A 56,954-nucleotide genomic window follows, 5' to 3' on the forward strand; every position below is an offset into this window, starting at 1 on the left:
CGAGAGATTGAGCGAGCTGTCGCCCGTCGTCACGCTGATCGGCTCGTCGGCGGTGATGTCGACGTTGCCGGACTCGTCCGGCGGCACGCCGGTGATGCTCGCGACCACGTCGTGGGGGTTCCCGAAGTCGGTAGCGTGATTGACCAGCGCGTCGTACAACATGTCGTTCGTGTACACGAGCGGACCGTAGGTGAACGACGGATTGGCCCAGTCGCCGCCTTGGCCGGTGAGGGTGCCGACGAGGATACGGCCGTCGTCGGTCGGTGGACAGGCTGTCCGCGGTTCGTTATCGTAGTACGACCGCGCCGGGCCGGCGAGGACGGCGTCCGTGTCGACGTTCCCGTTCGGATCGAAGTCTGTGGCGCCGGGGAAAGACACCTTCGCGACAGACTTGTGAGCGTCCGTGGGCTTGCCCGCTTCCACGGTCACTTCCGCTTCCTCAATGATGCGGTTGTCCTTGCAGTCCTCCTCGCAGGCGTTCTCCATCTTGGCCGCGGGGACCGGGTCGGTGAAACACTCGTCGTAGGCGACGTACACCGAGATGGTGTCTGTCTCGACGCCGTCCGCCATCGGCGGGAGGTCCACCGTCAGGTGTTCCTCGTCAGCGACGCTGAGTAGGCGGCCACAACGGTCCAGCGCCAGCCCCTCTGACACCGTGACGTCCAGCGTCTCCGCTCCGCTCTCTCCGTCGGTCGAGTGCGCCGTCGACACGTCCAGACCGCAGACGACCCCCCAGTCGGTGACGTGCCGGGAGAGGGTTCGCTGGATACCCGAGTGATACGCCTGCTCGGCGGCCATATCACGGACGGTGAGCAACTTCCCGTAGAAGTAGTTGTTTTTCTCGAATCGGTGCACCCCGGTCGTGTCGTTGGATTGCTGAGGCATGGTTACGATAGCTCCGTGTCCGATCCGAGACGGGACCGGACGGTCAGTTGGCCCGCCGTCTCGCGCGTGTCGAGGACGGACTCGCGGCCGAGGGCGCTCTCGCCCACGGCGAGGCGCTGGTCGGGAAGGACGCTGTTGACGCCGAGATAGGAGTGCCCGCCCAGGACGACAGACGACTCCAGTTCGACGGCCCGACCGACCGCGTGTGCCGGGCTGTGTTCGTCTACGAGTCGCTGTATAGTGTCGAACTGCTCGTCGCTGACGAACGGCCGGACGAACACGAAGAAACACTGCGGACAGTCGAGCAGTTCGGTAAACGGCGCTCGGGATGGTCCCTCAGCGCAGTCGAGGTCGCTGAACTCCAGCATGAACACGTCGCTCTCGATTCGGCGACGGAGGGTCTCCGCCTCCTCGGTCGGGAGGCCTCTGTCTTCGGCGGCATCGACCGCGTCCAGCTGTCGCCGCCGCCGCTCCTCCCACGCCTTTGACGGGTCGGCGACGCCGTCGAGATAGAGCGCCACCAGCGCAAGCAGTCCGTTCGGCGTCCCGCGAGCCTTGAACAGCTCGGGGGCCGCCGACAGGAGTTCGCGCCGGGCGGATTCCGGCCACGTCTCGTCGGGGGCAAGCGCGAGCCAGTCCTCCAGCCACCCGAGAAACGCCGGCGGGACCCCGTCCGGGTCGAGGTACCGGGTGGTGTGGGCCAGTTCCTCCTCGACGCCGACGAACGTGCTCTCGAATATCGAGAGGAATCGCTCGAAAAACGCCCGCGCTTCCGTGTCGTCCTGGTAGATTCCTGGCAGGTGTCGGAGGTACGAATCCCGGGGGAAGTACGCGCGCAGCGTGTGCAACTGTGGCGAGGCGAAGCGGTCGCCCTGCAGTTCGACCCGGAGCCGCAGGTAGCGGCCGACGGCGTCCGCCAGCAACGCGTCGTGGGGGTTCGCAGGGTCGACCGTCTTCCAGTCGGACGGCCGCGTCGACCGCTGGTCGTCCGACGTCGTGTACTGCAGACGGACCTGCGTGGCGGCGGCGTTCGAGAATCCCATAGTGACGCGGTGCCACTCCGTCTCCGCCACGCCTGAGTCGAAGGTGCGCTCCAGCCACGCCGCGTGGGTCCCCGTGCGCTCGTGTTGGGCGTATTCCGGGCGGGCCGTCAGCCGGAGGACCCCGCCGCCACCCGACGTGACGGCGTAGAGGTCACCGGCGTGGTGGAGACGGTCGAGGGTGCGGGTCACACTCGCGAGCGCCTCCCGTGTGGCCCCGGTGACGCGAAACGCCGTTACCTCGCCCTCGACGGTGTCGCGACGGCCGACCAGCAGTTCGTCGGCCGCACCGGCGGCGAGACAGCTCGCTCCGGCCGGGACGGGCGCCTCAGACGGGGATGGCGCGTCGGTCGGCGCGTCCGGGTCGAGCGTCGCCATCGACACGCGGCGGACGACGGGACCCTCCCCAGTCTGGTCGAGGAACGCGCCAGTCCCGGCGGCGTCGACCGCGACGTCGGTCGGGTCCGAGAAGCCGTCGACGAGTGTCGGGAGTGTTCCGTCAGGCCGGACGAGCGCGAGACGCCCGCCGGTCTGAGTCGAGAGTAGACAGACCGTCCAGTCGCCGCTGTCGGTCAGCGCGACTGGCGTCTCCGCGGTGACCGGTGTCGTCCACCGCTGTTGCTGGAGGGACTTGGCGATGGCCGTCACGTATCCGTCGCCGCTCTGTCGCGTGCCGGCGACGTAGATGGTTGCCGCGGTCACCGTGAGCGCACGGGCGCGACCGTCGGGCGGCCCCGCGGACGCGCACCCGAGTCTGACTGGACGGCCCGAATCGGCTTCGAAGCGCTCGATGTAGCCCGACGCCCGGAGGATGTACAGCGTTTCGCAGTCGTCTACGTCCAGGTCGACGACCGGGTCCGCGGCCGAGGCGTCATCGATGAGAGCGTCCGGGTCGACGTAGGCCGGTAGTCGTTCCCGCCGCAGTCGGACCGCACCCTCCTCCGTGACTGCGTTGTCGAGGGACCACTCCGCCCACTCAGCTGCCGTTTCCGACCCCAGGAACGCGAAGTCACTCATCGCCCCACCTCGCCGCAGTCGCGGCCGCCGTCCCTGGTGTCGACAGTGTGGTCCGTCGGCGCGACGAGCGCGGTGTCTGGTATCTCGACGGCCTCGGCGGTGGCAGTTCCACCGCCGTCGTGGCTCACCTCCATGTCCACTACGCAGTCGACGCCCGGCACGTCGCCGACGACTTCGTACAGTTCGGAGTCGTACACGGGCCGACCGAACGGCCACCCGTCGCCGCCGAACCCGCGGAGCGGCGAGAGGAACTCGTCGAGTCGTTCGACGACGGCCGCCCGCCGGTTGCTGGCGACTGTCCCGGGCTCGAGTTCGACCGTCGCGTGCACGCCGATTCCGACGTACGTGGGTGGAATCGCCGTCACGCGGTCGGTCACCAGCCGGTGTCGCTCGAGGTGGCACTGGACTGCGTCGAGGAACCCCTCGCTCGGCGTCAGCCGGTCTATCGCCGGGGGACTGTACGGGACCACGACGACGCGGACCGCGTCGTGGTCGGGACACGACCCCGGACTGCTGTCGTCCGTTACCACGGCGGCCGCGCGACCGAACCGGAGCCCCGGCGTGTGCAGCGCGACGTACTCGCAGTCCTCGGCGGTAGTCGCCCGGTACGGGACCCGGAGGTCACCTTGCAGGCGTGCCAGCGCGTCGTCGACGGACTCGGCCGGGCGGCCGCCGGTCCCCGCGTCCGTCCCGACAACCGTCGCGTCGCGGACCGCCGGGTCGGCTACCCAGTCCTGGGCCGACTCGGTCGCGTCCCGGCGTGCGAACCACCAGTCACTCGTCGCGGGGACGTTCCCCTCCGGCCCGCCGCCGGCCGTGTAGCTCGCTGCCTCGACGAACTGGTCGGCCGACGGAACGGCCCCGTGGATGTTGTCGCCGAACTGCACCGTCCCGGCCGTCTCGTCGAGGACGTACACCGTCGCGTCCGGGCCGGCGGCGTCGAAGTCGTCGACCTCGTCCCACGGCTCGCCGCCGACCCGCAGGTCCACGTCAAGGACCGGCGCGTGTTCGAACGCGAAGCGCTGGTGCGGGCGGGCGGTCGTCCGCTCGCCCCCGTCGGCGCGCGTGAGTCGCTCGTCGCTCATCTCGGCGCGGTGCGTGACCGACAGCACGTTCGTACGGACGCGGTTGAGCTGGGGCGGAATCTCGTAGCCCGGGGACGTGAGGCGAGCGCGGACCCAGGCGTATCCCCGCCCGCTCTCCAGCACGCCGGGAGCGTGCCGGTCGACTCCCTGCCAGCGGTCCAACCCCGGGTGTGCAAGCGTCACGACGCCGTCGCCGTACAGCGCCGCTGTCGTGTCGGAAAACTCGAACGGCTCCCACGCGCTCGCCCGCTCCCAGCTCCGGTAGTCCGTGCAGTACTCCCAGGCGACCGCAACCGACGGTTCGAACGTGCCCGCCTCGCCGCCGTGGTCGGCCCGCGGCGGGAGCGACGCGTCGTGGTAATCGACAGTCAGCGCAAGCGGTGTCCGCGGGTTCTCGAAGGGGTCCGCGTCGAATCCGAGGTAGAGCGCGCTCCCGGCCGTCCCGTGCTCGCCGAACGCATGGAAGTACGTCTCCTCGGACTCCGCCGCTGGCGTGTGGTCAGTCCGTCCTGCGGGCGTCTCTGTCAGGACCTTCGCCACCGACGCCCTCGTGAGCGGCGTCTCGCGCGCAGTCCGAAACAGCCGCTCGGTGCCGCCGTCGTCGGCCACCAGTCGGGTGCCCTCGGCGACAGTCTCACCTGCCACCGAATCGGACGGCTCGACGCGGACCGCCGCTGTCGCGGCCACTGGCTCGGCGATGTCACCGAGCAGCTGGACGTACTTCCGACGGTGGCGCTCTTCGACCTGATCGAGCTGGTAGCGGTACGTCTCAGAGAGCCACGTCAGCAGTTCGAGGACGGTGATACCGGGGTCGTGGGCGTTGTGGTCGGTCCACTCCTCGTCGTAGACCGGAATACGCTTGCGGACGTCCTCGAGCAGTTCCTCGTAGGGTCGGTCGTCGAGGGTCGGCACGTCGATCCCCATTCAGGTCCCTCCGACGACGTCCAGGTCGTGGTCGCCGCTGTGAATCAGGACGTCGGGATTCACGTCCGGCGCGTCCTGCCCCGGTCGAATCGTCCGAGTGGCGTCCGGTGTCTCGAAGGTCAGCCGGACGCGCTCGACGTGGTCCACGTCCGTCACACCCTCCAAGATGCCGTAGCAGTCCGAGACACAGGGGAGCTCGCCGAAGGGCCACCCGTCGCCGTCCGCTCCGCCGGACAGCGGGTGGAGGTAGTCCGACAGCGCCGTCGCGACCGTGGTCTCCAGCTCGGAGAGGCTGTCCGTCGGGCCGGCGACGACGGTGGCCTCGACTGCGACGGCGACGTAGGTCGGCCCCCGAACGAGGAGGCGCTCGTCGCCGAGGTCGCCAAGCAGCGCGGCGGGAGCGTGCGCCGAGAGCCCCTCGGTCACTTGCGCTCTGAGCGACGCCGACGGAACCGGCTTCCGGCGCTCGGACCGCGGGACGACGAGGACCGTCACCCAGCCCGGCCGGTACTGCCCCCGCGGGTCGAGGCCGGGGAGACAGTGGGTGCGAGCGAGCTCGCGGGCGCTCGAACGCGCGATGCGTTCGAAGTCCGCCGGTGCGACGGCACGGTTCCGGTCCCGGAGCGCCTTGGGCGCGCGCTCTAAGACCGCCGCAGTGGGTTCGGCGTCGGCGGCCCCGTCGCCGGCGACGTGGTTGGTCACGCCGTCGACGAAGGCCAGCGAGCCGTCGAGTTCCTCGACTGCGCCCGGAGGGACGTTCCCCGCCGCCCCGCCGCCAGTCTGGTAGGAGACCCGGACGTTGTCGCGGCCACGCGGCGGGATCGCTCCCCGGACGCCGTCGCCGAACGTGACGGTCCCCGCCACGGCGTCGAGCGTGTAGTGGCGGTCTGTCGCGCCGGACGCGAGAAAGTCCTCCACGGCCGTCCACTCGACCCAGACGGCGTCCGGGTCGGCCTGGTCGCCGGCGAGTTCGACGGTGGTATCGGGGTCCGCGGCCAGGGCGTCACGCTGGCCCGCCGACAGCGTGGCGACCTCGTCCACCCAGAGGGTCGCCTCTCGCACCGGCGGCGAGGCAACGGTGAAGGTCTGTTCGGCGGTCCCGTCGCTCGACCCCAGGCGCTCGTCGGTCACGGTACGGACGTTCGCCGCGAGACCGGTGTTGTGAACGACCAGGTCGGTCGTCGGGAGCGTCATCGCGGCCTCGCTCCCCGGCGGTGTCGTCGGGAACCGGTCGCCGCAGGCGTCAGTTCCGGACTGTCCGTCCCCGGTGTCCAGACGCGGTCGGTAGGGGGCCGCGACGAAGCGGTCGGCGGTGACGCGAGCACGGAGCCAGTGGCGGGTCACACCGAACTGCGCAAGCGGGACTGTTTCCGACGGGAGCGAGAACCGGATCATACCTCGCTCGGTCAACCCTTCGGTGTCGTCGCGGACGGAGACCCGCTCCCAGCCCGCGTCTGTGTACGCCTCCCAGCGGACGCTCGGTCGGAACTCGCCGGGGTACTCGACGTCGGCAAACGCCGCAAACACCTGTAGCGGCCCGCCCTCCAGTGGCCCGTCGAAACCAAGGTACAGGGTCTGAGATTCGTCTGGCAGTGGTGAGAACGGGCGAACGCGTTCGGACGGTTCGAGCGTGGACATCGCCAGATTGGTCTCCGCGTACATGGTTTGCGGGGCAGCCGAAACCAGCCCCGCCGGGACCGGGTCGCCGTTGCCGCTTCCGCCGTTGTCTTGGGACGGCGGCGCCTGATACCTGACCGTAATCCACGGGAGGCGCGGCGCGGGGACCTTGTCGAGTCGCTGCCAGACCTGGTCTGTCCTTCCCCGGTCACTGATTTCGATTTCGCCGTAGTTGGAGACGAGTCGCGCCCGGACCCAGTGGCCCTCGTGCCCGGCAACGGTAGTCGGTTCGAGGTCGGGCGGGACGGGGAACGAGACAGACCCCGGGTCGGCGAATATGGTCTCCCTGTCGGGGCCGTCCACGTCCAGGTACTCCCAGGCAGCCCCGTTCCAGTACTCCCAGGAGACGAGCGGTGGGTCGTCCCCGAAGGCAATCGCCTCTGTCTGGCCGAAGGCGACGGTCACGCGCTGGTCGGCCTTCGTGAACGCCTCCGCCGAACCGATATAGAACGCATCCTGAACGCGGGGGAAGCTCCCGAACGGACGCACCACGTCGCTGTCTGCTGGTGCTGGTACGTCGCTGTCTGGCAGTTCTGGGACCTGAAGCGGCACGTCGTTGGCCAGCAGGTCGTCCGGTTCGAACCCGTCGGGGTCACCGTCTGACTCCGTCGTGTCGCCCTCGTCCCCCGGTACTCGCCCCGCAACAAGGGTGACGTCCCGTATCTCGGCGTCTGCGAACCGGTACGCGAGTCCGGGGTCGGCGTCGGCTGGCACCGTCGCCCGGAGCCAGTTGCTCTCCGTCCCGGCAACCTCGGTCTCGACGAACGGTTCCGGAATCGTGAACTGCAGTGTCACCTGCGACAGTGTCGACGCCGTTTCTGGCGGGTAGTCGCCGTAGTGGTCCTGGACGAGCCGGTCGAGGTCCGCGTACATGTCCACCACGTCAGGTCGACGGCGCGGGTCCACGTACGACGGCGTCGGGTCAGGGTCGTCCCGTGTCAGCAACGTCGAGACCAGCCAGTCGTCGACGACTCCGTCGTCGTCTGTCGCCAGTTCGAACCCGTAGTCCTCTATGATTTGCTCGACGTCGGTGCGGTCGATAGGGGACCGCGACTCGGCTGTCTTCCCGTCGGGACGCATGGCACGCCAGCCGTCCTCGTCGCCGATTTCTCCGTGGTACGCCCAATCGAGGGCGGCCAGCGTCTCGGCCTCGGCCGTCGACTGCATCCGGACCTGGACCGTCGTTTCGCCGTCGAGAGTCAGGAGGTCGGTGTGGCCGAGGTAGAGGTGGTGTGCCTGAGCGTCCGGACCGCCAAACAGCGTCTGGTTGCCGTCGCCGGCGATGGCCGCCTCGTGTCGCCCGACGTGGTCGAGGCGCGGATCGACGCTGATCAGTCGGTCGAACGGCGCGGGCGTGGCCTCGAACCCCTCTGTGACCTCGAAGGCGAGTTCCGGTCGCGTCTCGGTTGCCGGGGCCGTCGCGCGGGTCCCGCCCGGAACCCGCACCGTGTCACCGGCCCCGTCCGAGACGGTCACCGTCAGCGGGAGTTCGGCCGATTGCGGCGGCAGTCGGTCGAACCCGAGCGCGTCGACGAACGCAGCCCGGTGTTTCGCCGGCACCTGATCGAGGCGTTCGATGACGCCCGAAGCGAGGTCGGCGAACAGATCGAGAAGCGTCGTCCCGGGACCGTCCGCGTCCGGGTCCCAGTCCGTACCGGTGTAGTACGGGGCGCGAGCGGCGGCGTCGGCCCGGATCGCTTCCCGGCCCCGGCCGTCGACGGAGGGAGCGGCGTCGGACCTGTCTGCCGATTCATCACTGGTCATCGCCGCCCTCCAGGTAGAATGGGTAGACGAGGTTCGCCTCCGTGTTCGTCGTTCGAACCCGGTAGTCGATCGAGACGTCGAGGACACCGTCCTCGCCGGGCGCGTCGAGGGTTTGCACCGACAGGACCTCGATTCGCGGCTCCCACTCGATGAGAGCGTCGCGAACATCGTCCTCGATGAGCGTCCGCGTGGTCGTGCTGAGGCTGTCGAAGACGCGCTCGTGGATCCCGCACCCGAACTGGGGTCGCATGACGCGTTCGCCCGGCGCAGTACCGAGGATGATCCTGATCGCCTGTTCGATGTCAGTCCTGCCGGCGGCGCTGTCGACGCGGCCGTCGCCGTCTGTCGTCACGGGGAAGGCCACCCCACGGCCCAGGAACTCGTCGGCGCCCATCGAGTCACCCGATGAGCACCGTGGGACAGCCCATGGCGATAGCGTTGGGACCACCGGCCGCTTCCGTGATAGTGTCCCCCTGTCTCGCCGCTGGAAACCCGTCGATCATGACGCTGGTGCTTCCGACCGCGGCGACGCCGCCGCCGTGTGGCTGTGGGGTCGATAGCGGACACGTGTGAACGTCTACGACCGCCCGCCAGGCGGGAAGTCCACCGATCAGTACCGTCGAGCTCCCGGCTCCGGTCAGCGGTGACCCATGGCTTGTAAGGTCTCCTACCCGTGCAGCTTGTGGCATGTTGTGATGGCTCCTGGATGTTAGTTGATTTTCACTAGCGACCCCTTAAGTGTTAGCATACCTGACGTTTCTATCGACACACCGCCGCTCCCCGTCAGTTCGATGTTTGCGGCCTCGATAGCGACGGTCCCGCTTCCGGACAGCGTCACCGAACCGCTGTTCAGATCGAAGGTCAGGCTGTTCTCGCCGGTCTCGTCGGTGATGGAGATAGAGCCGCTTCCCGACTCGTCGGAGAGGTCGACCACCGACCCGCCCGCCGTCTCGATGGTGACGCCGCCGCCGCTGTCGGCGTCATCGAAGGTGACCGAGTGGCCCGACCGTGACCGGATTGTCCGGATGTCGTTGTTCCCGTCAGCGTTGTCCTCCGGGGGTTCGCGCTGGCCGTTCCAGAGCCCGCCGAGAACGTACGGGTGTTCGAGGTCGCCGTTCTCGAAGGCCACCAGCACCTCGTCACCCTCCTCCGGGAGGAAGAACTCCCCCCGATCCGGCCCGGCCATCGGAGCCGCGATGCGCGCCCAGTAGGTCTCTTCGGGCGCGTCAGCCCACGGGTACGTCAGCTTCACGCGACCGAGTCCCTGCGGGTCCTGGTTGTCCGTCACCAGCGCCATCATCACGCCCGGGAACTCACCCCGGTCCATCCGGTCGGACCCGGACCCCGGTCCGGCGCTCATAGCTCCCTCCGCTTGACCGAGAACGACGTCCGGTAGCCGGAGTCGCCGAACCGGTGTGTGGCCGACTCGACGTAGTACACGGTCGAGAACTTCTCGGTCAGCCCGTCGAGCCGGACCCGTATCCCCGGCCGTAGCTCCGGTAGACCGATACACTCACCCTTGCCAGAGACGGTGCCATCGAGGCGATTCGCGAGGGCGCCCTCTGCCCGGGCCGTCGCCTCGGCATTGGTCCGAACCGGGAGCCGTAGCGTCTCCGTGGTCGGCTTCCCGCTGGTAGTACTGGCCCCCGCGATAGCGCCGCGAGTGGCGGTGCCGACGATCTCCTCGCCACGCTCGGCGCTCCAGTTGCGTACCTCGACCCGGTCGACCTGGCCGGCCTCGTTGACCTCCGGCGAGAACGAGTCCAGCGAGGAGCCGTATTCGAGGGCGAGTTCCGCCGCCCCGTCGTACCGCGGCGGCTGGAAGTACAGGTCACCATCCCAGGCGTACAGTTCGTAGGCGTATGCCGTTCCCAGCTTCAGGAGGAAAGCGAGGTCGTGGTCCGAATCGGCCTGCTTGATCTCGGCTGGTTCGACGCCGGCATCGACGGTTTCGACGCTTCCGAAGTCGTAGTCCCGCTCGTCCTTGACGCGCTTGACGACCTCGTGTGGCGCAGTGTCTGTCCAGGTGTGTGTCCATGCCTCGCGGTCACCCGCCGGTTCCGGCGGTTCCGTCATCGTGTGTAGCAGTCCGAACCCATCGACGGTGACCGTCGGAGCGCCGCCGGACGGGAAACTCGGCCGCACGGCTGTGATACGCCCCTCGTGGAGGAGCGTGGCCTCGGTGTCGCCGTATCCCATCTCGACGCGGACCGACTGGTCCGGGGCGAACAGGTCCCAGTCCAGCCCCTCGAACTGGCCCTTCTCGACGTCGTACGGGTAGTTCAGCGTGAACGAGAACTTGGTGGCTTTGTCCAGCGCGAGGTCGACGCTCACGTCGGAGACCACACCGTCAGTCTCCGAGAAGCCCGTGTCGCCGACCGTCACGGTGAACTGCGGGACGTAGAAGTCCTCGTAGCGGTCCTGGAGCGTCCGGAACGTCGCGATACCGCTCTGTGCTCCGCTCATGAATCGATGGATGGGACGACGAGTTCGGTTCCGGCGGCGATAGACCGCGGGTCGCTGAGTCCGTTGGCGTCGGCGATGCGGCGCCATTCGCCCGGGTCGCCGTACTCCGCTGCCGCGATGGCCCACAGCGACTGGTCGCCGGTAACTCGCCGGACTTTCGTGCGGTCGGCTGAACTCCGCGGCTCCGACTCAATCTGTTTCGTGACCGTCTCGTAGCGCTTGAACGAGAGGCTCACCGTGGCCCTGACCGGTCGCCCGTCCGGCATGAACAGCGTGAACTCCTTTTTTAAGCTCTCGACGATGGCTGTAAAGGACAGGTCCCCCCAGACGAACTTGCAGATGGGCGGCGCGTGCCGTTCGCCGTCGACGCTCACCAGTCGGTCCAGGTCCGCGATGTGGTCGCTGACATCGTCTCCGCTCTCGTAGGTATCTACAAGCAGGTCCATCGACAGCGACTCGGCGTCGCCGCTGACGAACTGGCTCACCGGCGTGTCCATCCCCGGCAGCGCCACCTCGCCGTACTTGACAGACTTGTCGACGCTGTACTGCGTTGGGTTGAACAGCACCTCGATGCTGTCCATCTCGTTCAGGTCCCGGTCGAGCAGCAGAATCGTTGCCGGCTCGTACTCCGCGCCGGACATCTACAGCCCCCTCCGTTCGCGCTCGACGCGCTCGTGACGGGCTAACTTCTCCGAGAGCTGTTCAACAAATCGATCGAGCGCGGGCTGGTCAACCGTCTCCAGAGATAGCGGCGAGGGCGCACTCGCCTCGGCGTCTCCGGGCCGCTCAGAGGGCGACTGATCGGTCGCGAAAGCGCCGTCCGTGGACCCGTCGCGGCGCTCGTTCGACGCCCGGGCGTCGGCTTGACGCCTCCCAGCACTCTCTGGATCCCGGTCCGCCCGCCGTCCGGACTGCGACGTGAGTCCCGAGTCGGTGTCGCCGTCCACTCTAGCGTCGCCCGCGGGAGGGCGGCTAGCGACCACGAGGTCCGGACGGCCGGCCGAGGACCCGGTCGGAGTGCGCTGCTCGGAATCGAAGCCCGGACCCGTCGGCAGGGTCGCCCCGGTTTCCGCTCCTCGTCCCGGCGACCGCGCGCTGGCGTCAGCGTCTTCGGACCCTGTGGCGTCGAGCAACGTCCACGGATCCGGACCGCCGCGGCTTGGCGGCGGGGCTGAATCTGACACGTCACCCGGGTCAATGACCGGGTCAGGCGAGCCCGGCGGTCGCGTCGTAGAGTCGGCTTCTCCCTCGGACGAGGGCCGGCCTTGTTCGCTTGCGGGCGCTTCCTCCCGGACCACTGTGTGAGTCGGATCGAGGGACTGGACGTGCCGGCCGTCGGTCGGCACCGTCTTATCGGCGTCATCATCCGAAGACCGCTGGAGCAGTTCCCTGACCGTGAGCGACTCCGTCTTCGTCTCTGTCGCCTCAGTCTCGGACCCGCCCGTCTCGTCGTTCGGTTCGGGGCCTCCGCCCGATTCGACGACCGTCTCCCGCGTCTCTCGCTCGCGAACCTGCTGACTCACCAGTGACTGAAGCGTCAGATACGTCAGGCCCGGCCCCCCCTTCCTCGTCTGTGGCGGCCGCCCTCTCTGGAGCAGTCCGGCGAACGGACGGAGGAGCCCGGCGTCTATTCTGCCCGCACTGGCCATCCCTGTGGAGAGTCGGCTGATTTCGCGAACGGTCGGTTCGATGCTGATATCGGGTGGCTCGTCTGTGTTCTGTGTCATGTCTTTCGTATTGAGTTATCGGCTTTCAGTACACTGTCTCGGGGAAGATACTTTTATAATCTGACAATCCCACCGGACATAAGGATTATTCAAAGTGTGTGACACTTAGTCGCATGGGTAGCGGTCCGAGTTGGAGAGGTGGCACTGAAGGCGCCGGAACGAGAAGCCAGCGTCCGCCTCCAAGATCAACGGGTCACCACTCGGGAATCGAAGCGCCCATGTGATTGTCAATCGACCAGGTGGATTTGATTGAGACGCCCCCTTGAAGGACATCAATCTGTACCACGACCTGTCTGGCGTGGAAGGCGTACGCGAGGTTCTTCCGGATAGCGTCTAGGTTAGATTCAACGGTCGCGAGCGGTAACTGCGCTGACCCGCCCAGCGCAGCGTGGACGGCAGTCGGCGTTAGCCTCGCATTCGCAGCCGCCAGTTTGAAGAGCGATTCTGCCCCGCCCGGGGCAGCTCCGATAGTGGATACGAGCCAGCTCTCTAGCTCGCTTTTCCCGCCGTGTGTGGTTCGAACCGTATATCTCATCAAGACCGGCTTGGGAGTGACAGTCTTGTCGATGGCATCTCTCGCTGCCTGCTCTGGATTGTCCCGCATATAGATGTTGGTGGCCGGTGATATCGGAGTCAGATTCGCCCGGTCGTTACCGGGACCGCCGAGCGTTTTTGCGACGAGGTGGCCACGCTCGTATTTCGATATCCCAGACACATCATTGAGAATCGTTATTCCGGCGGGGTCAACGTTCGCTGAACTCCCTTTCCCTTTTGATTCCTTGCTTATGGGGTCTCCAAGCGCCCCCGTGGCTCGCTTGTATCCGTCAGTACTCCCCGACTCGAAGCGGTGCCGCGGCGGCTGATACGACCCCTCCGTCTCGATGTAGAACGGGGCACCGCCGAGCGGGCTGAACATCGCCTCTAGCCGGTCGATTCCCTCGTTTGCCTTCCGTTTCTCTTCAAGTTCGTTCGGCTCGCGGTGTAACTCCAGGAGGAGGGACTGTAACTCACCGGCGATGGTGTCTAGCCGCTGAGCCAGCGCGTTCTTCGTCTCTTCGCTGTATCCTTTCCGGTTCTCCGTGATGTACAGCTTCTTCAAGTTCTGTAAGCGACCTTCGAACTCCTGCCAGCCGTTACTCGCCATTTCGATGACCACGCCGGTTCGCGTAAACCTGGCCCGGAACCGGTGCTGCTCGGACCCGAGTGAGAACGGAACCTTCTCAACGGTGACTTCTCCGGTTTCATCAGTCGACTTCTTCTCTTCCTTCCCGCCGATACCCACCGCCCGCAACACCGACTGCACGGAACTGACAGCCTTGTCGATCAGCCAGTCCAGCGCCCGGTCTACGACGCCGCGGACCTGCGCGACGATGCCCGTGATCTTCTCACCGATGTTGCCGAGGCCGAACTGATTGGCGAGGAAGCCGATGGCGACGGGGACGGCGTTGGCCAGCCCCTGTTCCAGTTTTGCCGCGCCGGCCGCGAGTTCGCCGCGGGCCACGCTGGCGATGGTGGAGACGTAGTCGTTGACGATGCGGAGGATGTCGACCGCGTACTCGCCGGCCGACTGGACGGCACTGAGAAACGCCGAGAAGCCGTTGATGACTGCCATGACGCCCGTCGGGTCGAGGAGGCTCAGGAGCCAGCGGGTCGCGCGGTTGATGACCCGTTCCATGACCCACTCCCGCGCTTTCGCGAGCACCATGTCCCAGAGGCCCGTGACCTGGCCCTGGATGTACTCCCAGATCGCCCCCACACCGCGTTCCTGTACGTCTGCCACGAAGTTCCAGATGCCGGTCAGCTTGTCGATAGCACCCCGAATCCGGTCGACGTTCTCCTGGCCGATGCGTTCGGCGAGTTTCGCCCAGATGCGGTCCATCGTGACACCAAGCACCTGCAGCACGAACTCCAGGACGGACCCCAGAGAGAGGTCAGTGGGCGGCTCAATTCCCGCGTCCCGAAGCCCGCGGAAGAGCCAGTCCGCGAGTCCCCGTCCGAGGTGGGTGAGGATGTTCGTAAAGAAGTTCTGGAAGCCCAGTTTGACCGCCCCGAGCATGTTCAGCAGGAACTTGACGGGGTCCTGCTTGATGACGGTAATCGCCTGCATCGCGTTGCTGACGATGCTCCCGATAAGTCCGGTCGGGAAGTTCATGAGCCGGAGAACGACCGAGAACAGCTCCCGGAGGACGACGCTGATGAACGAGAACAGCCTTGATACCGGCTTGCGGAACTGAGCGATGATCCGCTGGAAGGCCCCAACAGGCTCCATCAGGGCTTCGATGGACAGACTCTCCCAGACGCCCCTGAAGAGGCCGACAACGAACTCCCAGGTAATTCCCAGTTGCGTCATCGCCTCCTGAATGCGGGTCCCAGCCTGGGCGACGGCCCCCGTCTCGGCCAGTTTCTGATAGAGCGCGCTACCGCCGGGCAAGAGCGTGATGAACCCGTGCATAATGGTCTCCGGCGTCCGTGCCACCCGTTCTCCGGTGAAGGGATTGCGACCCAGGACAACTGTCAGGAGTTCGAACCCCGGCAGATTGTCGGTGACGTACTTCTGCAGGGTGCCTACCAGCGCGTCCTTGACGAGTTCGAGGACTTTGCCGGCCACCGTCGTAGCGAAGGTCCAGACCCGCTGGAGGAAACTGCCCACGCTACTGACAAACGAGCTGACGGTCTCCCAGAGCGACGCCAGATTCGCCGGGGAAATCGCTTCCCAGAGCTGTTCGACGAGCCCCTGGAGTTGGGTCAGGAGCCCTGTGAACGTCTCGACCTGTGTGGCGATCCACTCGGCCGCCTCCGTCACCACGCCCTGCTCTCGCATCTTCTGGAGGTGTTGCTCCCTGCCGATGAGACGCAGGAAGTCCTCGAGTATCTCGGTCGGCGTCGCTTCGACATCCTCGCCCCGGAGCGGGTCCCGCCTCAGGACCTTCGTGAACAGCGACCACGCCCCACTGGCGTCGAGCACGTTCTGGACCTGCTCCACGACGGCCTCCTCGATGAACTCCACGACCCGGTCCACGAGTGAGCGGGCGAACGTCTTCACGTCCTCGTAGAGCGTCCCGAAGTGTCGTTCGAGGACGTCTACAGCCCCCTCGCCGATACCCAGTAACGAGCCCGCGACGCTGACGTCGTCCCAGGCGGCCTCGAGTGTCTGTCTGACACGCGCCAGGGTGAGATTCAGCCGTTTCAGCTCGCTTGTCACCCACTGGAAGGCGTCCCCGAGGATATCGAGTCCCCGCAGCCGCTCGATGATTGCGGGCCCGAACGGGACGAGAGAGAGCAGCCCCTCGACCAGGTTGTCGGGGGTCCGTTCGACCGTCTCGCCCAGCAGCGGGTTGTAGCCGATGAGGACCGTAAACAGCGTCCAGCCGGGGATGTACTCCGCCCAGTCGTTCAGCTTCCGGAGTGCACTCTCCGGGAGCAGCCGCTGGACGTCCGCCGACGGCGTCGCGGCCCGCTCGTGGCCCTCCGACGCTGCGCCCTGCTGGACGACGTGAGTTGCCTCGTGGGCCATCAGTTCGAGGTCGTGTGGCGACTCGCCGTCGCCGAGGAAGATGTGGTTGTCTCGGGTGAGCGCCCGTGCCCCGAGTCCGCTCGCGGCCCGGGCCGCCTCGGTCCCGTCGTGGACCCGCACGCCGCCGAGACTCGTCCCGAGCGCAGGCTCGATGCGACTCCGGACGGGCCGGGGTATCGACCGGCCGGCGCCGGGCCTCCGTATCGTCGACGTGATTGCGGATGCCCGTGGCGGTGGGTCGGCCCCTGTCCCGTCGGTCTGTGGCTGGACCAGGTCTGTGTCGGTCGCGGCCGTGGGGCGACCGGCGTCGTCCAAGACGGACCGGGCGCCGCCCCCCGTCGCCAGAGCCGCCGCGACGGCGTCTGCCTCGCGCTCGAACTCGTCGTTCGGTCGGCCGACGGTGAGCTTCGGTTGCACGCCGTATGCGTGTGCCCGCGCAACCGGATTCGGGCCCCCTGAACCGGGCTGTGGACCCGACACGGGACTGCGCTGTCCACCCGTCGCGGGACCGCTCCTCCCGGATACTCGGGACGGCGCATCCGTGGACTCCGCTGTCGACCGTCCGGAGCGGTCCGCGGACTGTTCGGACCCGCCGAAATCGGACTGCTCGGTGGGTCGGGCCTCCGCCGACTCGGCGGGGCCCGTCCTCGTCCGCTCCGGTGACGGCTCGCGTCCCTCGGCCGCCTCATTTTTTACAGCAGTCGCCGCCTGCGCGACAGCACGGTTTCCCAGCGTCCGCTGGAGGCGAGCCACTCGCCCCGTCGAACCGCGGCCCGCGTCTGTCGAGTCGGCCGCGATACGCTGCTCGCCAGCCGGTCGACGAAGCGGCCTCTCGCCACGGTCGCCACCGCTCCGTTCGCGGTCCGACGGCTCCGTCTCCCGGTGTGTCGAAGTCGCAGTCTCGTCCGCACGGCGCCTCCTGGGACCCTCGCTTCGCTCGGTCTCCGACTCGTGGGTGTTCATCCTGATTCGAGGACGTCGCGATACTCCTCGAACTGGGCTGTCTGTATCGGCCGTCCGATCTTCTGACACTCCCGCTTCGCGGCGCGGACGACCTGCTCCATCTCGACGGTGGTCCCCTCGTCGGCCGCGAAAAAGGCGGCCGATAGGGCGATGTTGCGGATGTTTCCGCCGGTGAAGTCGAGCCGCGCCAGGTAGTCGTAGTCGAGGTCGCCGACCGGCGCGTCGGCCGGGAAGACGCGTCGCCAGATCTCCGCCCGGGCGGCGCGGTCCGGGAGCGGGAAGTCAACGCTGAGGTGGACCCGCCGGAGGAACGCGTCGTCGATGTTCGACTCCAGGTTCGTGGTCAGGAGGACGGCGCCGTCGTGTTCCTCCACGCGCTGGAGCAGGTAGTCGACCTCGACGTTGGCGTAGCGGTCGTGGGCGTCTGACACCTCCGAGCGCTCGCCGAACAGCGCGTCGGCCTCGTCGAACAGGAGCACGGCGTCGCTGTCGGCCGCCTCGTCGAATATCCGACCCAGGTTCGACTCCGTCTCGCCGACGTACTTGCTCACGACAGCGGCGAGGTCGATCTTGTAGAGGTCCAGACCCGCCGCGTTCGCGATGACCTCCGCCGCCATCGTCTTTCCCGTTCCGGACGGGCCCGAAAAGAGGGCGATCAGCCCGTTCCCGAGGCTGGTCTCGTCGGCGAACCCCCAGTCGACGTACACCGTGCCGCGGTCCGCCAGGCGGCTTGAGACCTCCCGTAACTGGGTCTCCGTCTGGGCCGGCAGGACGATGTCCTCCCAGTCGTAGACGGGGTCGACGCGAGTCGCGAGGTCCGTCAACTCCTCGCTGGACTGGGCGCGACAGGCGGCGTACACGTGCTCGGCCGTCGGCTCCGTGCCCGCTGCTCGGGCGGACGCCGCCGCCATGTCCATGGCCGCGTCGATGGCACCACGGCTCAGTCGGAACGTCGATGCCACCCGCTCCGGGTCGAGGTCGGGCGGGCGGTCGTCGCGGTTCGCCCAGTACCGCCGTCGGGCCTCGTAGTCGACTTGGTCGACCGATATCGGGACGAAGTCGTGGTCGGTGGGTATCGACCTGAGGTCCGTCGAGGGCTGGTTCGTTCCGGTGAGAAACACCGCCGTCGGGAGCGTATCGAGGCGGTCGACAGCGGCCGTCGCTCGCTCGGTGTCGTCGAGGACACCGTCGAGGGTGACAGCCGACCCCCTGAGGCGGGCCTCCCGTTCGAGGCGGGCCAGAACGTCCCCGAAACTCGCGTCGTCGACGCGTCCGGCGTCGAGCGTCAGGAGCGGGCCGTCACGCTCGGCGCACATCGCCTCGACGCGCGCCGCCTTGCCCGTCCCAGCGGGACCGTGCAGCGCAATCATCGGCGGCGACGACGTGGGACGTTCGTCGTTGAGGGCGGCGAAGACTCGTCGTGCATCGTCGGAAACGTCAAGTGAGTCCGGGGACCGCGTCGGGTCGGTCGTCGAGACGACCGACGACAGCCTCGGGTCCGTGGCCTCCTCGCCCAACAGATACCCGACGACCCGGGGGTCGACACTGACTGTCTGCGTGGGTAGCGGGCCGTCCCCGCCGACCCGCACTAGATTGTCGTCGACGAGCGGCGACCCCGCAGTGAACAGCGTCCGGTCCCGGAGGTGGTCCGCCTCGTCGAGCACCCCGAGGATGAACCCGACTGTCGGCCGACGGCGAGTCGCGTCGTCCTGCAGGTACGCGTACACGGTGGCGTACTTCTCGTCGATGTCGGGGGCTGTGGCGACGAGGAGAGCGTCTCGTGCGAGGGGTGGCAGGTCGAACCTGTCGACGAGTCTGTCCAGACTCACTGTAGCGCCGGCGTCGGCCGAGGCACGCCGCCGCTCGCGTATCTCGTTGGTGTACCGGTCGAGGCGTTCCGCCTCGGCGCGTGTCTCACGGCCTGCACCGTCGGTCGTTTCGGGCGTCAGAAGGTCTCGAACCTCCTGTTCGGAGACGTACAACGCCCCGAACTCGTCGATCGGTCCCTCGAACCTGTCCACTTCGAGGCGGAGCCGGCAGTCGAGCCGCGCCAGCTCGTCCCGGACGTACGCGCGGTCGGTCGGATACGGGTCGCTCACGGCATCCCCTGCACCGTCGAGAGGCCGTGGTGGGCCAGTTCGAGCGTCTCGATGGCCACCGACCCGGAGTCCGCGGCCAGTTCCGGCCCTGCCCAGCGGACCGGCAGCGCCTCCCGGCACTCCCAGCCGACCGACTCCGTCCCGGTGGTGTCCTGCAGGAATATGCGAACGGTCTTCCGACGGAGTCCCTCCGGTGTCGGTGGGTCGTTGGTCGCGCGCTTCATCCACTGCCACAGTTGCGGGTCGTCGGTCAGTCCCCGCTTGAGTTCGATGTTCTCGTATTCGAAGCGCGTGGGTAGCTGGTGAGTATAGGCGTTGACCCCACCCTCCTCGTATGACTCTGCCTCCATCGAGACTTCGAGGCCGCTGACCTCGGTGAAGCCGCCGACGATCAGCGAGTCTATCTCGACGAGAAAGCGGTAATCGAGGTACGGGTCGGTCCGATCGCTGGCCGACATCAGTCCCCCTCGTTCATGCGTTCGTTGATATTGCTAATCTCGGCACACCAGCGTTCCCGTTCAGCGTGTGGCATTGTCATGACCTCCTCGTGACTCCAGTTGAAGTGGTAAGCGACGAAGGCGACCTCGCGGTACAGTCGCTCCGGGTCCCGTTGCCCCGTCACGGCCCCCCGTTTCCCGCGTTCACCGCCGAGACGCTGTGGCCGCCCTCGGCACTGACTTCGAACTGCGATGCACACTCGGGACAGGTCACGTCCACGACGTTGGCCCCGCGTTCGTTGACGCGCTCGTACATGTCCTGGAGGTACGCGAGGTCGCTCACGAACAGGTTCTCGATGGTCCCTGGCGTCACCTCGCCGACGTCACCGAGGTCCGTCACCACGCGGGCGAGCAGGATGACGGTCAGGTACGACCCGTTGGACTGCACCCGCGGGTCCGTCAGCGGTTTGAGTTCGTCGGCCGCCGTGGCCAGACGCATCCGTCCCTCGCGGTGGCGGGTCCCGTCGTCGTCCACGTACCCCTGGGGGAGCGTAAACTCGAACCTGGTCTGGAGGGTGTCCTCGCTCATGCGGTGCGCTCCATTCCCTCGTGGACGATCTCCATCTCCTCGATAGCCACCTCGTTCCCGGTGGCGTTGAGGTCCGGCGCGTCATACTGGCGACACCAGGCCCTGACGAACTCCCAGCGGGCCCCCGGCGACCCCTCCTCGTCGAGGAGCACGATGGCGATGGGACGGCGGGCCTCGTCGGTCTTCCCCTGGGCGACGAGGTTCCACCACTCGTACAGTTCGATGGCGTCTGAGGTGACGCCCCACTTCAGCGTGAGATTCCCGTACGCCGCAAGCGTCGAGAGCTTCCGGGCCGTCGGCGGGTCCGTCCCCTCTCGGTACTCGACGATTTCGGTGTTGGCCTCCGGAATCGCCACCTCGCTGAAGCCGGCTTTGGAGATGCCGTCGATTTCGAGGAGGTACCGGGTGTTCCGCTGTGGGCCGTGTCGGTCCGCCATCTATGACCCCCCCTCCACGCCGTCGGTCCACTGCGTGATACGGAAGATGACGAACTCGGCGGGCTTGACCGGGGCAACCCCGATTTCGACGATGAGCTTCCCGTTGTCGATGTCGGTCTGGGTCATCGTGGTCCGGTCGGCCTTGACGTAGAAGGCCTCCTCGGGGGTCGTGCCGGCGAGTCCGCCGTCCCGCCAGACCGTGGTGAGGAAGTTCCGGACTGATTGCCGGACGCGGGCCCACAGCCGCTCGGTGTTCGACTCGAAGACCGCCCATTGGGTCCCCTCGTCGATTGACTCCTCGATGTAGAGGAAGAGCCGACGGACGTTGACGTACTTCCACTGCGGATTGGCCGACGTGGTCCGGGCGCCCCAGACGCGGATGCCGCGGCCCGGGAACGAGCGGATGGCGTTGACGCCCTTGGGATTCAGCCGGGCCTGATCGGCTTTGGTGATCGGGAACTCCAGGTCGACGGCCCCGCGGACGGTTTCGTTCGCCGGGGCCTTGTGGACGCCGTTCTCGGCGTCGCTCCGGGCGTAGACGCCGGCCATGTGGCCGCCGGGCGGGACGAGCTTTCGGACTCCTGTCTCCGGGTCGACGATTTCGATATGGGGGTAGTATATGGCCGCGTACTCCGAGACCGCTGTCTGTGGCGGGAGGTCGCCCGGACTGGCCCCCTGCTGGGCCTGCAGGACCGCGATGCGGTCGGCCATGTTCTCACAGTGTGAGACGATGGCGCCGGTCAGGCCGTCAATGGAATTCTCGTCTGGCACGCTGACGATATTGATGTCGTCTGTCTCGGCGAACCCGGCGAGCCCGGTCCGTTCGCCGCGGGGCTGGCTCTCGTCACCGGTGTAATGTCTCAGCCCGACATCCTGGTCGGCCTCGTCGTCGGGCGGGACCTCGAGGAAGACCGTCCCGTTCGCCGGGCGGTCCGACCCCAGTCGCTCGACCTCGACGAGGTTCGAGCCGCTGTTGATGACAGTCTCGTAGTACTTGCTCGACGATTCCGTCGTCGTCAAATCGGTGTAAATCTCCTCGACGTCTGGCTCCTCCTGGGCTTCGAGCAGTTCCTCGTCGGTACCCTCGGCCGCCGTCAGCGTCGTCCAGTACCGGATGGTAACGTCGAAAGTGTCGTTTGCGCGGGCGCTGTTCCGAACCGTTACCGCTATGCGGCCCCCCCACTCGCCGGGCCCGACCGCCTCGACGTTCAGCATCGGGTCGACGCCCGTCGCTCGCAGGGCGTAGGTTCCGGTCCCAGTGGTGTCTGTCGAGAAGTCCACGTCGAGGTCGGCCTCCACAGGGCCCGGTCCGGCCGGGGTGACGGTAACAGCTATGGCCAGAGACTCTCCGGGTGCGAGCGTCCCGACCGGTTGGTTCGGGTCCTCGGGGAGCAGGTCCGGCGCGAGGTGGTACTCGTCCTCGCCGTCGTTACGGATATCGACGCTGTCGATAGTTACGTCGCCGCCGCCGGTCGGCGCAGTGTTCTCGACGACGACCCGCTCGGTGCCTGACTCGCCGACGACTACCTCGCCGTAGGTCAGGTCGGCCGGAGCGGGCGGGTCGGCCGCGTACGCCCCGGGAGCCACGGTCCCGGTCCCATTGACCCGGATGACTCGAGTGGGTGTCCCGGTGCCGTCGTCGTATGTCACCTCGACCGTTCCCTGGAGTGACCCGTCCGTCGTCGGTGCGAACGTCAGTCGGAGCACGGTCGTTTCGCCCGGGGCGAGGGTCACATCGGGCGCACCCGCCGCGAGTGTCGCACCGAACGCGGCCGGCCCTGTCGTCCCGACATCCGTGATTCGAAGGTCGTTGTCGCCCGCCTCGCCCATGTTGCGCAACACGACGAGGCTCTCCTCGCTGGTTCCCGTGACGGTTTCGCCGAACGTGACTGCGACCGCCGAACTCCCGAGCGTGTTTTCGGGGTCAACGGCTTCGGCGCGGAGCGTGACCTCCACCGGATTGAGCTGTCCGTCAACATTAATCTCAAGCACAGCCTCCACTTCCTCCGCGGCGCCGTGTTCGACTGTGACTTCGATGGTTCGCGGCCCCCCGTCAACTGGGAGGTCGGCCGGATTGAAGTCTCCCGCGTTGGCCACATCGAACGCGCCCGGATTAGCTCCACCCAGGCTAACACTGTTGATTGTCACTGGGTCGGCCCCGGTGAGCCCCTCGTTCGTGACAGTCACCGTCTCTCGAACTACCGTGTCCAGCGGCACCGTCCCGTAGTCGATGGTGGTTGGCTCGACGGCCAGTTCGGCGGCGTCCCCCGCGGCCATGCCCTGACCCGAGAGCGGGAGGACGAACGGCGGGTCCGCTCCGTTGTGGTCGACGGACAGCGACGCCTCGTGGGAAGTGCCGTCCTCCGGTTGATAGATGACCTCGACTACCAGCGGCGCGCCGGGAGGGAGTTCCTGCGGCGTGGTGCTCCCGTCGGGTAACACGGCGTCGAACGCCGCCGCGTTCGCTCCGGTGACGGCGATGTCCTGGATGGTGATTTCGGGGTCGTTCTCGACCCCAGTGTGCTCGATCTCTACCGTCTCGGACACGGTCCGACCGACGACGACGTCGCCGAAACCGACTGTCTCAGTGTCAGCCGTCAGCGCCATGGGCGGGTCGTATCGCCCGAGCTGGTGGTCCCCCGCCGCTGTGGCCGTTGTCACGCGGCCGACGTAGCACCGACTACCGCCGTTGCGAAAGAACCCGTCAACCGCGTACGCGAGATTCGTCCCCTCCAAGGGCTCGTTCCGCCGGTACTCCGCGAACCCGCCGAAATGCCGCTTGAACTCGGCGAAGCTCGAGACGAACTCCGGTTCGACCGGCCCGCGTTCAGTCTCACCCAGGAATCCGGCCGTGCTAGTCCCGACTCCTTCGATGGCCGCCGCGCCCGTCTCGACCTCCTCGACGTACACACCAGGTGAAAGGTACTCTGGCATTTACTGCCGCCTCCAGACATGTGACATGTTATCACGCTATTACCCCACAGTACAAATACTTACTTATTGTCACGACCCGCCTATCGACCGAATCAGGCATACGCCCCCGCTACAGCCATGCCACGGCAGTTCGCAGTCAATCCCGGGGCAGTCGGTCACAGGTCGATTGGCGTCGGGAGCCGCTCGTGATCGCCCTCGTCGATGGGCAGCGAGCGCGTGGCGGTGGAGTGGTCCGGGTGGTCGGCCACGAGTGTCGGCGTCGCCGGCGGGCCAGTGTCCGGGTAGACCTGTATCCGTGTCGGGTTTGCGGACGACGGATCGACCCGGAGCGGGTCGTCCGCGCCCGCGAACTCCTTAGTGGCGACGCCACGAATTTCGAGAACGAACGTCCCGTCGGTGTCCGTACGGGTCAGGAGGTCCGTGTGCTCGATACCGACGGTCGCGTCCGGGAGTGGGTCGGCCCCGCCGTGCGTGACGCGTCCCTGGACCAGCGTCGCCCCCGGCGGGAAGGAGGCGGCAGTCGACGGATAGAGGGGAATCCGCTCCGCCGGCGGTGACTGGGTCGTGTCCACCGTGACCGTCCGTCCGGCGTACTGTGGCGGCGGCTCGACGGTGACAGACACCGACGCGCCCAATGCCGTCGGTGGTGACAGGAAGAGCCAGTAGCCGCTGGGATTGAGTCGTGGCGCGTCCGCGACCGCGTCGATAGATACCGGTGCGGCCCCCCGGAGCGGCGTCCCAGTGCGCTCGTCGTACGGGTTCACCGCGAGTGCGAGTTCGACAGTCCGCTCCGAAACGCTCTGGAAGTGGTCAGCCATCGTCACCCCGCCTTGTAATCGACTCGACACGGCCGGCCGGTTCCGGTTCCCCCGCGCCGAGCGACACTGGGCCGACAGAATAGGCTACCGACGGGAGATACGCCGTCTCGGGGAAGGTGCTCCAGACGTCCATCAGCGTCTCCTCGTCGTCACCCCGGGAGATCCGGAGCTCGGACTCCAGCGAGCCACGAAGCGCGGAGCCGCGGACAACGGCCACGTCCCGGAGCGCCCGCATCGCCTCCCCGAGAAGCCCGTGTTGGCGTTGCACCTTCTGGTTCTGGTTGTTCCCGCCCGACGGATACGCCGTGACCATGTAGTCCAGGTCGACAGTCAGCGGGCCGGGCCGAACCGTCCCCGGGTCCACCTCCTCGAACGTTACCGGGTCCCCGTGGGGATTCTCGGCGACCCGATAGAGAAACAGACCGATCGTCGGCGTGGAGCTGGCGGTCACGGCGTTCGGTGACGACAGCACCACATCGACGGAGTCCATCTCGATGCGGTCCTCCAGCACGCCGACGAGCGTCGTGCTCGCGTCCTCGATCGCCCCGGCGTCACTCACTGCCGTCACCACCATCGCTACCGGACCCTGTGTACGGACCGGTCCGTTGCAGTCGTGTTCTCGAAACCGTCATAGGGTGTGGTGTTTGTTGGCATCCCAATTAGTAGTTTACCTTTCTACCGTGTTCGAGGGCTGGTGCTCGTCAGCACTGAGTCTGTCAGCCCCCTCCCGTTGGCTGGGGCCGCCGCCGGCCGCTCAAAGCTCACTCCCGTGAATCTTCTCGGAAGCCGTCGGATTCGTTCTCAGAGAGGACGGCGAGACCAGCCAGCAAGCTGAGCCAGTGGGATTCCTCAAGCGTGAACCACACCTGTGGTATCACGTTCCCTCAACATTCAGGTGCGACTTCTCAAACCGGTCTCTCAAGATCGTGAAACAGAATTCGTTGCCGGTATCCCGGCCCGACCATTACATGTAATACAGTTAATCAAATAACAACAGTACAGCTGTTACTCCGATAATCAACAATGATGTATATCTGGTGATATATCAGTGACTGAATTATCCGGTAGGCACGGTTTCTTCTCACGATAGTCCTAAACTCACCGGCTAATTGTAACCGCAGAAATCACTGGTAGAGGCGGCCATGAATACATCTACGGTATCTCTCGCTAACCGAACCCTTACTGTCAAGGGGTCCAGTTCATGTTAGTGTATAAATAATATTGCCATGCTGACAATGGAGGCCAAGATAGTATTCACGACAGAGGACCCCGCGTTCCTCGCACAGAGAGAGGACTTCGTGCTCATCGAGTCGTTCGACCTCGTAGACAGATACGCCGCCAAGGTCTGAACGGAACCAAGTTTCGGGCGGGGCGCTACCCGTCTTAGTTTAATTGTACACGCTACTCCAGTCCAGTGATGAAATATCGTCGCAATTACCCAGGTGAGGAACCCTGTGCGAAGTATGACTTACTTTGGACGCGAAGTTAGGTGAGGGCCCGGACGCCGACGCGTCGGGGCTGCCTCTCGGTCGCGGTTCTGTATTGGTCGAACGCCACGCGCTTCTGATTTAGTTGTACCTGATGCTGGAGTTGGGCTATGAACTGCCGGATCTGGACGAGTTGTTTCTGTGGGCGTAATGGATTCCAAACACATACAGTGAACGGTTACGCAGAGAAGGTGAATCGGGTAAGTTCGCCTTTGATTGCTACTAAACTAGAACGGGGAAGTGTTGACGAGGAAATTAAGAAGTTGGTCCTCGTGTATTGCACTGTATGCTTGCTGGTGGTTTCTGGACACACCCTCAGCAAGCAGGCGTCTCAACTGACCGGCTTTGTAAGGGTACTGAGTTTATATTCGGTCATGCCGTAACTCAAAAAGTCTATGTCATCTCCTACAAATACGCCGCCAGTGACGTTCGCAATCGTTGATTCAGGTGCTGATATGGCCCATCAGGCGTTCACAGACTTCGGAATTGTGGGGCGCGATTTCACTGGAAGTGACGAAGGCATTGACGACACTAATGGACACGGGACGCATCACCTCGGGGTGAGTGTGCAGGTGGCAGCCATTTCCTCGGCGAATGTCCGTGTGCTCGTCGCCAAGGTTGTCCAATATCATGAACCAGTCCCCTGGGAACGAATGAATGAAGCGTTACTCTGGGTTACCAATCACAATCCCGAACTCGTTTCAGTAGGCTTTGGTGCACCCGAGTCCACTGATGAATTCCACAGCACCATACAGCGCTTAGCTGAACAATCTCTGGTTATCGCACCGACCGGAGTAGACCGTGATCCGTCAACTGAACAAGCCATCTATCCAGCCCGATTTGAGGAGGTGATTGGTGTCGGAGGAACGGTAGTCGAAGGAATACGCGCCGAACTAGACACACCGTATGCTGGGTGTGACGTCTTGGCAACAACTCCTCTGTTGGGACCGGTACCAAATGGGGGATATGAGAAACGGGGGGGTACCTCTATTGCCTGTGCGGTGTTTTCTGGCATTGCCCTCCGGATGCTGGCTACCAAGGGCCGATTAGACATGACGGGAAAAAAAACGAGCAAACAAGCCTTATTGAACCGACTCAGATCGGAAGCTGACTCAGATGGAATCTTTTGTCCGGACTGGTCCCTGTCCACAGGGGGACCCGACTGAACAGTGCTCCCCTCTGCTCTCCCCCACAGGCATTTTCCGACGTAAACGCCGCGACTCCTTAGACAAAGTCTCGGCGTCCTCTGTTCATGAATACGACATTATATAGGTCGAAGACCTAAATGTGACGGGGATGCTTGAATCGCCGTCGAACAGCTGTAACATACCGGCTCTGGTATGGCGAACGTTCTTATTGTTGCTTGAATACAAATGCGAGCGAGAGGGACGCACTTCGTGGCGGTCAACCCAAGGAGGACGAGTAAGCAGTGCGCGTCCTGTGGCGTTTCGACCAGCGAACCTTTGTGGGCACGTGAACACTCACGTCTTTATTAATCGCACTTCTATGACCGTATCTGGTGGGTGTTGCGTTCATCTCCTCACCGGTTCTCACGCCGCTAACTACTGACGTTCTCTGGCCGTTCCAAAGTTAGCCTAGGACAGATGACCCAGCCTCAAAGAACCAGCCACGTCAGCGGCGAGTGATTGTGGCAGTTCACCACGACAACTGTTCACTCGATTATTCCTCAAATCGACTCTGCGTGAAAAACCTCTCGATTTATGTTGCATCATTAACAAAATCGGGACGTATGACAGAGCACAGCTTCGACGTTGTTGATCCGAAACTCGACGACAAAGACCTCACCCGTGTCGGTCAAGCCGTCCTAGAAGAAGCAAAAGCCGGGGCGATCCGGGTTGCAAAAGAGCACAGCTTGCCGGATGACGAGACCAGTTTCGAACACATAATGAAAGAACGGCTTGACGCGGCTGAGCCGTTCGTTCGCGCCCAAGCTGTCGGCAAACTCACTCAGATTGCCGACAATCCGACCCTCCGGAAGCAGGAACTCGGTTCCAGATTCGTAAACATCGACCTCGAGAATCGTAACATCGTCGCTGATGCCAAGCTTGATCATCAAACTATCGGTGGTATCCGAAGGTATGAAGAACTCCTCCGGAGAGAAGATGTCGGTACAAATCATCCGTTCGATCCGGTAGTTCGGGACTGGCACCCGAATCCAACGGACTTCGAGCCACGACAGGAGTACCGATTCAACGGAGTGAGCTTTATGCTCGATAAGGTGTATTGCGTCGACGAAACCGGCTGGGACTGGTCAGGTAGCGATGAAATCTCGTTGGGCGGGATTACAGTCGACGAAGATGGCGAAGTAGGGCAAATTGGACCATTCAGCGTTTCGAACGACTTTGACACCGGTGAATGGCGGAATTACAGCCCAGACCGGAGGGTGAACTACTTCAATGTTAGAGAAGGCGGCGAGAAGTGGCCCAAGGTCTATACGGCCCACATAGTGATGGTTGAACGTGACTGGGGCGACTTTCCCCAGTGGCTACAAACCCTCTACAATAAAGCGACTGAAAAGATCGAAGAGTACATTGAGACCTACGTCTCATCGCTGACGGGGCCAGTCATTGCCCGGTGGGTAAAGGCCGTTGCGAACTGGTTCTTCGATAAAGCACTAACCTGGATCAGAGGAATATGGGAAGATGACGTGATTGATAACCACACCTTCCAACTGACGCACGCCGGCCCACAAGCCTCATTCGGGGGGTCAGCTAACTCCTCAACGACCATTCGGAACTACTACGGTGGCGGCGGCAAGTACCGCACCTGGACGTACTGGAACTTCGAATAGTCGGCTACCTATCCCTTTCCCAGAAAGTACGAATAGCCGCATTCTTCCGCTACGTCAATAGCCACGAACTTCGTTGTCGCTTCGTGTGACGGTTTTCGTAGACCGAAAAATGAATCCTACGTTGTGGTGGAGGCCGGCGGCTTGGGCTCCTACTGGGTTGACAAGACCGTCGACTCAGCCACGGCAGACCAGGAACATGTGTGTCGAGTCTGTGTCCCCGCTGAAAGGTACCAGATTGAAACTCATCATGGGTGGCCAACTCTCGCGAACCTGAATAGCGCAGCGGTGCTACTGATTGCTACCGATCACCTGTACACGCAGATGCTCGGAGAACGCGTCTCTGAGCGGTACGGCTGGTAGTTCTCTGCGGTCGATTTCGCGGAGGTCAAGACTACGGGCTGATCGGGGCTCGGTATGACAGTTGCGTGAGATGCTCAGACGAGGACTGGAAACGAGGTGGAGTGGTCGAAAGAACTGTAGTCTGGCGGTTTCCGAATCTAAAACGGAGGCGTGGTGAGCACGCGGTGTTCAGATACGGATGAAGAGTGAGACACGGCGGTTTTGAATTGTTCAGGCACACAACCGCCGGCATCAGCGGTAGTCTCGACTAAATCGATTTGGAGTTTTTGGAGCGAGGAGCAACATCGCGCCTGCTGATGAAGCTGCGTATGCAGTCCCGCCGAACTATCACTTTCAAATACTATATCTATTTCTGAGGTACTCAGTGTCTAACGCGCTCGGTCAACTGTACATTATTGGGTTCACAAGGCGGATTTACAGCCCGAAGATGGACGATCACCGGACCACGTTGTGGTTGACGAAACCGTGATCAGGCTCAACGGCGAGCAGTACTGCCTGGACGCTGCTGTGAATCCAGGTATGGACAAATTGCTTCACCCACCGCTGAGACCTACCACGACGAAGGGTATCGCTCATTCGTTCCTACACCTCAGTGAGAAACACGATGTCGATGACGCCGTGTTTCTCGTCGATGGTTCCAAATTGTTACAAACTGGGCGTCATCGGTATGGCCTCGATTTCAGATACGAAAAACATGGATATTGAGATGCTTTAGAACGTATATTTGAAGTTACAAAACGACGAACTATCTGTTTTTCGAACCGTTTCAGCAACGCCGAAGCAGAAACAGCTGACGATAGGCTCTGGTCGTTCAGGATCGCATGGAATCAGCTTATCTGAACACGATGGTTCATTTCCTAGTGGCCTTCACGGAATTTGAACGAGGTGGGTTTCGTGGGGGTTTCGGCGCACGTGTCGATGTCGAGGATGGTGGCGAATCCTCCCGTTCCAGCCACCACCCGATCAGTACAATTAGGATAGCAATGGATAAGCTGTACAATAATCTGACTATCAATTGCAAATTTGTTACTATTATATGAGCTATTTTCTGCATGTATCTAGCGTTTTTCGGGAGTGTTTGGTATAGTTAGTTGTTTTATAACACAAATCCGTAGAATTTCAGCAGGTTATCAAGCTCCTACCGCCCTCGAGCGGTCCCATCTCACGAACTGAGACACAATCACGCCTCGAAACTGGCCGAGACGTGAACTCACGATGGTTGCTGAGTGGACGAACCCCATGGTGAGGCAAGTCGTCTGCTTTTCTGATCGTCGTTCAGCGAGGAGAATGTCAATAAGCTCGGGCTTGGGTTTAATCGACAACGACGCTAGCCCACGATACTGGTTCGGTGTATCTGTCGCCTACCGTGTACAGAAGCAGCCCATTACAGAACATATTTTTGCCGTGGATGCTTCCTAAAACTTGACAATGGGTCGGCCAAACGTGTTGCTCGTCGTGCTTGACTGCGTGCGTGCGGCGAACACCTCTGTGCTGGGACATCGGCGCAGGACCACACCCTTTCTCGAAGCGTTCGGTCGCGAGGCGACGGTGTACACACAGGCACGGACAACAGCGAGCTGGTCGCTTCCGGCCCATGCGAGTCTGCTCACCGGCGTCCCGTCCGAGGGCCACAAGCTCCAGATAACCCAGCGGCTGCTACCCGGCCAGACCATCTTCGATTACCTCCACGGCGAGGGATACGGGACCGGCGTGTTCACCGAGAACCCGTATCTCACGGTTCACCCGTCGGGCCTCAGTGACAGTTTCGAGACCGTTGTCACGGAACGACCCGATTCAACAGACGTTGCGGACCCGTCTGAGACCCGCAACGGTGTCGACGGCTTCTGGTACGCCGACAGACTCACCGACTGGGTCGACGAGCAAGCGGGGCCCTGGGCCGCGTGTCTGAATCTGATGGACGCACACATGCCGTATGCAACGCGGGACGCCTACGACGAGTGGGGCGCGGACTTCTACTGGGCGATGCACGACGAACTCCCGATCAAGTGGGAGTGGAGCGTCTACGGTGAGCAACTCCCACAGGGAGTCGGACAGCTTCTCGAGCCGCTGTACGACGGGGCGATTCGACAGACTGACGCCATTCTGGAGCAGGTTATCGGGGAACTGGAGACACGCGGCGCATTGGACGAGACGCTCGTGGTCATCACATCGGACCACGGTGATGGCTTCGGGGAACCGCCACAGGCTGCCACGGAGCCACCGGCCGTCATGCACGGCATGGGCACACAGGAGGAACTGTTTCACGTCCCACTTGTCGTCCGAGGACCCGGACAGACCGAGGGGCGCCGAATCACGTCCCTGGCGACGCTATCGCGGTTTCCCGACGCCGTTCTGGCTGCCTTTGACGGCGCAAGGGACGATTCCGGGTGGTTCGTCGCGCCTGACGGGCAGACGACTGCGTACCAGGCGCCACCGACCGGTCAGACGGCGGCGTACGCCGAGCAGTACACCGACGACCCGGACCGATTCCGACGACCCGCGTCGCTCGTGTATCGGGACGGCCCCGGCGACACCGTATACAAGCGCGCAGCGTGGGGCCCGGACGAGTACGAAGCGGTCGTGCGGGGACGGCGTTCCGAGCCCGCCGACGGAACACCCATCGACCGTCCGCCGGTAGCCGTTGTCGCCGACTCCGCGGAGCAAAGCGAGACGCTCGAAATCACAGAACTCGCGGCCGGGGAAGACGAGATGGCGGAGTACGACATCGATGGGTTTGACGACGTGGACCTCAAGTCGCGACTGGAGCGACTCGGGTACCTCTGAATCGATGCCAACCGGGGTGGTGATACAGCTGACGTCTTTCCTGTGGCTGGGCAGAATCGAAAGCGATGTTTGTGACAACTCGAGTTATACGAACGATGTATAGCGATATTCTCGTTCCGACGGATGGGAGCACGTCGACAAAGCAGGTCCTCGAACACACAATCGATATTGCCGAAGGGCGAGACGTCACCGTCCACGCCCTGTATGTCATCGACGATCGGGCGTTCCTGTCGATGGATGACGAAATGCAAGACGACGTACTGGAAAACCTGAGATCTGAGGGCGAAGAGGCCACATCAGTAGTCAAAGACACGCTCGAGCAGGAAGGAATCGACGTTTCGACGACCATCCTGCGAGGGAATCCGGCTGATGTCATTGTGTCGTACGTCGAAGACGCTGGCATCGACCTGATTACGATGGGAACTCAGGCAGACACATACGAAAAGAATATGCTCGGGAGTACAGCACAGAAAGTCGTCACGAAGTCGTCCGTACCAGTACTCACTGTTGACATCTCCGAGTGAGAGCGGTCAGTCACACTCTGGTCGCCGCCGGTCTAACCGCCATTCACCAAGTCTACCACGGGTAGGAATGGACTCTGAGAGCTATATCCGCTCCTGGTGGACCAATTCGGGGAGCTTCTGGGTTTGACCCTGCGGCGGTTCACTACTCCCTCGTGATTCGCACGTAACTGAGACCGTGACTGTAATGATGGTAAATATGACTCTCTATTGACTCGGTGTACCCATAATAACAGTTGAAATTATGTCCACACCAATCGCACTACCGTCGTTCGATAAAGTATACAATAACGTTCAATCCATACTATATATTGCCACGTTTGAATTCGGCTGCTGACCGGGCTTTAGTTCGGAAGCCGTAACCGGAAAGTTCGGCGCGACCCTCCGCCAAACCGCAATGTCAACGACGTTGACCGTCGAAGGGATGAGTTGCGGTCACTGTGAGCAGACCGTCGAAGAGGCCATAGAAGCCCTCGCTGGTGTCCAGAGCGCTGAAGCCGACCGGGACACCGAACAGGTGACTGTCGACGGCGATGCCGGTCCGGACCAACTCGTCGCTGCCGTGGAGGATGCGGGTTACGACGCGAGGACCTGATACGACCTCCTCACAGCCACTGTTGTCGCTGTCGTCGATGCGCTCTTTTTAACGACCACGGGTAACCGAGTCCCAGTCTTCTGGTCACAAGTCAGGAGGAAAGTTCAGGTCAGTCGAACAGTCCTTCTTCGCGAAAGCCGGTCATCAGGTCGTCGATGAGGGCCTCGGCAGTCTCGTACGGGTAGTCCTGATATTCGGCGTACTCCGCTCCAAAGTCCATCACCCCGACGCTTACGTCACCTGCTTCGAATGTCGTGCCCGGGCCGTCCGGTAACACGGGCACCAGTTCCATCGGGTCTTCGACAGGGTAGACTGCGCTGTTGAAAACCGCCTCCAATTCCCGCCTGAGTTGTTCAGCGGTATCCGCTGTCATAGTGACACCTTGTCTGAGAGGGACAAAAGGCTTGTCTGTGCCAGGAATTGCTGAGTGCAGTACTAATCATTAGAACCGAGTCGGGAAGATTCACCGAATTATGCTGTTTCAACTCCGCCTATCCAAATGTGGGGTTTTGAACATATAGGGAGATACAGCCCTCCTCAGCAGATATTTTTATTGGCCGGTGACTGAACCCACCGTTTATTTCCCAGCCACGCGCTGATGGCTGCATGTACGAACGTATCCTCGTTCCGATCGACGGGAGCGACCACAGCGACCTGGCTGCCGAACAGGCGATGACTCTCGCCGAGCAGTTCGATGCGGTGGTCCACGTGCTGTTCGTCGTCGAACAGGCAGGGCCGAGCGGCCACTGGGACTTTGCGGTCGAGAAACAGGAAGCGGCCGGCGAGGAGGCGCTGGACGCGGTGGCCACACTGGGCGAGGAGCGCGGCGTGCACGTCGAGCGTCACGTTCGCCGTGGAACGCCGAGCGAGGAAATCGTCGACGCCGCCACCGACTACGCAGTCGACCTCATCGTCATGGGGACACAGGGCCGGACCGGGTTCTCACGCATCGCCACCGCCGGAAGCACGACAGAACGTGTTGTCAGGCTGACTGATGTCCCGACACTCGTGGTTGGCGGTGCTGGCGCCGGAAACGCGTGAGGCTTGCACCGGTGTCTGAAGCGACAGCCGAAATCTCTACATCGACCGATTCGTGACCAGTCTGTCCCTGTCATTTCGCTTCGACTCCGCGCCGCCGTCGCTGATACTCCTCGTGTACCGTCTCCCATTTGAGGAGCACGAACCCGAAGATGACGACCGAGAAGCCAAAGAGAGTGCTTGCCGTCACCGGCTCGGTGAACAGGAGCCAACTGAACACCGTTCCGAACATCGCAGTCGCGTACGTGACGAGGTTGAGTTCGACGGAGCCGAGCCGCGGGAGGAGATAGAAGTACAGCAGATAGCCGGTCGCACTCACGAACACGCCGAGGTAGGCGAGTCCGAGGAGCCCGTCGACGGTCCATCGTACGAGACTCACCGATTCGCTGGGGCTCACGAAGCTGGCGAGATGCGTGAAGACGGCCCCGACGACCATCGCCCACGCCGTTCGCGAGGGAAAGGGCATCTCAGCGTCCGCTCGCTGGGTGAGAACGCCACCGAGTGCAAACGACGCAGCCGCGAGCACCAGAACCATCTGCCCGACGGTGTTCCCCGAAAACAGGTTTCCGGGCTCCGGGCGGGTGATCACGGCCAGTCCGAGGAACCCGCAACCGACACCGACCAGCTCTATCAGCCCGAACGTCTCCTCCGGGAGGAACACCTTCGCGAACCCGATGGTCAGTATCGGAATCAGTCCGGTGAGAACGGCGGCAATCGCGCTCGGGACGGTCTGTTGACCGACGTTCTGCAGGATACTGTAGCCGGCGAGGGTCAGGAGACCGCCCGAGAACACGGCGATCCAATCACGGGTGCCACGTGGCCGCCAGTAGTCCTGCGTCCGACCGACGTACAGGACCAGGACGACCGCGCCGACATCCAGCCGAAGCGCGGCGTACAGTATCGGTGGAAACGAATCGAGCCCGACCGTTACCGCCGGATACGTGCCGCCCCACACCGCCGCGAGAAGCACGAACAGGCCGGCAGTACGGTACCGGGACGTGAGGAGTGGTCCCGTCATCTCAGGGCACCGAAGCCCCTTCGAGACAGCCAGCGGTCGACCGATCCGTCCACACTATTCGCCGAGAACAGACCCGGAAAGACCGACCCCAATCAGCGGTCATAGGACTTACGCCAGGCAATCTCGGGAGATATGCAACCACCACGTTCCGATCGCGCTCCATCAGGTAGAGAGAGCGCTCCCGATACCGTGAACAGGCGGGTTAGTATCCTAACCGTCGTCCCGATAGTCGGTTTCTCCCAGGGGCTCGTCGAGGCCGTTGAGTGCGGTGACCGCCGCGCCGAGGAGTTTGCGCTCCGCTCGGCGGAGCGTCTTCGAAACGGCAGCATCCGAGATTCCGCACTGGTCGCCAAGCGAGGCAAGGGTCTCTTCGCGCGGCGTCTCGTAGTAGCCCCGCGTGACTGCAGTGCGAAGCACCCGTGCTTCGGTCTCTGTGAGCTGTGTGCACCCGTCGAGCAACGCGGTCGCCTCGTCGAAGTGCCGGAAGACGCTCGGGCCCCTGCGGTCGTCGAGGGCCGTCTGTTCGACCACCGTGAACTCGTGGCGCCGGTCGAGCTGACCGAGCGCGGTGTCGACGGCATCAGCGTCCGCGAAGCCGAGATGCCAGCGCTCTCTGCCGTCAATATCAGTAAAGGGGCCGATCACTGCCCCACCGTTGGCCAGAACCGTTTCGATAGCGACCGTGTCCTCCAACAGCACGCGTGTCGTCGCCCGTAAGCCGCGTTTCCGTTTCAGCTCGAAGTAGGTGACCGCGTCAGCGTCTCTGAGCGCTCGAATACCGGCCTCCAGTTGCGAACGCTCGCTGGAGGCGGCCTCGACCCAGAGATCACACCGACCCGTCTCCGGCGAGACGTTCCAGTACGGCGTCGTCAGGGCCACGTCGTGGCTCGCAGTCACCCGTCCTAACGGGCATCCATCAAGCCAGGTATCGAGCGTGACACGATGCACAGCCTGAGATTCGGGCGGTCGTTATTAAGATGTTCTAGTCCGGTGGCAGGCGTCTGAGGACTGCGGTGAAACCAGGGTGGCGGTTTCGGTGTTTCTCGTCAGTAGTTCGAACATTCTCGGCACTGTGCCAGACGTTTTCGTCGCTTTTTAGCAAGAGCTTTGCGGTCAACAAGGGCATAGATATTGTCTTTACTATCAGTTCGACAGTATCTACCCAGTAAAACCTAGATTTAGAATTTTCTGTCTTCTTTCTAGACGTCGATAGAGGGAAACAGCTCAGAATAATCAGATAGTCTGTCCAAAAGTGCCTATCGCCGCCAAATGTATCTGTAAAACCAGCGCCAGCACACCGTCACCGGAACCGGCAAGGTCGGCTGTGTGGCTGCTGGCCGAGCGGTTTCCTCGTGCAAAACGCCGAGAGTAGAAATCGGCTGACATCACTGGGGTCGACTGCTCGGCGACCGACTGGTCGGTATCAACATCCGTCGACTCGTCAAAGCGTGGCGCCCGGCCGACGCCGCGGCCGTCCTCCTCCGCTCACCACGACGTGATGGTCACGTCTCGCAGCGGCCGGGCCAGCGGGACCGACACCTGTCCGCCGGTGTAATGGGAGACGTAGAAGCCGACGATGATCTCCAGCGAGCGTGTCGCCTCCTGGCCTGTCGAGGGGTTCTCGATGGTACCGTCAAGGACGGCCACTGCGTCGGCGGCGGCGTTGACGAAGGCGTCACGGTAGTCCTCGTCCCACGTCCAGGCCCCCTCGATGCCCGGCAGGTCGTCCTCGACGTGGGTCCCGTCGTCGAGTCGCCAGTACCGCCACTCCCCGTCGTCGTTGTTGAGGTAGAGCTTCCCCTCGCTGCCGACGAACTGGAGCGTCATCGAGGAGGCCTCCCGGGGGATGGTGCAGTCGATCGTGACGAAGCTCCCGTCGTCCATCACCACGAATCCGCCGCCGCCGGCGTCGTCGACGCGCTCCCCGGCTTCGAGGGAATCGACGGCCTCGTTCTCACCGGTTACGTAGCCAGAAACACGCTCTGCACGGGCATCAAGCAGGTACACCAGCGTGTCCAGCAGGTGGGTCGAGTTGCGCAACAGCTCCATTCGGAACTGTGTGGCGACGGCGTGGACGTCACCGAGGAGGTCCTCGCTCTGGACGAGGTCCCTGAGTCGCTGGAGTTTCGTCGTGAACCGAAAGGAGTGGTTGACCAGCAGCTCCGTGTCCGTCTCCTCACAGACGGCGACCATCTCCTCGGCGTCGCTGACGGAGGAGGCGATGGGCTTCTCACACCAGATCAGTCCGGGGTCGGCCGCCGACTCGGCGGCGTCGACGACGTGGTCGGCGTGGAGATACGACGGCGTACAGACGGAGACGATATCCAGGTCCTCAGCCGCGAGCATCGACTCGTGGCCGACGTACCGCCGGTCGGATGGGATCTCCCAGGCCTCACCGAACCGGTCGAGTTTCGCCTCGTCGACATCGGCGATGGCCACCAGTTCGACGCCCTCGGTCGCGCTGTAGCCCCCGGCGTGGCTGGCTCTGACCTTCTTCCGGCCGATGTCCGCTTCGTCGTGCATCCCGAGGATACCCATCCCAGCGATGCCGCCAGCCCCGATGATGCCGGCTCTGTACGTCATATCACTCGTACGTGTGGACGCTACCGGTGGCGTTGTCCTCGATGTACGCCCAGTCGTAGTCGACGCCCAGGCCCGGCCCGTCGGGAACGGGGACGGTGCCATCGTCGTCGACGGTGTCGAGCATGTCGGAGTAGTCGCCCTCGTACACCGGCGGCTGGGTGTTCGGCGCGTCGGGATGGACCAGGGCGAGCTCGTAGTAGTTCGTGTTGCGGACCGCCGCGATGCAGTGGCGCTGGGCGGGCCCCGGCGCGTGGAACTCCACGTCCAGCCCGAACCCTTCCGCCACCTTCGCACGTTTCATCGCGCCGGTGATACCGCCGTCGTACTCCGGGTCCGCCCGCAGGAAGTCCGTCGACTCGTTGGCCGCGAAGTCCGTCGCCGGCTCGAGGCCCCGGACGTGCTCGGTCTGGAGGATAGGGGTGTCGAGGGCCTGTCGGAGCTTGCGGTGTGCGTGCTGGGAGATGCCGCCGTCCCGGTACGGGTCCTCGTACCAGAAGAACCCCTCCTCGTCGAGTGCGCGCCCGAGCTTCAGCGCGTCGGCGTAGGTCTCCAGCTCGCAGGCCGGGTCGTGCATCAGGTCCATCTCGTCGCCGACCCGCTGCCCGACAGCGTGGACGGCCGCGAGTTCCCGGTCGAGGTCGCGGGACCCCTCGCTGCCGCCCCAGCCGTGGATCTTGAAGCCGCCGTACCCCATCGAGAGACAGTCTTCGGCGAAGTCGGCGAAGGCATCGGGCGTGTCGAGCCCGCCGTTCTCGTCCCCGTGGTACGTGGAGGCGTAGGCGGGGAGCCGCGTCCGATAGGTCCCGAGCAGTTCGTGGATAGGGGCGTCGTATTTCTTGCCGGCGTAGTCCCACAGGGCGATGTCGATGGGACCGATACCCATCCGGTCGTACTTCCGGAGCGCTCGCTTTACCTCGCTCCAGTGGCGTTCCCGCTCGAGCGGGTTCTTGCCGACGAGGTAGTTTGCGAAGGTGTTGATCTGGGCGGCACCCGGGGAGTTGCCGCCGACGTACTCGCCCGTTATTCCTTCGTCGGTGTGGATCTTGATTCCGAACAGTTTCCGTTCCGTTACCGAGCCCGGCTCGTACACCAGGTTGAACCCGTGTTGGTCTGTCCCCACGTCCTCGATGGGGTAGGCGAACTCGACGGACTCGATGCTGGTTATCTCTGGCGCCATATCCCACCATGGGACACCACGGGAGATAAACGTAGGGTCTACAGGCGGAACAGGCCGAGTGCCTCGGGGCTTGACCCCGAGGGTGAAGGCCGTAAGCTCCACTAAACGTGTTCCGTTCGCTCGATGTACTGCTCAATCGTATCGGTTGAAACATCACCAGCCGTACCCACGTAGTACGATTCTTCCCAAAAGCCACCGCCCCACAGGTATTCTTTCAACAGGGGTTCGTGCTGTTTCCACATCTCTCGTGCTGTAATGCTCTTAACAGTCCGCACAATCTCTCTCGGGGCGTGTTTGGGATGTGTCGACAAGAACAGTTGTACGTGGTCGGGTGAGATGTGCAACGACAGTATCTCGTAGTCGTAGTTGTCGCACACCTCTCGAAAACTGGATTCCAGTGAGGTTTCTATCACACCCAGTATCGGGTGTCGATACTTTGGGCACCACACGAAGTGATAGTTGACGTTGTATACCGTGTGGTTCGACCGTTTCTCACCCATACAGACAGGACAAGGACAAAAGTTAAGCATTTCAGTGAATAAGCAATACGTGTGAGATGACTAAACGGCTCACCGTAGACTTCGAAGACGAGCTATACAAGGAGTTCTCGAAGCAATGTATCGACGCTGAGAAGACCAAGTCCGAAGTCGTGCGTGGACTTGTCCAAGACTGGCTCAACGAATCTGAAGAATGACCGACGTACAGACTCTCGTGAAGACGCTGGATTTTCAACTGAACATCCAGAGTGACAACGAGAGTCTGCTGGAAGACGCTACGCTCGAATCTCGGTGGGCCTACAACGAAACCGTCCGTCTCGCCAAGAAGGGCGTAGACTGGGACAAAATCCCCGACCGCGTGGCCGATGACGCCGATCTCGTGAAAAACACCACACAGCGTGTCGTTGCGAAGGCACTCGGCGCAATGGAGAACTACCACGAGTACGACGACTTTGGCCTTCCAAGCCACACCAAGGACGGCAAGTATCCACTCCGTGCTAACTACGAAGAAGGCTACAATCTCACGGTCCGAAACGACGGAACGGTTGGATTCCGTATCAGCGCGAAACCTTACAAGCACGTCAAAGGCGTGCTGGAAGGCGACGACGCACATCTCGACATTCTCAAGACCGCGCTCGATGGCGACGAGTGGAACATCGGGACGGCGGAAGCACTGTTCCACAATGGGACACCCGAGTTGCACGTCAACGTCACGAATACCGAGCAGACCGTCCGAGACAAACAGGACTCTCGGACGGTCATCGGCGTGGACGTGAACGAAGACAACGTGGCACTGTCGGCACTGTCAGCAGATGGCGTTGAGGATACGCTGGTCATCGACTTCCTCGAAATCAAATTCGAGCGTCACCGCTACTTCACGGTGCGGAAGCGGGTGCAGAACGCTGAGAAACCAAGTATGCACGAAACGCTCGAAGGTCGTGAACAACGGTTCGTCCGTGACCGACTCCACAAGGTGAGTCGGCACATCGTGGAGTGGAGCCAACAGTTCAAGAAGCCATGCATCGTCTTTGAAGACCTCAAAGAGATGCGCGACAGTATCGACTACGGGACGCGGATGAACCGACGCTTGCACCATCTCCCGTTCCGCGCTCTCCAATACTACACGTCATACAAGGCTGCCTTCGATGGCGTTCCAACGGCGTGGATTGACCCTGAATACACGAGCCAGCAGTGTCCGATGTGTGGACACACGGAACGAGCGAACCGTAACAAGAAGCGGTTCAAGTGTTGTTCGTGCCAGCATCAAGACCACGCCGACCGTAGTGCAGGCGTCAACATCGCCGTGAAAGGTATCGAGAAGCATCAGAACTGGAATGTGCCTGCTCTCAACAGCCTTCCCGTTGTTCGGAAGGTGCGACGGCAGGCATCGGGGGCTGTGGACGCCCCGACCGTGACCTCGGATACCGCGAGAGGGCATCATCCCGATGGTATCCGAGGCGTGTCCGACTAATCCACGGGAAGCCTCGGGGTCGTACGGAAATCGAAGATTTCCGTGATGACGAGACGCTCCGCGTCTCGAACCACTTGACCCCGAGGCGGTTCACCGGTGGTTTCATTTCACCGTGGTGAGTAGTCGAGTGTGGTATGGTCGGACACACGCAGTACGACTTCAGCGGCGAGACTGCCGTCGTCACCGGCTCCACGAAGGGAATCGGCCGGGGGATCGCCGCCGGACTGGCCGACGCCGACGCCGACGTCGTCGTGAACTCGCGGACGGACTCGGCGGTCGAATCCGTCGCTGCAGAGCTGAACGAACGGGGCGAGGGCCGCGCCGTCGGCGTCGCCGCGGATGTGGGGTCGACCGACGATATCGACGCGCTCGTCGACCGGACCATCGAGGAGTTCGGGCGTATCGACCTGCTGGTCAACAACGCGGCCGTCTGGCCCGAGGAGGAGTCGCTGGTCGACTCTGACGTCGAGCAGTGGGACCACACGATGGCTGTCAACGTCCGTGCCCAGTACTATGCCGCCAAGCGGGTCGCACGGCACATGATCGACGAGGGCATCGAGGGCTGTATCGTCAACCACACGAGTCAGGCGGGCGACCGCCGGACGGGCCCGTTCGGGCTGTACGGCATCTCGAAGACGGCTATCAACGGGTTGACCTGGCGGATGGCACAGGAACTGGCCGAACACGGCATCCGGATGAACGCCGTCTCGACGGACGTGACCGAGACGGCCCAGACCCGCTATGAGGCCGAGCAGGAAGCAGCGAATGACCCTGACCGGACCGCCGAGGAGATACTGCAGGCCCGAGGCGAGCAGCGGCCGCTGGGCCGGCTCGGACAGCCCGAAGACCTCGCCGACGCGGTGCTGTGGCTCGCGAGCGACCGCGCGGACTACGTCGTCGGCGACATCGTCCGGGTCAGCGGGGGCGGCAATCTGGCGTGACGATGCGCTTCGTCGACACGCACACCCACACGTGGGGACCGGACACCGCGGAACTGCCCTGGCCCGAAACAGTCCTCCCGCCGGGCTGGGAAGGCCCATACACCGCCCACGACCTGATCGAGGACATGGACGCCGCCGGCGTGGAGGAGGCGGTGACAGTGACGACGCCGATGTACGGCCGCGGCGTCCGGGCCAACGAGTACACGATGCGGTCAATCGAGGCGTACCCGGACCGACTGTGGGGGGTCGGCCTGATGGACTTCTACGGCGACCCCGACGAGGTACGGGCGGCACTCCGCCGGGTCGTCGGCCACGACCGGATGCTCGGCGTCCGGATGCACGCCTGCCTCGACTACGCGGAGCACGCGACGGACCTGAACCGGACCGCCGACTGGATCCTCGACGAGGAACTGACACCGGTCTGGGCCGAGGCCGCCGAGCAGGGAACGGCCGTGTTCGTCTTCCCGAAAGCCCAGCAGCTCTCGATGGTCGCGACGCTCGCCGAGCGCCACCCGGACGTCCAGCTGGTCGTCGACCACATGGCCTTCCCGGACGAGACGACGGCCCCGGACGCGGCCCCCTGGACGGACTTCCAGACGCTGGCCGACCACGACAACGTTGCGGTCAAAGTGAGTTCGCTCCCCCGCTCTAGCGCGGACGGGTGGCCCTACGAGGACCTGTGGGGCTACGTCCGCAACCTCGCAGACTGGTTCGGCACCGACCGCCTGCTGCTCGGGTCCGACTACCCGTGGATGGACGACTGGGCGGAATACGAGGACTGCCTCTCGTGGGTCGAGGAGGTGCCGTTCCTCTCGGCCCGCGATTACTCGTATCTGGCCCACCGGACGTTCGAGCGGATTCACGGGGTGTGAACGTGGCCACCATCGACCACATCGAGACGGTGGAGTTCGCCTATCCACTTCAGGACGTGGGGACGCCCCCGGGCGGGTTCGACATCGTCTACGACCCGGGAGCGACGATGGAACGACGGCTGTTCGCGGTGCGGGTGTCGTGTTCCGACGGCCTCGTCGGGGAGTACGTGGGGAGCAACTCTCCGGGGGCCGCCCAGATGAACATCGTTGCGGAGTACCTCGTCGGACGAGACCCGACCCGCCGCGAGCACCACTGGAGCGAGGTGAAACGGGCGTTACGTAAGTACGACCGGATGGGTATCGGGCCCCTCGACATCGCCCTGTGGGACTACGCCGGCAAGAAATACGACGCTCCTATTCACGAACTGCTCGGGACCTATCGCGAGCGACTACCGGCCTACGCTTCTACCTACCAGGGCGACAAAAGCGGTGGATTGGACTCGCCGGCGGCGTACGCCGACTTCGCAGAGGCGTGTCTCGACCGCGGCTATCCGGGGTTCAAAGTCCACGGCTGGGACGGCGACTGGCGTGACCCGGACCTGCTGGAGGAAACCGTCAGAGCAGTGGGTGAGCGTGTGGGCGGCCGGATGGAACTGATGGTCGACCCGGCCTGTGACCTCGATACCTTCGCCGAGGCGGTGCAAGTGGGGCGGGCCTGTGACGACCACGGCTACCGGTGGTACGAGGACCCGTACCGGGACGGCGGCATCTCCCAGCACGCACACCGCAAGCTCCGACAGACGCTATCGACGCCGCTGCTCCAGACTGAACACGTGCGCGGCCTCGAACCACACGTCGACTTCGCGGCGACGGAAGCGACTGATTTCCTGCGGGCGGACCCGGAGTACGACGCCGGAATCACCGGCGCGATGAAGATAGCCGCCGCGGCCGAGGGACTGGGACTGGACGTGGAGTTTCACGCACCGGGCCCTGCCCAGCGCCACTGTCTCGCCGCGACGCGAAACGCGTCGTTCTACGAACTCGCCCTGGTCCATCCCGACGCGCCGAACACGACACCACCGGTGTACGAGGGCGGCTACTCCGACGCTCTGGACGCCATCGACGCCGACGGTGCCGTCCCCGTCCCCGACGGGCCGGGCCTGGGCGTCGACTACGACTGGGCGTACATCGAAGACAACGCCGTCGGCCGGCGGACCTACGAGTAGGACACCAAACAGCTAATTACCCGTCGTGCGATTCTCCCTGTATGGGACATGACCGCGTAATGCTCGCAATCGGACCGGACGACCGGGACAGTCTGTCAACTCTCGTGGACGCCACAGTAGATATCGCAGCGCCCTCGGGCGCGACCGTGTATCTGCTCTATGTCTTCCCGCGGGACGACTACGAGGCCGTGATGGAACAGATGGGCATCGACACGACAGTCAGCGGGCTCACGCCCGACGAGGTGGCACAGCGCCACGAGAGCGTCCGGGAACCGGCCGACCGGCTGGAGTCGCTTGGCATCGACTACGAGATCCGTGGCGTCTCCGGTGGGAGTCTCGCGGACCAGATCGTACGGAAGATCGAACAGGTGGACGCCGGCCTGGCCGTCGTCGGGGGCACCAAGCGGTCGCCGGCCGGGAAGGCGATGTTCGGCGACCACGCCCAGCAGGTGCTGCTGAACGCCCCGGTGCCGGTGCTGTACGTCAAACGGGAGTGACTCATACTGCCGGACAGAAGGATGCAAACCGTCAATACACGCTATGGCGAGAAGCAACCCGTCTAAAGCAGTCTCCCGGACGTCGAGTGCGAAATACTCTGTCCGACAGTATCACCCGTCGGCGGCCTGTCCGCCACGCTCGCCGTCGGGCATCCCGGCGACCATCCGCTTGACGATATCGTCCTGCGTGGCCGTCTCGCCGTCGAGGACGCCGGCGTCGGTCCCCTGATGGAGAATTTGGATGCGGTCGGCGGCCCGCCGGACGTAGTCGAGGTTGTGCGAGATGAGCAGGATGGAGATGCCCTGGCGTTGCATCCGATCGATGAGTTCCAGTACCCGCTCGGCCCCCTCGACGGAGAGGGCGCTGGTCGGTTCGTCCATGATGATGATCTCTGGATCCGAGAGCATCGTCCGGGAGATGCTGACCAGCTGGCGCTCGCCGCCGGAGAGGTTCGACACCTTCTCTTCGACGTCGACACCGATGTTCAGCTCCTCGAGCAACTCCCGGGCCCGCTCGCGCATCTTGCCCTTGCTGAGGACGCCGAGCAATCCGTCCGAGCCGGTGGCTTCCTCGCGCCCGAGGAAGATGTTCTGCGTGACGGTGAGGTTCCCGGCGATAGCAAGGTCCTGGAACGTCGTCTCGATTCCCAGCTCTTTGGCCCGTCGGGGGGAATCGAGGTCGACGACGTCGCCGTCGATGCGGATAGTGCCGCTGTCCGGCCTGTGAGCGCCCGCCAGACACTTGATGAGCGTGGACTTCCCGGCCCCGTTGTCGCCCGCGAGTGCGAGCACCTCGCCGCGCCGTAACCGCAGCGTCACTCCGTCCAGAGCGACTACCTCGCCGAAGCGTTTCGTGATGTCTTCCATCTCGACGATGTAGTCTTCGCCGGTCTCACTCATGCGTGGTATGTCTCCAGGGTTCGATATAATGGTTCGCCCCCCTCTCTGGCCGCGGTGTGTGTACTGTTCCCAAAAGTATAATATAACTCCACGGACAGGTTCCAGGTATGCTGCAATCGGTCGTCGGGGAAAGGGACATCCGCGGATGGGTGACGCTCCAAGATCTCAGCCGATACGGCCCGCTGCTCGGTCTCGTGGGACTATACATCGCGTTCTCGCTCCTGAACGACCGGTTCCTCACAGTCCGGAACCAGATCAACGTCCTCCAGCAGGTGTCTATCATCGGTATCATGGCCATCGGAGTGACATTCCCCATCCTCTGTGCGGAGATCGACCTGAGCATCGCACAGGTGATGGAGATTGCGGGGTTGACGATGGCGACACTCGCCGTGGGTGCGCGGCTCTTCGAGGGCTTCCCAGTCCCGGTCGTCATCGCTATCCTCGCCGGAATCGCGCTCGCGTCGGCGCTCGGCGCGCTGTCCGGGTACGTCACCGCACGCTTTGGGGTCCCGTCGTTCATGACGACGCTTGCCGTCCTGTTTCTGGCCGACGGACTCGGGCTCATCGTCTCCGGCAACCGGCCGATAACCGGCCTTCCGGCCTCCCTGACCGGCATCGGCGGCACGCGCGTGTTCGGCTTCCCGAGCATCGTCCTCGTGTTCCTCCTGTTGCTGGTCATCTCGCAGTTGCTGCTTTCCTACACCCGATTCGGGCTCTACATCTACGCCATCGGGGGCGACCGGACGGCTGCCGAGCGGATGGGAATCAACGTTACAGCCGTCCGGATGGGGACGCTCGTCATTTCGGCCGCGTTCGCGGCTATCGCCGGCCTCGTGACCCTCGGACGGCTCGGTAGCGCGGTGCCGACGATGGGTGCCGGACTCCTGTTGCCCCCCATCGCCGCAGTCATTCTCGGTGGCGCGGACCTCTTTGGCGGCTCCGGGAACATGGTCGGGACACTCATCGGCGTCCTCATCCTCGGTGTCCTCGGGAACGGGCTGAACCTCCTTGGCGTCGACCCGGCCGGCCAACTGGTCGCACAGGGAATCGTCCTGATGCTCGCGGTCCTCGCAAACGTCCTCGGACGGGACTGACCGATGTCGCGTAGTGCGCGGTTAGTTGTCCAAAATCATATTATTACTCACCGATAGTTCTTTTACCCAGGCGGAGGTTACATGTGAACGTATGGCACACCCTATCCGCAGACGTCGGTTTATTCGGAGCAGCGCACTCGCTGGAACCGCACTCCTCGCTGGCTGTGGCGGCAGCGGCGGCGACGGGGGCGATGGCGGGGACGGAGGCGGCGAGAGCGGTGGCGACGGGGGGACAACCACGACAGATAACGGGATGGAGACGACCACCAGCGGTCCGCCGTCGGCCGCGCTCTCCGTCCCGTCTCTGGAGTTCACGTTCTTCGCACGGATGCAGAACGCGTTCGATCAGGCCCAGAGTGACGGACTGATCGCGAGTGACTCCTCGTTTTACGACGCCGGCAACAACCAGAGCCAGCAGGTCTCAGACGTCGAAACGGCTATCTCAAACGAGGTCGACTTCCTCATGATATCGGCCATCACGGCCGAGGGCGTCATCAACGCTATCAGCCAGGCCAACGAGGCCGGCATCCCGGTGGTCGCTATCGACCGGAACGTCGCCGAGGGCGAGACGGTCACCTACGTCGCGTCCGACAACGTCCAGCTGGGTCGCCGGTCGACGGAGCTGTGTCTGCAGTTCATGCAGAGCGCCGGCGACCAGGACACCTACAACGTCGTCCAGTTGGAGGGGACGCCGGGCGCCAGCGTGACGAACGACCGTGGAGAGGGGTTCAGCAACGCCGTCGACAACAACGACAGCCTCAGCCGACTCGCCAGCCAGACGGGGGAGTTCTCGACGCAGAACGCGCTCAACGTGATGGAGGACTTCATCACACAGTACGGCGACGAGATCGACGGCGTGTTCTGTCAGAACGACCTGATGGCGCTCGGTGCCCACCGAGCGCTCCAGAACGCGGACATGTCCGTCCCGGTCACCGGCATCGACGGGACTGAGGCGTGGGTCGAACTGTTCGCTGACAACGGTTCCTACGGCACGCTCGCGCAACTACCGGAGGAGATGGTCACCACGGCCATCGAGCAGGCCACGGCACACATGGCCGGCGAAGACGTCGAAGACACCATCACCATCGAGGGGCTGGAAGTCACGCAGGACAACGCCAGCGATTATCTCGGTCAGTACTTCGGCTGACTCGGCGTCGCGGCCGGTCTGCGCCCGCCGTTCCCGGGTCTCGCTTCTCTTCTCTGGGACGCGTCAGTGTATCGGCCACGCGACGGGAGACGGCTGGTTCGATACGGTGATAGCCTGCGCCCAGGTCAACGCCGTTACCACCAGGCAGCTGAGGGCGTGAGTAGGGCGGTGCCAGACTGGAATTTGTTCCGTATGGCTGAACGCATCACCGTCAGAAGGGAACGCCGGACCGCGAAATCGTAACAGGCGTACTTTTGTTATACGGGTCGGGTATCCGGCCACTGAGATGTGTTACCACGGATGTTCAGTAGGCCGGAACGCGACTACGCGTCTGGCGAACGCACGTCCGGACCGTCAGGAGTATACCAGGTTGATTTCGACGACGTTAACGGCCGAACGGAGCATTTCCGGGATATCCTCGTGAAAGAGGTCGCCGCTGATACGACTCGTCGGCCCAGACACGCTGAGCGCCGCCACGGGCTCCCCGTCTTCCGAGGTGACCGGGGCGGCCACGCAGCGCAGGCCCGGGAGCCGTTCCTCGCGGTCGTACGCGTGCCCTCGCTCCCGGATGTCGGCGAGCTCCGACTTCAACTCTGTCCGGTCCGTGATCGTGTGCTCGGTCCGAGCCGGGAGGCCGTGCGTGTCGATAATATCGTCGACACGCTCCTCGGGCAGTTCCGCGAGAATCGTCTTCCCGAGCGCCGTGCAGTGGAGGTTCACCCGCTTGCCCGCGTACGTGTCGACCGTGACGGCCTCTGACCCCTCGGCGCGGGTGATGTAGACACCCTCGCCGTGTTCCTCGACCGCTGCGTTGGCCATCTCACCCGTCTTTTCGGCCAGCGACGCGACCTCCGGTCGGGCCGTCTCGTAGATGTCCATCCGGTTTCGTTTGTACTCCCCCAGTTCGAGGAACCGTAGTCCCACCCGGTAGGCATTGCCTTCGTTCGTGATGTACCCCTCGTCTTCCAGCGTCTGTAAGTGGTTGTGGACAGTGCTCTTGGCGATACCGAGGTCGTTGGCCACTGCCGTCGTACCCGCCCCGTCCAGCCGTTTCAGGGCTTCGACGATCCGTAGCGACGTCCTGGTCGCGGTGATGGTGTTCTCTTCTGGTGCCATACCCCCGAGATGACCCCCCACTCACATAGCTCTGTTCACCAGGACGGAACAGCTGTCCGGGTGGGAGCTACGATACTCGGGAGATACCGACGCGAAACCAATGGAACGCGTCGACTGCGGTCAGCGCGCCACAGCGGCGGCCTGGGTTGTCCGGACGGTGCCGCCCGGACGACAATATTCCCGTGGGACGCCGAGTTCTACCTGTTCTATTATCGGAAATATTTATGTACTAACGGTTTAAATACACAGGGTATGCGAGGTAGTGACAGGCGAAAGTTCCTGAAAGCGACCGGGGCAGCAATTACGACCGTCTCACTTGCGGGATGTGGTGGGGACGGTGGCGGCGGTGACGGTGGTGGCGACGGAGGCAGTGACGGAGGCGGTGGCGATGGCGAGTCCACCGGAGACGGCGGCGGTGACGGCGGTTCCACCGGGGACGGCGGCGGTGACGGTGGCGGGAACTCTCTCGACAAGATCGGGATGACAGCGTACGTCCGCGGCGGCTCCTGGATCACAGCCTATATCGAGGCGGCCCGGTTCTACGCCGAGGACCAGGGGATCGAACTCGACGTCCGACCGAACCAGCAGAGCGCACAGAAGCAGGTCTCGGACATCCGCGAGTTCGCCAACAGCGACCACGACGCCATCCTCGTCGGCGTCTGGCAGACCGGCGCGGCAGAAGGGGCCATCAACCAGGCCATCCAGGGCGGCACACCGGTGTTCGCGACGAACGCCGACACCTCCAGTTCGGAGATTCCCCTGTACGTCGGGTTCAGTAACTACGACGGTGGCGCGAGTTCGGCAGAGCAGATGCTCGAGGCCCTCGAACAGCAGTACCCCGACAAGGACACGTGGCGCGTGCTGAACGTCCGCGGCGTCCAGGGGAACCAGTCGGCCAACCAGCGCTCGCAGGGGTTCCTCGACGTGATGGCCGAACAGGACCGTGTCGAGGTCGTTCAGACGCTCAACGGCGAGTACGCCCGGGACGTGGCACAGTCCACGACCCAGGAGTGGATCCAGGCCAACGGTCGCGTCGACGGCATCTACTCCGGGAACCTCTCGATGGGGCTGGGCGTCGTCGGGGGGCTGCGCAACCTCGATATGCTGGCCTCGCGGGGAGAGGAGGGCCACATCTGCCTGACCCAGATGGACGGGAGTCCCGAGGTGAACCCGCTGGTCGGGGACGGGACCATCGACGCGGCGGTCGACCAGCCGAACTACTTCTACAACCCCATCGCGATGTACTACATGCGGGAGTACGTCGAGAGCGGGATGGACGACAGCGTCATCCCGGAGGTGGGGTCTGAAGTCACCTCGGACCAGCTGACCATCGAATCCGGCCAGCACAAGGGTGTGGAGCTGTGGTCCGAGCCCATCTGGGAGCCCGGAATCATGCGCGAACAGAACGGCCACCCGTGGTTCCGGACCAACAGCGTCGTCATCACCCAGGAGAACTACGACCAGCCGTTCCTCTGGGGTAACGTCTGGGGCTAACGCTACCGATGGCAACGGACCAAGGATTAATCGGCCGGACTGTCGGGGACCGGGACGACGTGATGCTGACGCTGTTAGACAACATGATATGGCCGATCCTGGCCATCGTCCTGCTCGGGGTGCTCGTGTTCGTGCCCCAGACGTTCAGGTCGGCCCAGCTGATTCTGTGGGGAGCCGTGCCCATCGGACTGCTCGTCCTGGCTGAGAGCCTCTGTCTCCTGTCGGGACACTTCGACCTCTCGATTGGCTCCATCGCCGGTTTCTCGGCGATGTTCACCGGGATGATTCTCGGGACCTGCCCGAGCTGCTGGGGGCTGACCACCAGCCCGTGGATCGGCTTCGCTATCATACTGCTCGTCGGGTCGGTCATCGGCCTCCTCAACGGCGTCATGATCGCGAAGGTCGGGCTGAACCCGTTCCTGCAGACGCTGGCGTTTCTCATCATCTTCGAGGGCGCGAAGACGGCGATGCAGACCCAGCCCGTCACAGGCCTCCCGCTTATGTACACGCGGGTCGGCGGGACGCCCGAGTTCGCCATCGCCCTGATGCTGGTAGCGTTCCTGATTACCGGCCTCGTGTTGCGGTACACCTCCTTCGGACAGGCGGTCTACGCGCTCGGGAGCTCGGAACACTCCGCCCGCGAGGTGGGCATCGACACCGAACGGCTCATCATCCTCATCTACACTATCAGCGGTGTGCTGTCAGCGATTGCCGGGCTGATGCTGACCGGGTTCGTCGGCGTCGTCCCGCCGCTGATCGGCGAGGGGCTCGTGTTCCAGGCGTTCGCCGGCGCGGTCATCGGCGGCATCAGCCTCTTTGGTGGCCGTGGGAAGATCACCGGTGCGCTGGGCGGCGTCATCCTCATCCAGGTCGTCCAGTCGGCGCTGAACAACAGTCCGGTCATCGACGCGACACAGATACAGATGATAAACGGCATCGTCCTGCTGGTGGCGATACTGCTGTACAGCACCCAGAGTAAGATCCGCGCTCGCATCCTCGCGAGTGGTGCGGTATGAGCGTCGACGACGGGGGCGCGCCGGAACAGCGCCACGCGGAACATACCGACGACGAGACGGCCGGGACGCCGAAGCTCCGCGCGGAGAACCTCACCAAGCAGTTCGGTCGCATCGTCGCCGTCGAAGACGTCTCGCTCGATATCCAGCCCTCGGAGGTGTTCGCGCTCGTCGGCGACAACGGGGCCGGCAAGTCGACGCTGATGAACATGCTCAGCGGCGTCCACAAGCCCACGAAGGGGCAGATATACAAGAACGGCCAGCCGGTGAACTTCGACAACCCCTCGGAGGCACGCAACAACGGCATCGAGACCGTCTATCAGGACCTCGCGCTGATGGACGACCTCGACATCGCCACCAACATCTTCATGGGCCAGTTCCCGCGGAACGGGTTCGGCCCGTTCCGGATCATCGACTGGAGCGAGACCTACGAGCGGGCCGAACAGATAATGATGGACCAGCTCGGTCGGAGTCTGGACATCAAGACGGAGGTTGAGTTCCTCTCGGGCGGCCAGCGACAGCTCGTCGCCATCGGCCGGGCACTCGCGTTCGATCCGGACGTTATCATCCTCGACGAGCCCACGAGCGCGCTGTCGGTGGATGCGACCCGGCTCGTCCAGGACACCATCGACACACTGGCTGACCAGGGGATTACCATCGTCATCGTCAGTCACAACATCGAGTCGGTGCTGCAACACGCCGACCGCATCGGCGTCCTGTTCCAGGGGCAACTGGTCGACATCAAACAGCCCGACGAGACGGACATAGAGGAGCTGAACGAACTGATGACGACCGGGACGCTGTCGAGCGGTCGCCTCGACGACTAGCGAGGGACCGACTCCAGGGCGCCCCCTCGGTTATCGGAACGGGGAGTGAATCGGCCCACGGGCCGGCCGGAACTGACCCCCGGTTTTTCGGTCCCCACGACCGTTGTAACGATATGGACGCGCCCGAACAGGTCGTCGACATCGAGTGTGAGACCGGCGAGGGACCGCTATGGCACCCCGGGGACGAGCGCCTCTACTGGTGTGACATCCCGAGGGGGCGAGTCTATTCCTACGACCCGGCGGCCGACGACTACGAATGCGTTTACAGAGACGACCGCGAGCGGGTCGGCGGCTTCACCATCCAGCGTGACGGTTCCTTGCTCCTGTTCCAGGAGGCCGGGGCGGTCCGCCGGCTCTCCCGTGGCGACTGGACGACCGAGACCGTCGTCACACCGGACCCCGGCCGCTTCCACGAGCGGTTCAACGACGTTATCGCTGACCCCGAAGGACGGGTCTTCGCCGGCGTGATGCCGGACACCGAGCGGGACCTGCCCGGACAGCTCTACCGGCTGGACACCGACGGGGCGTTCACGCTCGTTCGGGAGTCCTGTGTGCTTCCGAACGGAATGGGGTTCACGCCGGACCTGTCGGGGCTGTACTTCACCGACACCTGCGAAGTCGACCCGGCCCAGCCCGGCTACATCTACCGGTACGACTACGACCGCGCGAGCGGCCGGCTCTCCGACCCAGAGGTGTTCGTCGACGCGAGCGCCATCGAGGGGTATCCCGACGGACTGACCGTCGACAGCGAGGGCCACGTCTGGTCGGCGTTCTGGGACGGCGGCGCGCTCCACCGGTTCGCGCCCGACGGGACCCACGAGCGCAGAGTCGCGTTCGACCCCCGGCAGGTATCGTCACTGACCTTCGCCGGCGACGACTACGACACGACCTACGTGACGACGGCCTGCGTCGAGACCCGCGAGACCGAAGGGACGGGCGCGGGGAGTCTGTATCGGGTTGACCTCGGCGTGACCGGCCGGCCGGAGTTCCGGTCCGCCGTCGACACCTGACCGCGTTCAGCCGTCAGTCCGGGCCTGTTCGCGCAGCCCGCGCATGTAGCCGATGGCGAACAGGCGTCCGTTCGTGTGGTAGCCGGGGTTTGCGTTGTCCTCGCCGGCCATCGTCGGCACGTGGTCGGGTCGCATCACCACGTCGTCGTCGACGTGGCGCTCGTAAGCCCGCATCGCGGCGAGCATGTCCGTGGGACCCTCGTCGTGCCAGGTCTCGACGAACCGGTCGGCGTCGCCCTCGACGTCGCGGAAGTGAACGAAGTTGATGCGGTCGCCGAAGCGCTCTATCGTCTCGGGGATGTCCGCGCCCATCGCGGCGAAGTTGCCCTGGCAGAACGTGATGCCGTTGTACTCGCTGTCGTAGGCCTCCAGCACGCGGTCGTAGTTCTCGACGCTCGTGACGATGCGGGGGATGTCCCGCAACGAGGCCCGGGGCGGGTCGTCGGGGTGGAGTCCGAGTTTCACACCCGCTTCCTCCGCGACGGGGACCACCTCCCGCAGGAAGTGCTCCAGCCCCTCCCAGAGGTCCTCCCGGGTCGCGTCCGGGAGCGTCTCGGGCCCGCCGCGGGTCTTGGCGACGTCGAACTCGGTGACGTAGGAGCCACCGCGGGCCTCGACGTGGGCCCCCGTCCGCGCCCAGCGGACCCCCGCCATCCAGTCGTAACAGACGACCGGGATACCGACTTCCCCGCAGTTCCGGAGGAACTGTTTGAACACCTCGATGTCCTCGTCCCGGCCCGCACGACCCAGGCGGACGCGGTCCGAGATGGGGACCGAGCCCTCCAGGACGGAGAAGTTCAGGCCGACCTCGGACAGCCAGTTCGAGAGCCCCTGCAGGTCGTCGTAGGTCCACTGTGTGCGACCGTCGCCGATCTCCAGCGGGTGGATGACGGCGTCTTCGACGCCCAGTTGCCGTGCGAGGTGCCAGCGTTCGTCCGGTTCGTGTGGCAACACCAGTGCGGGCGAAACCATACCCCCGAACTCGAGGGGAGACCACTAATACCCACCGCTGCCGCCCCCGTAACGCTGATTTGCCCGCCCTGAGTGGATGTGCATATGGCAGACACCGAGCGTGCCGTCTACGTCCAGCGACTCGACCCCGACCAGCGCGAGGCGTACGTCGCGGCCCACGACGACGTTCCCGAGGGCGTGACCGACGCGATGGAACGGGGCGGCGTCGAGGAGTTCGAGCTGTACGTCCGCGACGACGTCGCGGTCTGCATCCTGGAGTGTGCGGACCTGGACGCCTACCTCGACGCCGTCGACGGCGACGAGGCCGTCGCCGAGTGGGAGCGCTACACCGGCCAGTTCAAGCAGTCGGGTGTCGACGCCGACGCCGACCCGGAAGCGGGCATCCCGTTCATGGCGCGGGTCTGGCGGTTCGAGCCCGACGCCGAGTGAGACGACCGGGGTCGCGACGCTGTCGTCAGTGGCCCCAGAGGGTCCCGTCTGGGTCGTACCGCGCGTCCATGATGCGGTCCCACTGCGCGTCCGAGAGGTCGACGTCCGTCGCGGCGACGTTCTCGTCAAGCTGGTCGACGGTGCGGGCCCCGACGATAGGGACGCAGGTGAACTCGTCCCAGTCCATCAGCCAGCGCAGGGCGACCTGCGCCGGCGTCGCGCCGGCCTCGGTGGCGACGGTCCGGACCTCGTCGAGCACGTGCCAACCCCGCTCGGAGAGGTAGTAGTCGTCGAAGAAGTCGTCGAAGCTCCCCCGTGACCCGTCGGGGGCCTCGACAGCCTCCGGGTCGTCCGGGTCGGCGCGTTCGTACTTCCCGGTGAGAAAGCCCCCTGCAAGCGGCGAGTACGGACAGACCGCGATGTCCTGGTCGGCACACACGTCGAGGTAGTCACGCACGTCCTCGTAGTAGCCGGCGTGATGGAGCGGCTGGGTCACCTCGAACCGTTCGAGGCTCTCGACGTCGCTCTTCCAGAGGGCCTTCGTCAGCTGCCAGGCGGCCATCGTCGATGCCCCGAGGTAGTGGACCTTGCCTTCCCGCACGAGGTCGTTCAGCGTCCGCAGCGTCTCCTCGATGTCGCTGTCCTCGTCCCAGCGGTGGATGTAGTACAGGTCCAGGTAGTCTGTCCCGAGTCGGTCAAGCGTGCCCTCGACCTGCGCGCGGATGTGCTTGCGGCCCAGGCCCGAGTCGTTGGGACCGGGTTCGCCCCAGCCGTCGAACGGGAAGTACACCTTCGAGGCGATGACGAAGTCCTCCCGGTCGTAGTCCTCGAGCCACTCGCCGATGTACTCCTCGCTGGTGCCGTGGGGGGAGCCGTAGACGTTGGCGGTGTCGATGAAGTTGACACCGCGGTCCCACGCCGCGTCGAGCAGGCCGTGGGCCTCCTCCCGGCCGGTCTCGACCACGCCGTTCGTCTCCTTGCCGAAGCGCCACGTCCCGAGGCAGAGTTCCGAGACGCGAGTCCCTGTGCTGCCGAGCTGTCGGTAATCCATCACGCTGGTAATTCAGACTGCTCTGTAAAACTGTTTTCCATCCCACCGGCCGCTCCCGGGCTGCTATCTGAACTCCGGGGCGACCTCGTCGCCGAACAGCTCCATCCCACGGTGGTTCGGGAAGTCCAGAAACATAAGCTGGAGCTTCTCGAATCCGAGGTCGCGGATATCCTCGATCTGTTCGGCGACCTGTGCGGGCGTCCCGATGAGCATGTCGCCTTTCTCCCGGGCTTCGGCGGCGTCGCTCAGTTCGTCGTCCATGTCAGACTCCTCGCCCCACGGGAGCGGGAAGATATCTTCGACGGCCGATTCGACGGCCGCATCGTCCTCCCGGACGAGCACGTGTGCGAGCCACGACCGCTCGACCTCCTCTGGCTCTCGCCCCTCGTTTTCGAGGTACTCGTCGAACTTCCGGGCCTTGAACCCGATTGAGCGCCCGCGGGCCCGGCCGCTGATCTCGACGTTCCACTCGTCGGCGTGTCGGGCGGCGAGGCGGAGCATCTCCGGCCCCGCTCCGCCCACGACAATCGGTGGGTGGGGCTGGCTGACCGGTTTCGGCTCGTTCAGCGCTCCGTCTATCGTGTAGTGGTCCCCCGAGAAGGTCGGGTTCTCCTCTGTGAACATCGCCTTGACGACCTGAATCCCCTCGTCGAGCATCTCGATTCGGGTGGTGACGTCGGGGAAATCGAAGCCGTACGCGCGGTGTTCTTCCTCGTGCCAGCCGGCCCCGAGCCCGAGCCGGAGTCGCCCCTCCGAGAGCACGTCGACAGTCGTCGCCATCTTCGCCAGCAACGCGGGGTTCCGGTACGTAATCGACCCGACCAGGGGTCCGAGGTCGACCTCGTCTGTCCGCTCGGCGAGCGCGCTCAGCAGCGTCCAGACCTCGAACTCCTCGGCTTTTGGACCGAGCATGAAGTGGTCGGGTGCCCACAGTCCCTCGAGGCCGGTGTCGACGGCCGTATCCACGCCCTGGAGGACCGTCTCCCGGTCGAGGCTGTCGAGCATCGGTGTGTCTCGGTGAACGCCAGCGCCCGCGTAGCACTGGACCATCCAGTCGAACTGCATAGACGTACTGACACCGGAGCGAGAATAACTGTTTGGGGTTCACAGCCCGCTGTGTGCGAGCCAGCCGCCGTCGACCGCGAGGTTCGCGCCGGTGATGAACGACGCCTCGTCGCTGGCGAGAAACACCGCGGCGTCGCCGATATCCTCGGGCGTCCCGAACCGGGGCAACAGCGTGTGTTCCTCCGCCTTGGCGACGTCCTCGTCGGTGTTGATGTCCTGCAGCGGCGTCTCGATGTAGCCGGGGTTGATACAGTTGACCCGGACGCCGTCCTCCCCCAGTTCCATCGCGAGGTCCCGTGTCATGTTGACGACGCCGCCTTTCGCCGCCGCGTACGGCGGCCCGCCGCCGCCTTCGAATCCCCGAACGGAGCCGATGTTGATTATCTGTCCCTGGCGTTCGACGAGGTGTGGAACGGCGAACTTGGCGCAGTAGAACGCCCCGCTCAGGTCGACGTCGATGGACCGCTGCCACTCCTCGATGGTCGTCGACTGGGAGTCCCCGACGACCTGGATGCCGGCGTTGTTGACGAGGACGTCGATACCGCCACAGGTCTCGACCGCCGTTTCGACCATCGCGGCGACGCTGTCGGGGTCGCCCACGTCGGTCTCGACGTACGTGGCCGCACCGGGCGTCTCCTCGG

At 64.1% G+C, this 56,954-nt stretch carries 49 protein-coding genes and 6 pseudogenes (2 of these 55 cut by a window edge); 23 read left to right on the forward strand and 32 right to left on the reverse strand.

Annotated features, from left to right (window positions below):
- The 20 genes and pseudogenes from KZ498_RS14135 to KZ498_RS14225 form a co-directional block, all read right to left on the reverse strand.
- Window positions 1–885, reverse strand: partial view of a hypothetical protein gene (locus KZ498_RS14135; RefSeq protein ID WP_312619611.1) — the 5' portion only. 798 nt of this gene lie to the left of the window's left edge; the window shows 885 of its 1,683 coding nt (coding positions 1–885); it begins with the start codon at window positions 883–885; its stop codon lies beyond the left edge, outside the window.
- A 2-nt stretch (window positions 886–887) separates the two neighbouring features.
- Entirely contained in the window at window positions 888–2,942 is a 2,055-nt protein-coding gene (locus tag KZ498_RS14140) for a phage tail protein (RefSeq protein WP_312619613.1), read from the reverse strand.
- Window positions 2,939–4,951, reverse strand: coding sequence for a putative baseplate assembly protein (locus KZ498_RS14145; protein WP_312619615.1), 2,013 nt, complete (start codon window positions 4,949–4,951; stop codon window positions 2,939–2,941). Before KZ498_RS14145 ends, KZ498_RS14140 begins: the two co-directional genes overlap by 4 nt.
- Complete coding sequence (locus tag KZ498_RS14150) at window positions 4,952–8,392, reverse strand: putative baseplate assembly protein (RefSeq protein WP_312619617.1); 3,441 nt, start codon at window positions 8,390–8,392, stop codon at window positions 4,952–4,954. It lies immediately after the preceding gene.
- Window positions 8,382–8,786, reverse strand: coding sequence for a GPW/gp25 family protein (locus KZ498_RS14155; RefSeq protein ID WP_312619618.1), 405 nt, complete (start codon window positions 8,784–8,786; stop codon window positions 8,382–8,384). The genes KZ498_RS14150 and KZ498_RS14155 overlap by 11 nt, the downstream gene beginning before the upstream one ends.
- 4 nt (window positions 8,787–8,790) lie before the next feature.
- Window positions 8,791–9,081, reverse strand: a complete 291-nt coding sequence (locus KZ498_RS14160) for a PAAR domain-containing protein (protein WP_312619620.1) — start codon at window positions 9,079–9,081, stop codon at window positions 8,791–8,793.
- Window positions 9,082–9,101: 20 nt separating this feature from the next.
- Window positions 9,102–9,752, reverse strand: a complete 651-nt coding sequence (locus KZ498_RS14165) for a phage baseplate assembly protein V (protein WP_312619622.1) — start codon at window positions 9,750–9,752, stop codon at window positions 9,102–9,104.
- Window positions 9,749–10,858: a hypothetical protein gene (locus KZ498_RS14170; protein ID WP_312619624.1), complete on the reverse strand. Its 1,110-nt coding sequence runs from the start codon at window positions 10,856–10,858 to the stop codon at window positions 9,749–9,751. Before KZ498_RS14170 ends, KZ498_RS14165 begins: the two co-directional genes overlap by 4 nt.
- Window positions 10,855–11,499, reverse strand: coding sequence for a LysM peptidoglycan-binding domain-containing protein (locus tag KZ498_RS14175; protein WP_312619625.1), 645 nt, complete (start codon window positions 11,497–11,499; stop codon window positions 10,855–10,857). The genes KZ498_RS14170 and KZ498_RS14175 overlap by 4 nt, the downstream gene beginning before the upstream one ends.
- Window positions 11,500–12,585 carry a hypothetical protein gene (locus tag KZ498_RS14180; protein WP_312619627.1) on the reverse strand — a complete coding sequence of 362 codons (1,086 nt, stop codon included), beginning with the start codon at window positions 12,583–12,585 and terminating at the stop codon, window positions 11,500–11,502.
- A gap of 193 nt (window positions 12,586–12,778) precedes the next feature.
- Window positions 12,779–17,062 carry a DUF4157 domain-containing protein gene (locus tag KZ498_RS14185; protein WP_312619629.1) on the reverse strand — a complete coding sequence of 1,428 codons (4,284 nt, stop codon included), beginning with the start codon at window positions 17,060–17,062 and terminating at the stop codon, window positions 12,779–12,781.
- Window positions 17,059–19,161 carry an ATP-binding protein gene (locus KZ498_RS14190; RefSeq protein ID WP_312619630.1) on the reverse strand — a complete coding sequence of 701 codons (2,103 nt, stop codon included), beginning with the start codon at window positions 19,159–19,161 and terminating at the stop codon, window positions 17,059–17,061. Before KZ498_RS14190 ends, KZ498_RS14185 begins: the two co-directional genes overlap by 4 nt.
- Window positions 19,158–19,619 carry a phage tail protein gene (locus KZ498_RS14195; protein ID WP_312619632.1) on the reverse strand — a complete coding sequence of 154 codons (462 nt, stop codon included), beginning with the start codon at window positions 19,617–19,619 and terminating at the stop codon, window positions 19,158–19,160. The genes KZ498_RS14190 and KZ498_RS14195 overlap by 4 nt, the downstream gene beginning before the upstream one ends.
- 8 nt (window positions 19,620–19,627) lie before the next feature.
- Window positions 19,628–19,783: pseudogene (locus tag KZ498_RS14200) on the reverse strand (DUF6760 family protein); the annotation flags it as partial.
- 8 nt (window positions 19,784–19,791) lie between these two features.
- Window positions 19,792–20,187, reverse strand: a pseudogene (locus KZ498_RS14205) (hypothetical protein); the annotation flags it as partial.
- Window positions 20,184–20,624 (reverse strand): phage tail protein, encoded by a 441-nt coding sequence (locus KZ498_RS14210; protein ID WP_312619638.1) that lies wholly within the window; start codon window positions 20,622–20,624, stop codon window positions 20,184–20,186. The pseudogene KZ498_RS14205 and the gene KZ498_RS14210, both read right to left, overlap by 4 nt.
- On the reverse strand, window positions 20,625–23,231 hold the full coding sequence (locus KZ498_RS14215; RefSeq protein WP_396276135.1) for a choice-of-anchor D domain-containing protein: 2,607 nt from the start codon (window positions 23,229–23,231) through the stop codon (window positions 20,625–20,627).
- A gap of 42 nt (window positions 23,232–23,273) precedes the next feature.
- Window positions 23,274–23,558, reverse strand: a pseudogene (locus KZ498_RS24705) (phage tail sheath family protein); the annotation flags it as partial.
- Between the two features lie 155 nt (window positions 23,559–23,713).
- Window positions 23,714–24,376 carry a hypothetical protein gene (locus KZ498_RS14220; protein ID WP_312619640.1) on the reverse strand — a complete coding sequence of 221 codons (663 nt, stop codon included), beginning with the start codon at window positions 24,374–24,376 and terminating at the stop codon, window positions 23,714–23,716.
- Window positions 24,369–24,935: a DUF4255 domain-containing protein gene (locus KZ498_RS14225; RefSeq protein WP_312619641.1), complete on the reverse strand. Its 567-nt coding sequence runs from the start codon at window positions 24,933–24,935 to the stop codon at window positions 24,369–24,371. The genes KZ498_RS14220 and KZ498_RS14225 overlap by 8 nt, the downstream gene beginning before the upstream one ends.
- Before the next feature lie 667 nt (window positions 24,936–25,602).
- On the opposite strand from KZ498_RS14225, the gene KZ498_RS14230 reads away from it, so the two are divergent.
- The 9 genes and pseudogenes from KZ498_RS14230 (at window position 25,603) to KZ498_RS14270 (ending at window position 32,935) form a co-directional block, all read left to right on the forward strand.
- The gene (locus KZ498_RS14230) at window positions 25,603–25,725 is read left to right on the forward strand and encodes a hypothetical protein (RefSeq protein WP_312619642.1); all 123 of its coding nucleotides are present in this window, start codon (window positions 25,603–25,605) and stop codon (window positions 25,723–25,725) included.
- Window positions 25,726–25,876: 151 nt separating this feature from the next.
- Window positions 25,877–26,089, forward strand: a pseudogene (locus tag KZ498_RS14235) (IS4 family transposase); the annotation flags it as partial.
- A 196-nt stretch (window positions 26,090–26,285) separates the two neighbouring features.
- Complete coding sequence (locus KZ498_RS14240; RefSeq protein ID WP_312619643.1) at window positions 26,286–27,029, forward strand: S8/S53 family peptidase; 744 nt, start codon at window positions 26,286–26,288, stop codon at window positions 27,027–27,029.
- A 37-nt stretch (window positions 27,030–27,066) separates the two neighbouring features.
- A pseudogene (locus KZ498_RS14245) lies at window positions 27,067–27,347 on the forward strand (IS200/IS605 family accessory protein TnpB-related protein); the annotation flags it as partial.
- 266 nt (window positions 27,348–27,613) lie between these two features.
- Entirely contained in the window at window positions 27,614–28,675 is a 1,062-nt protein-coding gene (locus tag KZ498_RS14250; protein WP_312619645.1) for a hypothetical protein, read from the forward strand.
- 611 nt (window positions 28,676–29,286) lie between these two features.
- Window positions 29,287–29,875 (forward strand): annotated as a pseudogene (locus KZ498_RS14255) (IS6 family transposase).
- 588 nt (window positions 29,876–30,463) lie between these two features.
- On the forward strand, window positions 30,464–31,819 hold the full coding sequence (locus KZ498_RS14260; RefSeq protein ID WP_312619646.1) for a sulfatase-like hydrolase/transferase: 1,356 nt from the start codon (window positions 30,464–30,466) through the stop codon (window positions 31,817–31,819).
- Between the two features lie 95 nt (window positions 31,820–31,914).
- Window positions 31,915–32,343, forward strand: coding sequence for a universal stress protein (locus KZ498_RS14265; RefSeq protein WP_312619647.1), 429 nt, complete (start codon window positions 31,915–31,917; stop codon window positions 32,341–32,343).
- Between the two features lie 394 nt (window positions 32,344–32,737).
- Window positions 32,738–32,935, forward strand: coding sequence for a cation transporter (locus KZ498_RS14270; protein WP_312619648.1), 198 nt, complete (start codon window positions 32,738–32,740; stop codon window positions 32,933–32,935).
- A 109-nt stretch (window positions 32,936–33,044) separates the two neighbouring features.
- Here KZ498_RS14270 and KZ498_RS14275 read toward each other — a convergent pair whose 3' ends face one another.
- On the reverse strand, window positions 33,045–33,308 hold the full coding sequence (locus KZ498_RS14275; RefSeq protein ID WP_312619649.1) for an MTH865 family protein: 264 nt from the start codon (window positions 33,306–33,308) through the stop codon (window positions 33,045–33,047).
- A 233-nt stretch (window positions 33,309–33,541) separates the two neighbouring features.
- Between KZ498_RS14275 and KZ498_RS14280 the strand changes: the two genes are divergently transcribed.
- On the forward strand, window positions 33,542–33,976 hold the full coding sequence (locus KZ498_RS14280; RefSeq protein ID WP_312619651.1) for a universal stress protein: 435 nt from the start codon (window positions 33,542–33,544) through the stop codon (window positions 33,974–33,976).
- Window positions 33,977–34,046: 70 nt separating this feature from the next.
- Here the strand turns inward: KZ498_RS14280 and KZ498_RS14285 are convergent, their stop codons facing one another.
- The 5 genes from KZ498_RS14285 to tnpA form a co-directional block, all read right to left on the reverse strand.
- Window positions 34,047–34,991 carry a DMT family transporter gene (locus tag KZ498_RS14285; RefSeq protein ID WP_312619653.1) on the reverse strand — a complete coding sequence of 315 codons (945 nt, stop codon included), beginning with the start codon at window positions 34,989–34,991 and terminating at the stop codon, window positions 34,047–34,049.
- A 210-nt stretch (window positions 34,992–35,201) separates the two neighbouring features.
- Window positions 35,202–35,939, reverse strand: a complete 738-nt coding sequence (locus KZ498_RS14290; protein WP_312619654.1) for a helix-turn-helix domain-containing protein — start codon at window positions 35,937–35,939, stop codon at window positions 35,202–35,204.
- Window positions 35,940–36,476: 537 nt separating this feature from the next.
- The gene (locus tag KZ498_RS14295; RefSeq protein ID WP_312619655.1) at window positions 36,477–37,574 is read right to left on the reverse strand and encodes a Gfo/Idh/MocA family oxidoreductase; all 1,098 of its coding nucleotides are present in this window, start codon (window positions 37,572–37,574) and stop codon (window positions 36,477–36,479) included.
- Between the two features lies 1 nt (window position 37,575).
- Window positions 37,576–38,751, reverse strand: a complete 1,176-nt coding sequence (locus tag KZ498_RS14300; protein WP_312619656.1) for an enolase C-terminal domain-like protein — start codon at window positions 38,749–38,751, stop codon at window positions 37,576–37,578.
- Between the two features lie 101 nt (window positions 38,752–38,852).
- Window positions 38,853–39,251, reverse strand: a complete 399-nt coding sequence (gene tnpA / locus KZ498_RS14305; protein ID WP_312619657.1) for an IS200/IS605 family transposase — start codon at window positions 39,249–39,251, stop codon at window positions 38,853–38,855.
- Window positions 39,252–39,307: 56 nt separating this feature from the next.
- On the opposite strand from tnpA, the gene KZ498_RS14310 reads away from it, so the two are divergent.
- From KZ498_RS14310 to KZ498_RS14335, 6 genes are all read left to right on the forward strand, one after another.
- Window positions 39,308–39,445 carry a plasmid partition protein ParG gene (locus KZ498_RS14310; RefSeq protein WP_310553415.1) on the forward strand — a complete coding sequence of 46 codons (138 nt, stop codon included), beginning with the start codon at window positions 39,308–39,310 and terminating at the stop codon, window positions 39,443–39,445.
- Window positions 39,442–40,719 (forward strand): transposase, encoded by a 1,278-nt coding sequence (locus tag KZ498_RS14315; protein WP_312619659.1) that lies wholly within the window; start codon window positions 39,442–39,444, stop codon window positions 40,717–40,719. The genes KZ498_RS14310 and KZ498_RS14315 overlap by 4 nt, the downstream gene beginning before the upstream one ends.
- A 134-nt stretch (window positions 40,720–40,853) precedes the next feature.
- Window positions 40,854–41,660, forward strand: coding sequence for a glucose 1-dehydrogenase (locus KZ498_RS14320; protein ID WP_312619660.1), 807 nt, complete (start codon window positions 40,854–40,856; stop codon window positions 41,658–41,660).
- 2 nt (window positions 41,661–41,662) lie between these two features.
- Entirely contained in the window at window positions 41,663–42,532 is an 870-nt protein-coding gene (locus KZ498_RS14325; RefSeq protein ID WP_312619661.1) for an amidohydrolase family protein, read from the forward strand.
- A gap of 2 nt (window positions 42,533–42,534) precedes the next feature.
- Window positions 42,535–43,698, forward strand: a complete 1,164-nt coding sequence (locus KZ498_RS14330) for an enolase C-terminal domain-like protein (protein WP_312619662.1) — start codon at window positions 42,535–42,537, stop codon at window positions 43,696–43,698.
- Window positions 43,699–43,739: 41 nt separating this feature from the next.
- A complete protein-coding gene (locus tag KZ498_RS14335) occupies window positions 43,740–44,195 on the forward strand; it encodes a universal stress protein (protein ID WP_312619663.1) in 456 nt (151 codons plus the stop codon).
- Between the two features lie 111 nt (window positions 44,196–44,306).
- Here the strand turns inward: KZ498_RS14335 and KZ498_RS14340 are convergent, their stop codons facing one another.
- Window positions 44,307–45,095: an ATP-binding cassette domain-containing protein gene (locus KZ498_RS14340; protein WP_312619664.1), complete on the reverse strand. Its 789-nt coding sequence runs from the start codon at window positions 45,093–45,095 to the stop codon at window positions 44,307–44,309.
- Window positions 45,096–45,202: 107 nt separating this feature from the next.
- Here KZ498_RS14340 and KZ498_RS14345 point away from each other — a divergent pair, with 107 nt between their 5' ends.
- Both KZ498_RS14345 and KZ498_RS14350 read left to right on the forward strand, forming a co-directional pair.
- Entirely contained in the window at window positions 45,203–46,189 is a 987-nt protein-coding gene (locus KZ498_RS14345) for an ABC transporter permease (protein WP_312619666.1), read from the forward strand.
- A gap of 91 nt (window positions 46,190–46,280) precedes the next feature.
- A complete protein-coding gene (locus KZ498_RS14350; RefSeq protein WP_312619667.1) occupies window positions 46,281–47,336 on the forward strand; it encodes a substrate-binding domain-containing protein in 1,056 nt (351 codons plus the stop codon).
- A 354-nt stretch (window positions 47,337–47,690) separates the two neighbouring features.
- Here KZ498_RS14350 and KZ498_RS14355 read toward each other — a convergent pair whose 3' ends face one another.
- Window positions 47,691–48,452: an IclR family transcriptional regulator gene (locus KZ498_RS14355; protein WP_312619668.1), complete on the reverse strand. Its 762-nt coding sequence runs from the start codon at window positions 48,450–48,452 to the stop codon at window positions 47,691–47,693.
- Between the two features lie 252 nt (window positions 48,453–48,704).
- Here KZ498_RS14355 and KZ498_RS14360 point away from each other — a divergent pair, with 252 nt between their 5' ends.
- The 4 genes from KZ498_RS14360 (at window position 48,705) to KZ498_RS14375 (ending at window position 52,796) form a co-directional block, all read left to right on the forward strand.
- Entirely contained in the window at window positions 48,705–49,946 is a 1,242-nt protein-coding gene (locus KZ498_RS14360; protein WP_312619669.1) for a sugar ABC transporter substrate-binding protein, read from the forward strand.
- Between the two features lie 8 nt (window positions 49,947–49,954).
- Complete coding sequence (locus KZ498_RS14365; RefSeq protein WP_312619670.1) at window positions 49,955–50,962, forward strand: ABC transporter permease; 1,008 nt, start codon at window positions 49,955–49,957, stop codon at window positions 50,960–50,962.
- Window positions 50,959–51,786 carry an ATP-binding cassette domain-containing protein gene (locus tag KZ498_RS14370; protein WP_312619671.1) on the forward strand — a complete coding sequence of 276 codons (828 nt, stop codon included), beginning with the start codon at window positions 50,959–50,961 and terminating at the stop codon, window positions 51,784–51,786. Before KZ498_RS14365 ends, KZ498_RS14370 begins: the two co-directional genes overlap by 4 nt.
- A gap of 113 nt (window positions 51,787–51,899) precedes the next feature.
- Window positions 51,900–52,796 (forward strand): SMP-30/gluconolactonase/LRE family protein, encoded by an 897-nt coding sequence (locus KZ498_RS14375; protein WP_312619672.1) that lies wholly within the window; start codon window positions 51,900–51,902, stop codon window positions 52,794–52,796.
- Window positions 52,797–52,802: 6 nt separating this feature from the next.
- Here KZ498_RS14375 and KZ498_RS14380 read toward each other — a convergent pair whose 3' ends face one another.
- Window positions 52,803–53,768, reverse strand: coding sequence for a mannonate dehydratase (locus KZ498_RS14380; protein ID WP_312619674.1), 966 nt, complete (start codon window positions 53,766–53,768; stop codon window positions 52,803–52,805).
- An 84-nt stretch (window positions 53,769–53,852) separates the two neighbouring features.
- Here KZ498_RS14380 and KZ498_RS14385 point away from each other — a divergent pair, with 84 nt between their 5' ends.
- Window positions 53,853–54,197, forward strand: a complete 345-nt coding sequence (locus KZ498_RS14385; protein WP_312619675.1) for an L-rhamnose mutarotase — start codon at window positions 53,853–53,855, stop codon at window positions 54,195–54,197.
- A gap of 25 nt (window positions 54,198–54,222) precedes the next feature.
- On the opposite strand, the gene KZ498_RS14390 is transcribed toward KZ498_RS14385, so the two are convergent.
- From KZ498_RS14390 to KZ498_RS14400, 3 genes are all read right to left on the reverse strand, one after another.
- Window positions 54,223–55,248 carry an aldo/keto reductase gene (locus KZ498_RS14390; protein ID WP_312619676.1) on the reverse strand — a complete coding sequence of 342 codons (1,026 nt, stop codon included), beginning with the start codon at window positions 55,246–55,248 and terminating at the stop codon, window positions 54,223–54,225.
- A gap of 63 nt (window positions 55,249–55,311) precedes the next feature.
- Entirely contained in the window at window positions 55,312–56,313 is a 1,002-nt protein-coding gene (locus KZ498_RS14395) for an LLM class flavin-dependent oxidoreductase (RefSeq protein WP_312619678.1), read from the reverse strand.
- Between the two features lie 39 nt (window positions 56,314–56,352).
- On the reverse strand, window positions 56,353–56,954 hold the 3' portion of the coding sequence (locus tag KZ498_RS14400) for an SDR family oxidoreductase (RefSeq protein ID WP_312619679.1). 187 nt of this gene lie beyond the right edge of the window; 602 of the gene's 789 nt are visible here — the last part of the coding sequence; the start codon falls outside the window, past its right edge; the stop codon is at window positions 56,353–56,355.

The organism is Haloarcula sp. 1CSR25-25, from assembly GCF_032027985.1.
Lineage (GTDB): Archaea > Halobacteriota > Halobacteria > Halobacteriales > Haloarculaceae > Haloarcula.

What these genes read in the sequence shown, in the direction of transcription:
- KZ498_RS14140 (WP_312619613.1), bottom strand. Translation starts at nt 2,942, where the DNA reads ATGAGTGACTTCGCGTTCCTGGGGTCGGAAACGGCAGCTGAGTGGGCG.
- KZ498_RS14145 (WP_312619615.1), bottom strand. Translation starts at nt 4,951, where the DNA reads ATGGGGATCGACGTGCCGACCCTCGACGACCGACCCTACGAGGAACTG.
- KZ498_RS14150 (WP_312619617.1), bottom strand. Translation starts at nt 8,392, where the DNA reads ATGACCAGTGATGAATCGGCAGACAGGTCCGACGCCGCTCCCTCCGTC.
- KZ498_RS14155 (WP_312619618.1), bottom strand. Translation starts at nt 8,786, where the DNA reads ATGGGCGCCGACGAGTTCCTGGGCCGTGGGGTGGCCTTCCCCGTGACG.
- KZ498_RS14160 (WP_312619620.1), bottom strand. Translation starts at nt 9,081, where the DNA reads ATGCCACAAGCTGCACGGGTAGGAGACCTTACAAGCCATGGGTCACCG.
- KZ498_RS14165 (WP_312619622.1), bottom strand. Translation starts at nt 9,752, where the DNA reads ATGAGCGCCGGACCGGGGTCCGGGTCCGACCGGATGGACCGGGGTGAG.
- KZ498_RS14170 (WP_312619624.1), bottom strand. Translation starts at nt 10,858, where the DNA reads ATGAGCGGAGCACAGAGCGGTATCGCGACGTTCCGGACGCTCCAGGAC.
- KZ498_RS14175 (WP_312619625.1), bottom strand. Translation starts at nt 11,499, where the DNA reads ATGTCCGGCGCGGAGTACGAGCCGGCAACGATTCTGCTGCTCGACCGG.
- KZ498_RS14180 (WP_312619627.1), bottom strand. Translation starts at nt 12,585, where the DNA reads ATGACACAGAACACAGACGAGCCACCCGATATCAGCATCGAACCGACC.
- KZ498_RS14185 (WP_312619629.1), bottom strand. Translation starts at nt 17,062, where the DNA reads ATGAACACCCACGAGTCGGAGACCGAGCGAAGCGAGGGTCCCAGGAGG.
- KZ498_RS14195 (WP_312619632.1), bottom strand. Translation starts at nt 19,619, where the DNA reads ATGTCGGCCAGCGATCGGACCGACCCGTACCTCGATTACCGCTTTCTC.
- KZ498_RS14210 (WP_312619638.1), bottom strand. Translation starts at nt 20,624, where the DNA reads ATGGCGGACCGACACGGCCCACAGCGGAACACCCGGTACCTCCTCGAA.
- KZ498_RS14215 (WP_396276135.1), bottom strand. Translation starts at nt 23,231, where the DNA reads ATGGCGCTGACGGCTGACACTGAGACAGTCGGTTTCGGCGACGTCGTC.
- KZ498_RS14220 (WP_312619640.1), bottom strand. Translation starts at nt 24,376, where the DNA reads ATGGCTGACCACTTCCAGAGCGTTTCGGAGCGGACTGTCGAACTCGCA.
- KZ498_RS14230 (WP_312619642.1), top strand. Translation starts at nt 25,603, where the DNA reads ATGCTGACAATGGAGGCCAAGATAGTATTCACGACAGAGGACCCCGCG.
- KZ498_RS14250 (WP_312619645.1), top strand. Translation starts at nt 27,614, where the DNA reads ATGACAGAGCACAGCTTCGACGTTGTTGATCCGAAACTCGACGACAAA.
- KZ498_RS14260 (WP_312619646.1), top strand. Translation starts at nt 30,464, where the DNA reads ATGGGTCGGCCAAACGTGTTGCTCGTCGTGCTTGACTGCGTGCGTGCG.
- KZ498_RS14265 (WP_312619647.1), top strand. Translation starts at nt 31,915, where the DNA reads ATGTATAGCGATATTCTCGTTCCGACGGATGGGAGCACGTCGACAAAG.
- KZ498_RS14270 (WP_312619648.1), top strand. Translation starts at nt 32,738, where the DNA reads ATGTCAACGACGTTGACCGTCGAAGGGATGAGTTGCGGTCACTGTGAG.
- KZ498_RS14275 (WP_312619649.1), bottom strand. Translation starts at nt 33,308, where the DNA reads ATGACAGCGGATACCGCTGAACAACTCAGGCGGGAATTGGAGGCGGTT.
- KZ498_RS14280 (WP_312619651.1), top strand. Translation starts at nt 33,542, where the DNA reads ATGTACGAACGTATCCTCGTTCCGATCGACGGGAGCGACCACAGCGAC.
- KZ498_RS14285 (WP_312619653.1), bottom strand. Translation starts at nt 34,991, where the DNA reads ATGACGGGACCACTCCTCACGTCCCGGTACCGTACTGCCGGCCTGTTC.
- KZ498_RS14295 (WP_312619655.1), bottom strand. Translation starts at nt 37,574, where the DNA reads ATGACGTACAGAGCCGGCATCATCGGGGCTGGCGGCATCGCTGGGATG.
- KZ498_RS14300 (WP_312619656.1), bottom strand. Translation starts at nt 38,751, where the DNA reads ATGGCGCCAGAGATAACCAGCATCGAGTCCGTCGAGTTCGCCTACCCC.
- tnpA (WP_312619657.1), bottom strand. Translation starts at nt 39,251, where the DNA reads ATGGGTGAGAAACGGTCGAACCACACGGTATACAACGTCAACTATCAC.
- KZ498_RS14310 (WP_310553415.1), top strand. Translation starts at nt 39,308, where the DNA reads ATGACTAAACGGCTCACCGTAGACTTCGAAGACGAGCTATACAAGGAG.
- KZ498_RS14315 (WP_312619659.1), top strand. Translation starts at nt 39,442, where the DNA reads ATGACCGACGTACAGACTCTCGTGAAGACGCTGGATTTTCAACTGAAC.
- KZ498_RS14320 (WP_312619660.1), top strand. Translation starts at nt 40,854, where the DNA reads ATGGTCGGACACACGCAGTACGACTTCAGCGGCGAGACTGCCGTCGTC.
- KZ498_RS14325 (WP_312619661.1), top strand. Translation starts at nt 41,663, where the DNA reads ATGCGCTTCGTCGACACGCACACCCACACGTGGGGACCGGACACCGCG.
- KZ498_RS14335 (WP_312619663.1), top strand. Translation starts at nt 43,740, where the DNA reads ATGGGACATGACCGCGTAATGCTCGCAATCGGACCGGACGACCGGGAC.
- KZ498_RS14340 (WP_312619664.1), bottom strand. Translation starts at nt 45,095, where the DNA reads ATGAGTGAGACCGGCGAAGACTACATCGTCGAGATGGAAGACATCACG.
- KZ498_RS14345 (WP_312619666.1), top strand. Translation starts at nt 45,203, where the DNA reads ATGCTGCAATCGGTCGTCGGGGAAAGGGACATCCGCGGATGGGTGACG.
- KZ498_RS14350 (WP_312619667.1), top strand. Translation starts at nt 46,281, where the DNA reads ATGGCACACCCTATCCGCAGACGTCGGTTTATTCGGAGCAGCGCACTC.
- KZ498_RS14355 (WP_312619668.1), bottom strand. Translation starts at nt 48,452, where the DNA reads ATGGCACCAGAAGAGAACACCATCACCGCGACCAGGACGTCGCTACGG.
- KZ498_RS14360 (WP_312619669.1), top strand. Translation starts at nt 48,705, where the DNA reads ATGCGAGGTAGTGACAGGCGAAAGTTCCTGAAAGCGACCGGGGCAGCA.
- KZ498_RS14365 (WP_312619670.1), top strand. Translation starts at nt 49,955, where the DNA reads ATGGCAACGGACCAAGGATTAATCGGCCGGACTGTCGGGGACCGGGAC.
- KZ498_RS14370 (WP_312619671.1), top strand. Translation starts at nt 50,959, where the DNA reads ATGAGCGTCGACGACGGGGGCGCGCCGGAACAGCGCCACGCGGAACAT.
- KZ498_RS14375 (WP_312619672.1), top strand. Translation starts at nt 51,900, where the DNA reads ATGGACGCGCCCGAACAGGTCGTCGACATCGAGTGTGAGACCGGCGAG.
- KZ498_RS14380 (WP_312619674.1), bottom strand. Translation starts at nt 53,768, where the DNA reads ATGGTTTCGCCCGCACTGGTGTTGCCACACGAACCGGACGAACGCTGG.
- KZ498_RS14385 (WP_312619675.1), top strand. Translation starts at nt 53,853, where the DNA reads ATGGCAGACACCGAGCGTGCCGTCTACGTCCAGCGACTCGACCCCGAC.
- KZ498_RS14390 (WP_312619676.1), bottom strand. Translation starts at nt 55,248, where the DNA reads ATGGATTACCGACAGCTCGGCAGCACAGGGACTCGCGTCTCGGAACTC.
- KZ498_RS14395 (WP_312619678.1), bottom strand. Translation starts at nt 56,313, where the DNA reads ATGCAGTTCGACTGGATGGTCCAGTGCTACGCGGGCGCTGGCGTTCAC.